General features: G+C 69.8%; 37 protein-coding genes. 9 read left to right on the forward strand and 28 right to left on the reverse strand.

From position 1 onward, the window contains the following. Positions 1 to 24 precede the first annotated feature (24 nt). Both V1633_RS29160 and V1633_RS29165 read left to right on the forward strand, forming a co-directional pair. Complete coding sequence (locus V1633_RS29160) at positions 25 to 1,650, forward strand: long-chain fatty acid--CoA ligase (RefSeq protein WP_331217502.1); 1,626 nt, start codon at positions 25 to 27, stop codon at positions 1,648 to 1,650. Positions 1,651 to 1,919: 269 nt separating this feature from the next. Beyond that, a complete protein-coding gene (locus V1633_RS29165; protein WP_331217503.1) occupies positions 1,920 to 2,975 on the forward strand; it encodes an SMP-30/gluconolactonase/LRE family protein in 1,056 nt (351 codons plus the stop codon). Positions 2,976 to 3,109: 134 nt separating this feature from the next. On the opposite strand, the gene V1633_RS29170 is transcribed toward V1633_RS29165, so the two are convergent. From V1633_RS29170 to V1633_RS29190, 5 genes are all read right to left on the reverse strand, one after another. Next, positions 3,110 to 3,991 (reverse strand): carbohydrate ABC transporter permease, encoded by an 882-nt coding sequence (locus V1633_RS29170; RefSeq protein WP_331217504.1) that lies wholly within the window; start codon positions 3,989 to 3,991, stop codon positions 3,110 to 3,112. Continuing rightward, positions 3,991 to 4,932 carry a carbohydrate ABC transporter permease gene (locus V1633_RS29175; protein ID WP_331217505.1) on the reverse strand — a complete coding sequence of 314 codons (942 nt, stop codon included), beginning with the start codon at positions 4,930 to 4,932 and terminating at the stop codon, positions 3,991 to 3,993. Before V1633_RS29175 ends, V1633_RS29170 begins: the two co-directional genes overlap by 1 nt. A 77-nt stretch (positions 4,933 to 5,009) precedes the next feature. After that, entirely contained in the window at positions 5,010 to 6,317 is a 1,308-nt protein-coding gene (locus V1633_RS29180; RefSeq protein ID WP_331217506.1) for an ABC transporter substrate-binding protein, read from the reverse strand. Between the two features lie 150 nt (positions 6,318 to 6,467). Beyond that, positions 6,468 to 8,444 carry an alpha/beta hydrolase-fold protein gene (locus tag V1633_RS29185; protein WP_331217507.1) on the reverse strand — a complete coding sequence of 659 codons (1,977 nt, stop codon included), beginning with the start codon at positions 8,442 to 8,444 and terminating at the stop codon, positions 6,468 to 6,470. A gap of 372 nt (positions 8,445 to 8,816) precedes the next feature. After that, positions 8,817 to 9,812, reverse strand: a complete 996-nt coding sequence (locus tag V1633_RS29190; protein ID WP_331217508.1) for a LacI family DNA-binding transcriptional regulator — start codon at positions 9,810 to 9,812, stop codon at positions 8,817 to 8,819. A gap of 652 nt (positions 9,813 to 10,464) precedes the next feature. Between V1633_RS29190 and V1633_RS29195 the strand changes: the two genes are divergently transcribed. Then, on the forward strand, positions 10,465 to 11,496 hold the full coding sequence (locus V1633_RS29195; RefSeq protein WP_331217509.1) for a DUF808 domain-containing protein: 1,032 nt from the start codon (positions 10,465 to 10,467) through the stop codon (positions 11,494 to 11,496). 313 nt (positions 11,497 to 11,809) lie between these two features. Here the strand turns inward: V1633_RS29195 and V1633_RS29200 are convergent, their stop codons facing one another. Further along, positions 11,810 to 12,154, reverse strand: a complete 345-nt coding sequence (locus V1633_RS29200; RefSeq protein WP_331217510.1) for a DUF1801 domain-containing protein — start codon at positions 12,152 to 12,154, stop codon at positions 11,810 to 11,812. A 140-nt stretch (positions 12,155 to 12,294) separates the two neighbouring features. Continuing rightward, positions 12,295 to 12,492 carry a dihydrofolate reductase family protein gene (locus V1633_RS29205; RefSeq protein WP_331217538.1) on the reverse strand — a complete coding sequence of 66 codons (198 nt, stop codon included), beginning with the start codon at positions 12,490 to 12,492 and terminating at the stop codon, positions 12,295 to 12,297. Positions 12,493 to 12,500: 8 nt separating this feature from the next. On the opposite strand from V1633_RS29205, the gene V1633_RS29210 reads away from it, so the two are divergent. After that, complete coding sequence (locus tag V1633_RS29210; RefSeq protein ID WP_331217511.1) at positions 12,501 to 12,782, forward strand: hypothetical protein; 282 nt, start codon at positions 12,501 to 12,503, stop codon at positions 12,780 to 12,782. A gap of 64 nt (positions 12,783 to 12,846) precedes the next feature. Here V1633_RS29210 and V1633_RS29215 read toward each other — a convergent pair whose 3' ends face one another. The 3 genes from V1633_RS29215 to V1633_RS29225 all read right to left on the reverse strand — a co-directional run bounded on the left by V1633_RS29215 (position 12,847) and on the right by V1633_RS29225 (position 17,286). Then, the gene (locus V1633_RS29215) at positions 12,847 to 13,659 is read right to left on the reverse strand and encodes an SAM-dependent methyltransferase (RefSeq protein WP_331217512.1); all 813 of its coding nucleotides are present in this window, start codon (positions 13,657 to 13,659) and stop codon (positions 12,847 to 12,849) included. Positions 13,660 to 14,248: 589 nt separating this feature from the next. Further along, positions 14,249 to 14,584: a hypothetical protein gene (locus tag V1633_RS29220; protein ID WP_331217513.1), complete on the reverse strand. Its 336-nt coding sequence runs from the start codon at positions 14,582 to 14,584 to the stop codon at positions 14,249 to 14,251. 530 nt (positions 14,585 to 15,114) lie between these two features. After that, on the reverse strand, positions 15,115 to 17,286 hold the full coding sequence (locus V1633_RS29225; protein ID WP_331217514.1) for a HelD family protein: 2,172 nt from the start codon (positions 17,284 to 17,286) through the stop codon (positions 15,115 to 15,117). 337 nt (positions 17,287 to 17,623) lie between these two features. Between V1633_RS29225 and V1633_RS29230 the strand changes: the two genes are divergently transcribed. Next, a complete protein-coding gene (locus tag V1633_RS29230) occupies positions 17,624 to 17,872 on the forward strand; it encodes a hypothetical protein (RefSeq protein WP_331217515.1) in 249 nt (82 codons plus the stop codon). Positions 17,873 to 18,022: 150 nt separating this feature from the next. On the opposite strand, the gene V1633_RS29235 is transcribed toward V1633_RS29230, so the two are convergent. Next, entirely contained in the window at positions 18,023 to 18,625 is a 603-nt protein-coding gene (locus tag V1633_RS29235; protein ID WP_331217516.1) for a TetR/AcrR family transcriptional regulator, read from the reverse strand. A gap of 208 nt (positions 18,626 to 18,833) precedes the next feature. Here V1633_RS29235 and V1633_RS29240 point away from each other — a divergent pair, with 208 nt between their 5' ends. Beyond that, on the forward strand, positions 18,834 to 19,529 hold the full coding sequence (locus V1633_RS29240; RefSeq protein ID WP_407952125.1) for a class I SAM-dependent methyltransferase: 696 nt from the start codon (positions 18,834 to 18,836) through the stop codon (positions 19,527 to 19,529). An 856-nt stretch (positions 19,530 to 20,385) separates the two neighbouring features. Here the strand turns inward: V1633_RS29240 and V1633_RS29245 are convergent. The 7 genes from V1633_RS29245 to V1633_RS29275 all read right to left on the reverse strand — a co-directional run bounded on the left by V1633_RS29245 (position 20,386) and on the right by V1633_RS29275 (position 29,022). Continuing rightward, positions 20,386 to 20,931: a GNAT family N-acetyltransferase gene (locus tag V1633_RS29245; RefSeq protein ID WP_331217518.1), complete on the reverse strand. Its 546-nt coding sequence runs from the start codon at positions 20,929 to 20,931 to the stop codon at positions 20,386 to 20,388. Between the two features lie 591 nt (positions 20,932 to 21,522). After that, a complete protein-coding gene (locus V1633_RS29250; RefSeq protein WP_331217519.1) occupies positions 21,523 to 22,050 on the reverse strand; it encodes an RICIN domain-containing protein in 528 nt (175 codons plus the stop codon). Positions 22,051 to 23,214: 1,164 nt separating this feature from the next. Continuing rightward, a complete protein-coding gene (locus V1633_RS29255; protein ID WP_331217520.1) occupies positions 23,215 to 24,168 on the reverse strand; it encodes an SH3 domain-containing protein in 954 nt (317 codons plus the stop codon). 65 nt (positions 24,169 to 24,233) lie between these two features. Further along, positions 24,234 to 26,765, reverse strand: a complete 2,532-nt coding sequence (locus V1633_RS29260; protein WP_331217521.1) for a CHAT domain-containing protein — start codon at positions 26,763 to 26,765, stop codon at positions 24,234 to 24,236. 1 nt (position 26,766) lies between these two features. Continuing rightward, positions 26,767 to 27,255: a peptidase associated/transthyretin-like domain-containing protein gene (locus V1633_RS29265; protein ID WP_331217522.1), complete on the reverse strand. Its 489-nt coding sequence runs from the start codon at positions 27,253 to 27,255 to the stop codon at positions 26,767 to 26,769. After that, positions 27,252 to 27,854, reverse strand: a complete 603-nt coding sequence (locus V1633_RS29270; RefSeq protein WP_331217523.1) for an RNA polymerase sigma factor — start codon at positions 27,852 to 27,854, stop codon at positions 27,252 to 27,254. The genes V1633_RS29265 and V1633_RS29270 overlap by 4 nt, the downstream gene beginning before the upstream one ends. A 4-nt stretch (positions 27,855 to 27,858) precedes the next feature. After that, complete coding sequence (locus V1633_RS29275) at positions 27,859 to 29,022, reverse strand: S8 family peptidase (protein ID WP_331217525.1); 1,164 nt, start codon at positions 29,020 to 29,022, stop codon at positions 27,859 to 27,861. Positions 29,023 to 29,613: 591 nt separating this feature from the next. Here V1633_RS29275 and V1633_RS29280 point away from each other — a divergent pair. Next, a complete protein-coding gene (locus V1633_RS29280; protein WP_331217527.1) occupies positions 29,614 to 30,006 on the forward strand; it encodes a Fur family transcriptional regulator in 393 nt (130 codons plus the stop codon). Between the two features lie 525 nt (positions 30,007 to 30,531). Here the strand turns inward: V1633_RS29280 and V1633_RS29285 are convergent. The 6 genes from V1633_RS29285 to rpmB all read right to left on the reverse strand — a co-directional run bounded on the left by V1633_RS29285 (position 30,532) and on the right by rpmB (position 35,695). Next, on the reverse strand, positions 30,532 to 31,542 hold the full coding sequence (locus V1633_RS29285) for a hypothetical protein (protein WP_331217528.1): 1,011 nt from the start codon (positions 31,540 to 31,542) through the stop codon (positions 30,532 to 30,534). A 505-nt stretch (positions 31,543 to 32,047) separates the two neighbouring features. Then, positions 32,048 to 32,824 carry a TIGR03943 family putative permease subunit gene (locus V1633_RS29290; RefSeq protein WP_331217529.1) on the reverse strand — a complete coding sequence of 259 codons (777 nt, stop codon included), beginning with the start codon at positions 32,822 to 32,824 and terminating at the stop codon, positions 32,048 to 32,050. 43 nt (positions 32,825 to 32,867) lie between these two features. Then, positions 32,868 to 33,914, reverse strand: coding sequence for a permease (locus tag V1633_RS29295; RefSeq protein ID WP_331217530.1), 1,047 nt, complete (start codon positions 33,912 to 33,914; stop codon positions 32,868 to 32,870). Positions 33,915 to 34,303: 389 nt separating this feature from the next. Further along, a complete protein-coding gene (locus V1633_RS29300; protein WP_331217531.1) occupies positions 34,304 to 34,996 on the reverse strand; it encodes a hypothetical protein in 693 nt (230 codons plus the stop codon). A 295-nt stretch (positions 34,997 to 35,291) separates the two neighbouring features. Further along, a complete protein-coding gene (gene rpmG / locus V1633_RS29305) occupies positions 35,292 to 35,459 on the reverse strand; it encodes a 50S ribosomal protein L33 (RefSeq protein ID WP_331217532.1) in 168 nt (55 codons plus the stop codon). Continuing rightward, on the reverse strand, positions 35,459 to 35,695 hold the full coding sequence (gene rpmB, locus V1633_RS29310; RefSeq protein ID WP_331217533.1) for a 50S ribosomal protein L28: 237 nt from the start codon (positions 35,693 to 35,695) through the stop codon (positions 35,459 to 35,461). The genes rpmG and rpmB overlap by 1 nt, the downstream gene beginning before the upstream one ends. Before the next feature lie 101 nt (positions 35,696 to 35,796). On the opposite strand from rpmB, the gene V1633_RS29315 reads away from it, so the two are divergent. Together V1633_RS29315 and V1633_RS29320 are read left to right on the forward strand one after the other, a co-directional pair. Further along, positions 35,797 to 37,101: a CobW family GTP-binding protein gene (locus tag V1633_RS29315; protein ID WP_331217539.1), complete on the forward strand. Its 1,305-nt coding sequence runs from the start codon at positions 35,797 to 35,799 to the stop codon at positions 37,099 to 37,101. Next, positions 37,098 to 37,358: a type B 50S ribosomal protein L31 gene (locus V1633_RS29320; protein ID WP_331217534.1), complete on the forward strand. Its 261-nt coding sequence runs from the start codon at positions 37,098 to 37,100 to the stop codon at positions 37,356 to 37,358. Before V1633_RS29315 ends, V1633_RS29320 begins: the two co-directional genes overlap by 4 nt. Before the next feature lie 547 nt (positions 37,359 to 37,905). On the opposite strand, the gene V1633_RS29325 is transcribed toward V1633_RS29320, so the two are convergent. The 4 genes from V1633_RS29325 to V1633_RS29340 all read right to left on the reverse strand — a co-directional run bounded on the left by V1633_RS29325 (position 37,906) and on the right by V1633_RS29340 (position 41,842). Then, a complete protein-coding gene (locus V1633_RS29325) occupies positions 37,906 to 39,150 on the reverse strand; it encodes a GTP-binding protein (protein WP_331217535.1) in 1,245 nt (414 codons plus the stop codon). After that, positions 39,147 to 39,326 (reverse strand): 50S ribosomal protein L32, encoded by a 180-nt coding sequence (rpmF, locus tag V1633_RS29330; RefSeq protein WP_331217536.1) that lies wholly within the window; start codon positions 39,324 to 39,326, stop codon positions 39,147 to 39,149. Before rpmF ends, V1633_RS29325 begins: the two co-directional genes overlap by 4 nt. A 358-nt stretch (positions 39,327 to 39,684) precedes the next feature. After that, a complete protein-coding gene (locus tag V1633_RS29335) occupies positions 39,685 to 40,671 on the reverse strand; it encodes an ATP-binding protein (RefSeq protein WP_331217537.1) in 987 nt (328 codons plus the stop codon). A 172-nt stretch (positions 40,672 to 40,843) separates the two neighbouring features. Further along, positions 40,844 to 41,842, reverse strand: a complete 999-nt coding sequence (locus V1633_RS29340; RefSeq protein ID WP_331217540.1) for an LLM class flavin-dependent oxidoreductase — start codon at positions 41,840 to 41,842, stop codon at positions 40,844 to 40,846. Positions 41,843 to 41,910 lie beyond the last annotated feature (68 nt).

Here is a 41,910-nt window from a genome sequence, read left to right on the forward strand (position 1 = left end):
CAGCCTCGCAGAAACGGAGGAACTGTGCGTGGGCTGATGCAGGACGGGTCGCTCGACGTCGGCCTGTTGATGCGGCGGGCGGAACTGGGATTCCGCCACAAGCGCGTCGTGACGGCGACCGCGTCGGGCGAGACGATCTCGACCTGGGGCGAGGTGATCGACCGGGCCCGGCGGATCTCCGCCGTGCTCGACGTCCTGGCGGTCCCGACCTCGGCGCGGGTCGGCACCTTCGGCTGGAACAGCCAGCGTCATGTCGAGCTGTACCTGGGTGTTCCGTCGGCCGGCCGCATCCTCCACACGATCAACCACCGGCTCTTCGCCCGCGACCTGACGCACATCATGTCGGACGCGGCCGACGACGTCGTCTTCGTCGACCGGTCGCTGCTGGGCACGGTGTGGGACGTCGTCCGCTCCATCGCGACGGTTCGCTGGATCGTCGTGATGGACGACGGTGGCGACGAGGAGATTCCTGTCGACCCGCGGGTGGTCGACTACGAGGCACTCCTCGCGCGCTGTCCCGAGCCGGCACCGGCCAGGTACGTGGACGAGAACGACGCCGCCAGCCTCTGCTACACCTCCGGCACGACCGGGCGGCCGAGGGGTGTGCTCTACAGCCATCGCTCGATCGTCCTGCACGCGATGCTGCTGCTCGGCGTGGACAGCTTCGCCATCTCGGAGCGGGATGTCGTCATGCCCATCGTGCCGATGTTCCATGTCAATGCCTGGGGGCTGCCCTACGCGGCGGTGCTCGCCGGAGCCGATCTCGTGCTTCCGGGTCCGGCGATGGCCCCCACGGATCTCATCCAGCGGCTCTCCCGGCACCGCGTGACATTCTCGGCCGGCGTACCGGCGATCTGGCGCGGGCTGGAGCCGCTCCTGGGCACCGCGGACCTCTCCTCGCTGCGCATGGTGGTCAGCGGTGGGAGCGCCCTGCCGGACGCGCTGTCCGAGGCGTGGGAACGGGCGGTCGGCATACCCATCACCAGTTCGTGGGGAATGACCGAGACGAGTCCGCTCGTCGCGTGCGGGCGGGTGTCGTCCGCGCACGACGCACTGCCGGCCGGTGAGCGCCGACGGTTGCTCGGCCAGCCCGGGCCGACGATGCCACTGGTCGACGTACGGATCGTGGACGCCGAGCGTCGACCCGTCGCGCGGGACGGCACCGCGTCGGGCGAGCTCCAGGTGGCCGGGCCGACGATCGCGGCCAGCTACTTCGGCGCCGATCCGGGCGCGTCGTCCTTCACCGACGATGGCTGGTTGCGGACAGGTGACGTCGCGACCCTCGACGAGTTCGGCTACCTACGCATCGTCGACCGCACCAAGGACATGATCAAGTCAGGCGGGGAGTGGATTTCGTCCGTCGCGCTCGAGAACGAGCTGATGGCACACCCGGCGGTGCGGGAGGCGGCGGTGGTCGGCGTCGTCGACGACCGCTGGGGAGAGCGGCCCTGGGCATACGTCGTACTCGCCACCGGGGTGGGGGTCGATGAGACGGGTCTGGGTGAGTACCTTCGCGGACGGGTCGCCTCGTGGTGGATCCCCGATCGCTTCGTGGTCATCGACGAGATCCCCAAGACGGCGACGGGCAAGTTCTCGAAGGTGGCGTTGCGTGCCCTCACCGAGTCCGTTGCCGGGTCACCGCCGGCGTGACAGCTTCGCGCCGTCCGACGTCGTGATATAAATGGGTTTCGATTGATTGGGGTCACGGGGAGGTGCCGTGCGTCCACCCTGACGGTCCCGCCGGACGGTGGACCACCGCACGTACACCTCTGCCAGCCGGTCGGACGGCGACGCGCAGACCTGCCCGACCGCGACGCCCACGACGGCGACCCGCCGCACCGCAACCCACCGGCCGCGCGCCGGAGTCGGCGGTGCCCCTGTGGAAGAGCAGGACTCCCACCCCTGATTGGACTCGACCGATGTCCCGACGAACTGCCCGCCCCGCCCTGGCCGGTGCCCTGACGCTGCTGACAGCCCTGACCGCCAGCACCACGTTGGCGGGTCATCCGGCCGCCGCCGGTGACACCGTGAGCGCCGGCGTCCGGGCGGATGCCGGCGCTCACGGTGGCACGGCTGGCCCCTGCACCCCGGGCGCCTCGTACCCGTCGCCGCTGCCCGCCACCACCATGGCCGCCACCAGGATCAGCGGTAGGTTCAACTTCCTGGAGGGACCGGTCTGGCTCGCCGGGTCGGGCCGACTGCTCCTCTCCGACATGGCCGGCGGTACCGGCCCGGAGAACGTGCAGCCGTCGACGATCCGCCGGTTCACTCCGCCGGACAGGTTCGACGTGTTCCTCGAGAACGCCGGTAGCAACGGGCTGGCCGTGACCGGGGACGGCACCCAGGTCGTCGCCGCCACCCACGACCAGCGCAGCGTCTCGGCCTACCTGCTGTCCGACCGGAGCCGGAGCCTACTGGCGGGCGACTACCAGGGACGGCGGTTCAACTCCCCGAACGACCTCACCATCCGCACCGACGGCACCATCTACGTCACCGACCCGAACTTCCAACGTGGCAACCGGCCGGACGAGATGGGCGGGATGACCGGGGTCTTCCGGGTGAGCGGCGGCGAGGTGTTCCTCGTGGACGGCACCGTGGCCCAACCCAACGGCATCGTGCTGTCACCGGACGAGACGACGCTCTACGTGGGCAGCAACGCCGGCAACACCGTCTTCAGATACAACGTGCTGCCGGACGGCAGCACCAGCGGGCGTACCGTGTTCGCGAACCTGGCCGGCCCGGACGGCGCCACGGTGGACTGCGCCGGCAACATCTACTGGGCCTCCCACACGGACGGCCGAATCCACGTCTTCGCGCCCACCGGCGAGAAGCTGGGCACGATCTCCTCCGGCCGCAACACCACCAACGCCGCGTTCGGCGGCCCCGACGGCCGGACGCTGTTCATCACCTCCGGCACCTGGGGCAACTTCGGCCTGTACCAGGTCGAACTCAACGTGCCGGGATCGCCGTACTGACGCCGGCGCCGTCACTGGTCCGCCAGCGACGTCGAAGGGCTGTTCCGTCACCCGGACCAGCCCTTCGACCTCTCGCGACCGTGCCTGCACCGGCGCCTCCCGGTCGGGGCAGCCGACGTTGGAACCGGGAGGATCTACCTGAGCCCGCCGACGGACAGTCCGCCGCGCCAGTACCGCTGCAGACTGAAGAACGCGATGATGAGCGGGATCACCGACACCAGTGCGCCCAGGATGATGAGGCTCCACAACGAGGTGGGACCGGCGTTGTTCCCGGAGGCGACGCCCTGCCAGAGGCTGAGTCCGACCGTGACGGGGAAGAGACGGTTGTCGGAGAGCATCGCGAGGGGCAGGAAGTAGTTGTTCCACGACGCCACGGCGGACAGGAGCAGCACGGTCACCACCGCCGGCCGCATCAGCGGCAGGGCGATCTGCAGGAACGTGCGCACATCCCCGGCACCGTCGACCCGGGCCGCGTCCAGGATCTCGTCGGGGACCGCGTCGCGCGCGTACACGTGCATCAGGTAGACCCCGAACGGGTTGAGCAGCGAGGGCAGGATGACCGCCCAGATCGTGTTCGTCAGGCCGAGCTCGGAGAACATGATGAAGGTCGGGATGACCAGGGCGGTGGTCGGCACCATCAGCGCGCCGAGCAGGATCGCGAAGCTGAAGCGTCTGGCGGCGAACCGGTACTTGGCGAAGCCGTAACCGGCCATCACGGCCAGGGCCGTGGCGCCGACCCCACCGGCGAGCGCGTACAGCGTGGAGTTGAGGATCCACCTGCCGTAGATGCCGCCGTCGTAGGTGAACAGCTGCTCCAGGTTGCCGAGGTAGTCGATGTCGTCCGCGAACCACAGGGTGTTACCGCCGCTGAACAGACCCGGGGCGTCCTTCGAACTGTTGACGATGATCCACCAGAACGGTACGAGGAAGTAGACCACCAGGAAGCCGAGGAGAACCTGGAGCGGGAGGTAGCGTTGCGGCCTGCGGGGTGCCCTGGCGCTGGTGCGATCGGTCATCAGAGGAAGCTCCTCCGCTTGCGGGTGAAGAACAGGAAGGCGTACACGCAGATGAAGACGACCCCGCCGAGGGCGAAGGAGATCGCCGACCCGTAGTTGAAGTTCGCGAGCGAGAACGCCTGCTGGTACGCGTACATGTTGGGGGTGAAGTCGGCGCCGATCGTCCCGGCGGCGAGGTACCGCAGGATCTGCGGTTCGTTGAAGAACTGCAGGGTGCCGATGAGCGAGAAGACCAGGATCAGCATCAGCGCCGGGGCGATCAGCGGAATCTTGATCCGCACCGCGACCTGCCATCTTCCGGCGCCGTCCATCCGGGCGGCCTCGTAGAGCGTCGGATCGATGCCCTGCAGCGCCGCGTACAGGATGATCATGTAGTAGCCGGCCCACTGCCAGGTGACGATGTTGAGCAGGCCGTAGAAGATCAGGTTGCTGCTGAGGAAGTCGGGCGCGGTCGCGCCGAACAGACCGAAGATGTCGGTGAGCGGCCCGAAGCTCCTGCTGTACAGGAAGCCCCACATCACGGCCCCGATCACCGTCGGGATCGCGTAGGGGAGAAAGACCATGAGGCGGGAGAAGCGGGTGAACAGGGACGTCACCGCGTCCAGGATGAGGGCCATCGCGAGGGCGATGACGATCTGCAGCGGGATGGCGACGAGCGAGAAGCGGATGACGAACCACGCGCCGGACAGGAAGCTCGGGTCGGTGAACGCCTTCACGTAGTTGTCGAAGAGAACGAAGCTGGTGCCGCCGATCAGCTTCTTCTGGAAGAGACTGAGGTACAACGCGTACCCCAGCGGCGCGATGAGGAACGCGAGGAAGACGATCCCGAAGGGCCCGACGAAGAGCCACCCCATCAGGTGCTCACGGCGGTGTACCTTGCCGCGGATCTTGTGCGTCTTCTCTTGGGCGCGCGGTGCGCGCTCTTCGGTCAGGAGGGTCATCTTGGGCTCCGGGACGTGGACGCTGGGGGTCTGGGGTGGGCCGGCCGACCGAGGACGGCGCGACCCACCCGGCCGGGTCACTGAACGGTGAAACCTTGCTCCTTGGCGTACTTCGCCACGTCCTCCTGGAGCCGGTCGGCGGCCTGCGAGCCGGTGATCGAGCCGGCGCCGATCTCACTGACCTGCTTCGTCATCGCATCGAAGTAGTACTGGCCGAAGGGGCTGTAGACCATGCCCTTGTAGGCGTTCGCCGCCGGCACGTAGACCTCCTTGTTCGCCTGCTGGCCGTTGAAGAACGCCACCTTCAGCTCCAGGAACGCGGGGTCGTTGAGCGCCGTGAGGTTCAGCGGGAAGATGATCTGGTTGGTCCAGCCGTCGGTGAGCGACTCCTTGTCGGCATAGAGTCCGTACGCGGCCTTCGCCGCCAGCTCCTGCTTCTTCGACTGGCTGGTCACCGAGAAGGCCGAACCGCCCCAGTTCACCTGGACGGGGTTGTTCGGATCCCACTGCGGCAGCGGGGCCACCGCGAACTTGCCGGTGTCCTGGCCCTTGCCGACGCCGGCGCCGGTGAGATAGCCGGGCGCCCAGGCCGCCGAGACGTACGTCGCGTACTGCCCGTTGATGACACCCGAGATGTACTCCGGGGTGAACTGGTCCTGCTTCCCGACCAGGCCCTTCCGGACGAGGCCACCCCAGTAGTCGAGCACGTCCTTGGAGGCCTGGTCGTTCAGCCGCACGCCGATCGAGGTCGGCTGGGCCGAGTCGTAGGTAAAGGGGGAGGCACCCTTCTGGATCTGCAGCGCCATGGTGAGCGCCGAGACGTTCGAGCCGAAGTCGCCGAACAGCGGGCCGCCGGCGTCCTTCACCTTCTGCGCCGCCTGCTCGTACTCGGCCCAGGTCTTCGGCGGTGTGATGTCGTACTTGTCGAAGATGTCCTTTCGGTAGATCATCGCGACCGGGCCACCGTCGACCGGGACGCCGTAGACCGCGTCACCGACCGAGACGTCCTTCCAGGCGCCCTCGCCGTAGTTCGCCTTGACCGCGTCGAAGCCGTACTTCTTGATGTCCACGATCGCCTTCTGGATCTGGAAGGTCGGGATCCGGTCCATCTCGATCATGAGCACGTCGGGCGCGCCGGTACCGGCCGAGATGGCCGTCTGGAACTTGTCGTAATGGTCACTGCCCTGGCCGACGTTGGTCCAGCAGACCTGCACCTCGTTGTTCTGCTTGTTGAAGTTGTCGACGACGAGTTGCATGTTGGGATACCAGCCCCACATCGTGACGGCCGGCAGTTCCTTCTTCGGAATCGTGTTCGTACAGTTGCTCGCGTCAGTCCCGCCCTCGTCGGAGGAACAGGCGACAAGGCCGCTCGCGGCCGCGAGCATAGCCGCTGTGGCAATTACTCGTTTCGTCTTCATTGACGTGATTTCCCTTCGGATCGCAGCGCCGGGGGTCCGGGCACCGTCGCTGAGAGCTGGCGAGCCGGACCGGGGGTGGGGCACTCCCCCACTCCCCGGTCCCGTCGCCGTGCCGTCCTAACGCTTGAACAGACGTGGCGCCAGGTCGATGAGGTTTTTCTGCCACACGTCCCAACCGTGTGGTCCGGGCGTCACCCCGTCGAACTCGTAACGGATACCGAGGCTGTCCAACGTGCTCAGCGAAGCCATGAAGGACGGGTACACGAAGTCGGTGCGGTCGCCGACGTACAGCCGCAGCAGCTTGGTTCCGTCGTTGATCGCCGCGGCGTCGACGCCGGTGCCGCTGCCGAAACCGGCCGAGAACGCCGCGACGTAGGCGAACTCACCCGGGTACGCCTTGAGCACCCCGAACGCGTGACCGCCACCCATGGACAGCCCGGCAATCGCCTGCTGCGCGGGGTCGGTCGAGATGTGGTACCGGGCGCGGGCCGCCGGCATGATGTTCCCCAGCAGCTCCTGGTTGAAGTTGGGCACGTTGCCGTTGCCCATCACCACCACCATGGGCACCAGGTCGCCGTCGAGGAACTGGTGGTCGAGGATCTGCTTGGCTCGCCCCATCTCCACCCAGTCCGTGTAGCTCTGCCCACTACCGTGCTGGAGGTAGAGGACGGGGTACGGCTGCGCGCGGTCCGGGTCGTACCCGGGCGGGGTCCACACCAGCGCGGTCCGGTCCTGGTTGGCCACGGTGCTGCGGTAGGTCAGGCTGGTGACCTCCCCGCCCTGGCCGGCCGGCACGTCCGAGAGGAGACGAGCCTCCTTCCCCGGAACGAGGAAGGTGCTCCACATCGGCTCCGAGGTCACCCTGGTCGGGTTCGACACGTCCTTGACCGCGACCCGGTCCACGATGAACCGGTAGTAGTAGAACCACGGGTCCAGCGGGCCAACGGTCGCCCGCCACCGGTCGCCCTGACGGGAGAGCGGTACGCGCAGCCAGCTCCCGCCGGGGGCGATGTTCGCCCACACCGTGACGTGCTCGGCCTCCGGGTGGTCCGTCGTGGTCTCGAAGGTGACGAACCCGTCCCTGGTCACGAAGGGCGTCGGGGTGGTACCCGCCGGCGGTGGGACGAACTCCCCCGTCAACGGCCGGTGACCGGCGCTCGGACCGTGCTCCGACACCTCGCGGAACAGTCGCGGTACGAAGTCGACGAGGTTTTCCTGCCAGGTGGTCCAGTTCCCGCCGCCGTCCGGGTTGACCCCGTCGAACTCGAACCTGACCCCGGACCGGCGCAACTCCTTGGTCAGTCGGTAGGTGGCGTTGTACGCGGGGTCGGTCACGTTCCCGGTGTACAGACGCAGCAACCTGAGGTTGCGGTTGGCCGCCTTGGCGTTCTCCAGGCTGACGTTCCCGGTCGGCAGGCCCGAGAACGAGCCGACGTAGCCGAACCGCGCCGGACCGGTGAGGGCAGCCCGCAGCGCCTGCGTCCCGCCCTCGGCAACACCGGCGACCGCCTGGTGTGCCGGGTCGCGGTGGACGCGGTAGCTGTCGGCGACCGCCTTCCGGAGGTCTGTCAGGTCGTTGTCGTCGGCCGCCCCGCTGCCGTCGCCGAGCACGACCAGCATCGGCTCCATGGCGCCCTCGGCCGACAGATTGTCGAAGATCTGCTTGGCCCGACCGAGGTCGAGCCAGTCGGTGGCGGCTGCGCCGTCGCCCGAGCGCAGGTACAGCACCGGATAACGTTCGGCGCTCTTGGCCGGGTAACCCGGTGGTGTCCACACCAGGGCCGTCCGCTCACCCTGCCTGGTCCGGTAGGTCAACGGCGCGACGTCACCGCCTGTTCCCTGCGGTACGTCCGCCAGCCGACCCGCCGACGCGCCCGGCACCAGGAAGGTGCTCCAGAGCGGCTCGGACGCCACCCCGGTGGCGTTCGTCGGATCCTTCAGGCTCTTGGTGTCGTCCCCCGTGACCTGGTACTGATACAGCCCCGGCTTGAGCGGGCCGAGCACCCCCGACCACACGTCACCGCGACGGGTCAGGCCGAACTCGGCCCAGGCGGCGGAGGGGCCGAAGTTTCCCTCCACGACGACCTGCGACACCTGGCCAACGTGTTCCTGCACGTAGGCGGCCGGAACACTGAAGGAGGCGTAGCGGTCCTCGGAGACATCCAGCCACGGCGTGTCCGCCGCTGCCGGTTGTGGTGCGAGCAGAAACCCTGCGGCTGCCACGACTCCGGCCGCCACGACCGCCGGCAGCCGGCGTACACCCGTACGCCGTAAGGGCCCGTGATATGGTCTAGTCGCCACGCTCCACTCCTCTCGCGTGCGCCGACAGCGGGCGTAACCCGACCTGACGGCTCAACTCATCGGTGGATATCGCCACAGGTTCTGTGGCTGTGCTCCTTCTCCGGATCACCGCCCACGCGGGCACTGTTCGCTCGGCGCGGTCGATGCTCCGTCACCGGATCCGCGTCACGGTCCCGGCGTGCTTCCTGGTGGTGCGGTGGAGTTGCGGACCACGAGACGGGTCGGCAGGACCATCTCGCGAGGCCCCTCCCAGTCACCCGTGACCAGCGATTTCAGCATCCGCGCGGCCTCGTATCCGAGCTGGTACATCGACTGGTCCACCGTGGTCAGCGACGGCTCGGCCACGGCCGACTCCGGGATGTTGTCGAATCCGACGACCGAGAGGTCGCCGGGTACCGACAACCCCAGTTTGTTCGCGACCTCCAGCACCATCAGGGCCATCCCGTCGCTCGCGGCGAAGATCGCCGTCGGTCGGTCGGCCCGGTCCAGCAGATTCCGGGCCAACGGCGCCGCGGATTCGGGGTTGAAGTCCCCGCCGGCGATCAACGTCTGATCGACAGGTAGGCCGGCTCGGGTCAGGGCTGCCCGGTAGCCCTCCTCCCGCAACCACGCCGCCGCCATGCTGGCCCGACCCGCGATGAACCCGATGCGCCGGTGGCCCAGGCCGAGCAGGTGCTCGACGGCGGCGGTCGCGCCCGCGAGGTTGTCCGCGGTCACCGACGGCGTCGTCGAGTTCCTCGCCGGATCGATGACCACGACCGGCGTCCGACTCTGCACATCGTCCCAAGGTGTGACGACGATGCACCCGTCGGTGAGCGTGCCCGACAGACGGGTCAGATGCCGCTGCTCCCAGCCCTCGGAGTACGTCCCGTAGAGGTCGCTGTTGGCATAGATGATCAGATCGAAGCCGGAGCGCCGCAGAGCTTCCATCACTCCCTTGAACACCTCGGCGGTGTAGGACTGGAAGCTGTGGGTCACGAGACCCAGCACGTTGGTGCGGCTGCGACGCAGGCTGGTGGCCACCAGGCTGGACTCGTAACCCAGCCGCTCGATGGCCGCGCGGACCTTGGTCGTGGTGCCGGCACTGACGCCGTAGTGCCCGTTGACCACCCTGGAAACGGTCGCGGTGGAGACGCCCGCCGCACGAGCGACATCACTCATTGTGATTGGCGCTCCGCCCTCGGCCATGTCGTCCTCTCCAGCTTGCAATCGTTATCGATTACGTTTCCAAGGTGTTGCCAAAGTAATCGAGGACTGTGACGAAGACAAGAGTTCACCCGCTTTTGGATCATCAGTCCTGATCATCGGCCCGGCGTTGTCCCAGGCCGCAGCCGCTGGCGCGGCAACCTCCACAGAAGATCTTGCTGCTCGGACCGGCCGGCCGCGCCCTGACCCGGGCGTCGCCCACGAGACATCGGATCCGACGTCCCCTGGCGCCGGCCGTCGCGGTCATCCTTTGTGGCTGTCACTCAGGGTGACTACGACGCGGCGTGCGTCACGCACGGCGTGGACCGCGACGGACCCCTCCTCGGCCAGCGGGGACGGCTGGGCGATCTGACGGGAGACGACCACGGCGGCACCTCCCCGCACTGATCTCGCGGTGCCGCCCGTCTTCGCACCAGGACAGCCGCAGCCGGCCTCGGGCCCGACAGGTCCTGGCCGGCTGCCGGGGCCTGGTTCGTGACCGACGGGGCCGGCTCGACCGCCCGCGCGGTCCCGCAGAGATACGACCGGCCGGTAACGTGTCTCGGGCAGCGGGCCTGAGCGACAATGGTCCACCCCGGACCCTGCCCAACCTTGGAAGGACCATCCCTTGGCCAGTGGACTCGTAGCCCTGCTGGACGACGTGGCGGTGCTGGCTCGCGCCGCTGCCGCGTCGCTCGACGACATCGGGACGGCCGCCGCGAAGGCCGGCGTCAAGGCCGCTGGCGTCGTCGTCGACGATGCCGCCGTCACGCCGCAGTACGTGCGGAGCCTGGCCTCCGAGCGCGAGTTGCCCATTGTCAAGCGCATCGCCCTGGGGTCGCTACGCAACAAGTTCTTCATCATCCTGCCGGCGGTGCTACTGCTCAGTCAGTTCGTGCCCTGGCTGCTCACCCCGATCCTCATGCTCGGCGGCGCCTATCTGTGCTACGAGGGCGCGGAAAAGGTGTGGGCCAAGGTCGCCCATCACGACGCCCACGGTTCGGGCGAGGAAACGGTGCAGGACGAGGCGACGCTGGTGTCCGGGGCGGTGCGGACCGACCTGATCCTCTCGGCGGAGATCATGGTCATCGCCCTCAACGAGGTGGTCGACGAGGGGTTCTGGTCCCGCCTGGCGATCCTCGCCCTGGTCGCCGTCGTGATAACCGTGCTGGTGTACGGCGTCGTGGCCCTGATAGTGCGGATGGACGATGCCGGGCTGCGCCTGTCACAACTGTCCGGTGCCGCCGCCAGCTTCGGCCGCGGCCTGGTGAGGGCGATGCCGGTGGTGCTCACCGTGCTGACGGTGGTCGGCACCGCCGCGATGCTGTGGGTGGGCGGACACATCCTGCTGGTCGGCGCCGACGAGCTGGGCCTGCACGTTCTCTACGAGGCCGTACACCACGTCGAGGAAGCCGCCCACGACGCCACGGGTGTTCTCGGCGGGCTCGTCGGCTGGCTCGTCAACACGGTGGCCAGCGCGATCCTCGGGCTGATCGTCGGCGCGCTGGTCGTGCTGGTCATGACTCTCACGCTGCACCGTCGCAAGTCCAAGGCCGCCGACGCACCGGACATGACCCCCGCCGACGGCGTCACCCCCGCGACGCCGCCACTCCCGGCCCAACGTCACGACGCTTCCGCCGACGGTGGGCCGCGCGTCTGACCGCGAGGTCATCAGCGGATGGACCTCCGCGGTCAGACGGGTGTCGACAGGCTCACCCGGGCTGCCGCGAAACCCTGTCGGTCAGAAGGGCTCCGTCGTCCAGCCCGGCAGATGGGCGGTCGCGAGCACCCTGGCCTGGTCAACCGCCCACCGCCGACGGGCCGGCCACCAGAACGCCAGGCGGCCCGTCGGCGGCCATGATCCGGTGGACGGGCCTCGGTGGACGGGCCTCGGTGGAGGTGCCGGACGTCGGACGACCGCCGACCGGGCTCGCGGTGCCAGGACCAGACCCGGCACGGCATCCCCCTGGCGGCTACAGCGAAGTCGCGGTCTTTTCCAGGATGTTGGCGACCGCACCGTAGTCGACGGTCTGGCCGTCCCTGATGTCCACAGCTTTGCGATCACCGTTGCCCAGTGCCCGAAGGAACCCCTTGACCTCCGGGATGTCCGCGGCGTTGAACACCATGAACGAGACCTTGTCCCTGGCGACCGCGATGACGGCCGCGTACTGCCCGTTCTTCAGGTAGTGCGGCTTGCCGTACTGCAGCCGCTCCTCGACATCGGGAATGGTCTGCCCGACCATCGCACGTAGCTTCTCGCACACGTCGATCTGCCACGGCTGTGCCTTGTTGATGTACCGGGTGACGTCGTCGCTCACGGTTTTCTCCTTCGTCGTCGTCGCCAGAAAAGTGCTCTGCATCCAGACCGACGCACCCCGGACAGCCGGCGGTCGTCGTAGCTGCGGGTCGTGCCGGTGTACCGCCTCGTCCACCCGTCACCGACGAGAGGACCGGCCTCCTAACCGAGGAGGTCGTCCCCGCGCGGGGCATAGGTCAGCACGACCACACCCGAGTCGAACGCCCGCACGTCGACCAACCGAAGGACCGTCGGCTCGCCCGACTCCGCGAAGAGGCGCACGCCACCACCCATCACCACGGGGTAGGTGACCAGACGCAGTTCGTCGACGAGTTCGTTGCGCAGCAACCACCTGACCAGTCCGGGCGGTGGGCGCCGAACTGGCCGTCGTCGCCGGGCTGCCCGACGCGCGGGAGCTGCTGTCGGCCGCCGAGCGACACGAGAACGCGTGGACCGCCGCCTGCACCGCCCGGGCCCGAGGCCGCCTGTACGGCGACACCGCGGCTCTCACCGCTGCGGTGGCGGGATGGGAGCGTATCGGCGCCCGGTTCGAACGGGCCGCCACGCTCCTGCTGCTGCCGGACCGTGCCGCCGAAGGACGCCGGGACCTCGAGGCGCTCGGCGTCGTGGTCCCGGCGCAACGACTGTGATCAGCCTCGTGCCCGTCCCGCGGCGACGATGAGGGACGCGGAGCCCGCGGCAACCGGCCCGGTGTCACGGCTTACGCCCGACCACCCCGTACTGCGGCACCGGCTTCGCGTCTTCCCCGTCGGCCCGCCACACCGCGCACGACACCAGGCCGGGCTCGACCAGTTCCAGCCCCTCGACGAGCCGTCCGAGCTGGGCGGCGCTGCGGGCGCAGATCTTGGGTGTGGCGTGGGCGTTGTAGTACGCCATCGCCTCTACGTTGCCCTCGCCGCCGAGCTCCGTCGTCGGGTGGGTGAGCGCCAGGTAGCTACCCGACGGAACGGCGTCCAGTAGCCGGCCCACGATGGCCTGCGTCTGCTCGTCTTCCTGGACGAAGTTCAGGACGCCCAACAGCATGATCGCGATCGGCCTGTCGAAGTCGAGCGTCTCGGCGGCCTGGTTCAGGATCAGGTCAGGATCGCGGGCGTCGGCCTCGATGTAGTCGGTGACCCCTTCGGGCGTGCCGGCCAGCAACGCACGGGCGTGTACCAGCACCAGCGGGTCGTTGTCGACGTAGACGATCCGGGATTGCGGATCGATCGCCTGGGCGACCTCGTGGGTGTTGTTGGCCGTCGGCAGACCGGTCCCGATGTCGAGGAACTGGCGGACGCCCGCCTCGCCCGCGAGGAACCGAACCGCTCGGGCCAGGAATTTCCGGTCCGCCCGGGCCACCGCGTCGATGTGCGGCACCATCTTCCGGATGTGGTCGCCGACCTCACGGTCGATCTTGTAGTTGTCCTTCCCGCCCAGCCAGTAGTCCCAGATCCTCGCGTTGTGCGCCACCGTCGTATCGATGCCCGACCGCTGGTCGGCAGCGGTCGGATCGTGGCTCCGAGACACAATTGACTCCTCGCGCAGGGGGTTCGCCAGAGCAGGTTGTGCCCGGCAGCTTAGCGGGACGTCGCCGAGGGCGCCGCATGGCAGTCGATCGGCCGCGGTCCCTTGTGCTGGTTCAGCGCCGTCGACGGCGGAACCCCGAGGGCTTCCAGGCTCTCGTCTCTCAGCGTGGCCGGCCGGAGGTCGCCAGCCGGGCCAGGGCCGTGCCGGCGAAGCCCGCTTCCCGGCGGCCTCGATGCGATGGACGAACGATCAGACACATAGTCACCGCGATCCTCGGCCTGGCGCGCCTTCTCAGACCAGTGGGACACAATTCATCGTAGCTGGGGTGGACCCTCGGCTTGGCAGACGTATTGATAGTCACGTCGCGTTCTTGTGGTACGGGCGTGACGTCTCACTTGCCAGCTCCAAACGCCCGCCCGGTCCCGTCCACATACGTTTCTGACGTCGGGCGCTGATCCGTCGGCGGCTGGCTCCGGCTTGCGTTGGGCAGCCCTGTTGCTGTCACGGTTGCTGGCGGCAGCGACAGGGCCGGCTGCTTCGGCCGGGCGGGGAGTTTTCGATTTCTCGGCTGGGAGAAAAGCGTCTCGGATCAGCGGGCCCTGTGGAATTTGACCAGGTCACACCTGTCGGGGTCGCCGTCAAATCGGTACAGCCAGGGCTCCTCCCGGTCGCCGGAAATCCACATCTGGAGGTCCCCGAGCATCAGGTCCTCCGTGGTCTTCGAATCGACGTCGAGGGTCCACGTGCCCTCGCCCGAGCCACCCGTATTCCCCGACAGATTGCTGGTGCTGTAGCGTCCGTCTTCGCCCAGCTCGATTCTTCCGCCCTCAGGGCCGGTGTAGACGCCTGCCAGATCTGAGACGGTGATGTCTTCGGGCGCTTGGGGTGCGCACCCGAAATACCGTGCACATCCTGTAGCGGTCATCGGCGCGAGTAGGCTGATCGCCAGGACAGCCGCAAATCGCGGGGCTCGTCCCATCAAAGGCTCCGTCCTGCCCGACCGGATCGACACCGCCCGGCGCCGACCGCTGTTGACGGTCAAGCGCCTGGTGGTAGTGGACCATAGCAGCGCTGCCCACCTGGGGGCGCTCAGGGCGGCGGCGTTCAGCGACTCGAGGCCCGGCGCCATCGGACTCCTTCGGTGCGAAGGAACGACCGTGGGCTGATGAGTTGGTCGGCCGGCGACGCCGACCTGCTGAACGACCCCGCAGAATCCGTCGGCGTCCCTGCTCGCTCCCGCTGTCGCCCAGGTGGTCACCCAACAGCCCGGCATCCCGGCAGGCGAACCTGGGACGCGCTGCGGCGCCTGGGCGACAGCCTCGACGGATAGCCGCTGCCGTACAGGCACCAAGAAGGCCCACCAGGTCATCACCGTTGAACGAGTTTGGCACGGTACACGTCGGCAGCCTTGCCACCCCAACATCCGGGGATTCTGTCCATGGGTCTGGCGATTTGCTACGTGAGCACCAGCTGGCCGAGTTCCTGGGTGCATCGGGTGAGCGCGACGTAGAGGCCGTTCCAGCCGCGTGGTTCAGCGGCGATGCCGTGGGGGTCGATGAGTAACGTCGCGTCCCATTCCAATCCCTTGGACTGGGTTGCGGTGAGGACTGGCACATCGCTCAGCACGGCCAGGAGGTCGGCGACGCGGTGGGCGGGGGCGATGACGCCGACCATGCCGCCGTGCCATCGCTGCTGCAGTTGTCGCACCGCCTGGGCGGCGGCGCCGGCCAGCTCGGCGGGCGTGATCGTGAGTTCCCAGGGGGCGATGCCGGAGGAGCGTACCGCCCGTGGCGGCGCGTTGTGGCTGCCAGCCTTCTTCAGGACCGGTTCGGTGAGGTCCATAACCTCACGCGGGGTCCGGTAGCAGATGGTCAGTTCCGCAGCGGTCCAGCGGTCTCCGAAAGCAGCCTGCACCGCTTGTGCCCAGCTGGTGTGCCGGTGCGCTGCCTCCGCCTGGTCAATGTCGCCCACAGCGGTAATGGAGCGACTGGGACAGCGCCGTAGGACCATTTGCCACTGCATTTCGGACAGCTCTTGCGCCTCGTCGACGACGACGTGGCCGTACACCCAGCCGCGCTGCCGGCGAGCGTGGTCGGCGACGAACTCGCCCTGTGGTTGCGGGGCGTCGACCTCGCCGAGCAGGTCGGCGAGGGCGTCGAGCAGGGGAATGTCGCTCGATGCCCAGGCGGCGGGCTCGGCCGAGACGGCGGTGATCTCCTCCGGGGACAGTCGCGGGGCGATCCGGGCCAACAGGGTGCGGTCGGTCAGGAGGTCACCCAGCAGGGCTTCGGCGTCGAGAGTGGGCCACCATGCCTCGATGAACCGGGCGATGGTCGCGCTCTCTGCGATACGAGTACGGAGGTGTTCGATCTCTTCCTCGGAGAGCAGCCCGTCGATGTCACTGCCGGTTGACGTCCGGGCGGAGTGACGGTCATACCCCATCCCCTTGTCGACGCGGGCGAGGATGTCCTCGAAGCCCTCCTCCATCTCGTTCATCAGCGCCTCGCGCTGCTCGGCGACGGCTTCGGCGAGGAGGTGGTGCAACTGCTCGGCGAACGCCGCGCGGGCGCGGTGGTACGGGCGTCCCTGCACCGCCGAGGCGAGCGCCTGCGCAACTGTTGCGGCTGTGATGACGTAGAACTCGCCCTCCCAGCGCAGCCTCAGCTCGCGGGGCCGGGGAAGCAACGACGCGACGTACCTTTCGAGCGCGGGCTGCCAGAGGGCGCGGCCCTTGATTTCGGCGACGAGCCGGCTCTCGTCGCGGCCCACACGGATGTCGGCCAGCAGAGTGTCGCAGGTCGCCGAGACGACGGCGGTCTCACCGAGCGCGGGTAGTACCTGGCTGATGTACTGGAGGAACCGCGGCGAGGGGCCGACGACCAGGACCGCCTGGTCGGCCATCCTTCGGTGGGTGAACAGCAGGTAGGCGACGCGGTGCAGAGCAACCACGGTCTTGCCGGTGCCGGGACCGCCCTGAACGATCAGCGGGCCGGTCGCCTTGGCCCGGATGATGTCGTCCTGTTCGCGTTGCAGCGTGGAGATCGCCGTCGACATGAGACCGGTGCGCCGCTGGTCGAGAGCGGCCAGTAGGGCGCCTTCACCGACGAGTTCCGCCGATGTGGTCCCGTCCAGTGGCTCGTCGTCCACGCCGACGACTGTCGATCCCGTCGTGCGTATGTGACGCCGGCGTGCCTGACCTTGTGGGTCGACGGCCGTCGCGGTGTAGAACGGCCGAGCTGCCGGAGCGCGCCAATCCACCAGCAGTGGCTCACCGTCCTCGCCGTCGTTGCGGAGACCGACACGGCCTACGTGCCGCACGATGCCATCCAGTCCGTCGAGGCGGCCGAAGACCAGCCCTTCCCGAGCTCGCCGTAGCTCTTCGTACTGCTGCCGGAGCATGCGCTGCCGGGCCCGTTCCGAGGCGTCCAGGGCCTCCGAGGAGAGCTCGACCTGTAGGTGGTCGGCAATCCTGTCGCGCCGAGCTGTAGCCAAGTCGAGAAACTCTTGTTCCTCGGCAACCGCGGCTCGGCGCGCGACGCCCTCTGCGGTAGAGGTTGACGGTTCGCCGTTTGGTGTTGTTTCGCTGACGCCAGCAGTGCCGTTGTTCGGAGCAGAATTCCGGCGCATCCACAAATCCCTGTATTGGCGCTTTCCCTCGGCCCGGATGGGCCGCAGGTATTCCGGCGGCAAGCATAGGGTTGGTTTCTCCTCCTCGGCCAGGAATCCGGTCGGCGGAGATGGGGATCTCAATGCCTTGCAGTTGGGGGCCGCTTGTGGCCTCACCCAGTCTTGATTCACCTATTGAGAGTCGGGTCCTTGTCTGACCTGCCTCTACGTCCTGGCTGTCATCGGACACGCCACCCGCCGAGTCCGCATCCTCGCCGCCACCGCCCACCCGACCGCCGGCTGGGTCACCCAGGCAGCCCGGAACCTCGTGATGGACCTCGAAGATGCCGGATGCCAGGTGAGGTACCTGATCCGGGATCGAGACGGCAAGTACCCGGCCCCGTGGGACGCGATCCTCGCCGACGCCGGAGCCACGGTCGTGCGCAGCGGGGTACGGATGCCAGGCATGAACTCGATCATGAAACGCTGGATACAAGCCCGCCGCCACGAACTGCTCGACCGGACACTGATCCGGAACCACACCCACCTGATACACGCACTCCACGAATACGAACACCATCACCGCCTCACGTGGGCAGTGCCTTGAGCGGTCGGGCTGGCTGGCGCTGGTGGTGGCTTTCCTCCGGGGTCGAACGGATCGGGGCAGCCGGACGTTGGAGGAGATTCTCGAGTTCAGGTCCGGTGTGGAATGTCCCTCGACAAACGCCTTGGATCGGGCGGCTTGCTGCTCGGCGGCTCAGAGCAGCCGTCGTTGTACGACATCGGCGATGATGGCGGCGACGACCTTTTCGACAGCGCCAGCATCCGGCGGGGTGCCGTTCCGGGCCGTGAACAGCAGGTGCCCGGCCCCGACCAGCGAGAGCGCGAGCGAGTCGATGTCGGCATCGGCCGCGATGCGGCCCATTTCGCACTCGTCGGTGAGGTAGGAGGCGATCATGGCGCTGGCCTCCGTCAGGACCGGCACGCGGTGGGCTGGTCTGGCTTGGCGTAGCCGGGCGCGCAGTTCGTCCCGGAAGACGATCAGGCTGACGATCGCCACGGCGACCGGGTCGAACAGGTCTATCAGCGCGTCGGTGAGATTGCCGGCCACGCTGCCGGTCCCGGCGGACTTGCGCAGGGCGGTGGCCTGGTCCTCGATCCGGGCGATGCGGTCATGCACGAGTTCGGCGAGGAAGGCGTCGAAATCGGCGAAGTGCTTGTGCAGCACGCCCTTGGCGCAGCCCGCCTCGGTGGTGACCGCGCGGCTGGTCAGCGCGCTCGGCCCGTCCCGGAGCAGGATGCGCTCGGCGGCGTCGAGCAGCTGCTTACGCGCGTCACGGATCTGTATCCCTGTCGGCATACCGTGCATTCTCCTTACGCTCACCGCGAGCCACTACCCGGTTGCCGAGTGGGCAGATGCCCATTACAGTGGGCGCATGCCCACGATACCGCAGGAGCAATCACATCCGTCCCGGCCCGAGCCTCATCAAGCCAGGCAGATAGCCGAGTCGTTCGGTGTGGACGCCGAACGCTACGACCGGGCCCGGCCCCGCTATCCCGACGCCCTGGTGGACCGGATCGTCGCCGCCAGTCCCGGGCCGGACGTCCTTGACGTCGGCTGCGGCACCGGCATCGAAGCCCGGCAGTTCCAGTCGGCCGGCTGCAAGGTGCTGGGTGTTGACCCGGACGTGCGGATGGCCGAGTTCGCGCGTCGCAGTGGGGTCGAGGTCGAGGTGGCGACGTTCGAGGACTGGGATCCCGCCGGCCGGGTCTTCGACGCGGTCGTCGCGGGGCAGGCCTGGCACTGGGTAAACCCGGTCGCGGGTGCCACCAAGGCCGCACAGGTGCTGCGGCCCGGTGGGCTTCTGGCGGTGTTCGCGCATGTGTTCGAGCCTCCGTCCAGGGTGGCGGACGCCTTCGCCGCGGTCTACCGGCAGGTGGTGCCCGACGCGCCTTTCAACGTGCAGTCGACGAGGAACGGTGTGGACCTCTACCAGACGATGTTCGCCAAGTTCGCCGATGGGATCCGCGAGGTGGGCGCTTTCGGCGAACCGGAGCAGTGGCGGTTCGACTGGGAGCAGTCCTACACCCGCGACGAGTGGCTGGACCTGCTGCCCACCACCGGAGGTCTCACGCAGCTCCCGCCGGACAAGCTGACACAGGTGCTGGAGGAGGTCGGGGCCACCATCGACAAGATGGGGGGCGGCTTCACGATGCCGTACACCACATTGGCGGTCACTGCGGCGCGAACCCGCGCCGCCTGACCCGGCGTCGGCGGGCGAGGTACTCCAGCGTCTCCCCCTGGCTCTCATCCGGTTGACCGGTGATGGGACCTCTAGCACAGGCTCCCGTTAACAACTCCTAACTCTTTGAGCGAGCCTTTCCATCGTGGGACTGCAGGTACCGCATTCTCAGCGGAAGAGACCTCTCGCACCTTGCGGATCACTGTCAGTAACGGGACGCACTCTGCGATAAGGACCTGACGTCGGTAGGACCGGTGGCCCAGCGACTCATCCTCGTGTGCACCCGGCGTGGCGAGGCGATCGTCGACTTCGACAGCGATCCACACTTGGAGACTGCCAGCGCCAACACGTTCCGCTCGCACCTGTCCGAACCGCCCGCCTTCGGCAACGGGTCCGGTGGCGTCCATTACCGACCCCGGCGACACCGTGGAGCTGGAGTCGCTCGCTGAGCCCGCCAGCCTCGTCGTCCTGCGGTGGCCTCTGCGGCACGCCGGCCTAACACGGCCGGCATCGCCGACCTGTTCGGCGCCGGCCCGCTCATCATGACGGCCGACACCTGCGCGATCGCAGCCATCAGGTCCACAGCACCTGGCCAGCCAGGCAACACGTACGCCGAGCACCTGGGCGAACTGCTGCCGGGCGCTACGTGTGGTCCCTGCGTGGTCCCCAGAACCACAAACGGTTTAGGAAGTGTGGATACGGCCGGAAGTCGGATGGCGGTGACCCGGCGTGACCTGCGTCGCCACGCCGGCAGCCACGTCCAGGAGCTGATCGCCGTTGACCCTCGGCACCCGTGTCAACGGGCACAACGGCGCTCTACTGCTCCGGTGACACCACCTTGCGGGCGGACCGTGGATGGCCGGCCCGGTTTTCCGGATCAGAGGGCCCGTGCCATCTCGATCTCAAGGCCGAGAGATCCGTGGAAACTCCTGCCAGTAGCCGTGAACCCGGCCTTCTCGTAAGCACGTCGGGCGCGAATGTTGTCCGCATGCACGTAGAGGCGCGCCCTCGTAAACTTCCGCTGACGCATCCAATCCAGGGTTGCGTCGAGCAAGCTCGCGATCACGCCTTTGCCACGGTGCTCCGGCTGCAGGAAGACGCCCACCACATGTCCGCCGGACCGATCGATTGTCTTGCCCTCGAAGTCCTGCTCGCCCGCCTTCTCGATCAGCGCGACCGACGTTCCCACCCACGTGCCGTCATCGGCGATCGCGACGAACTGGCATGCCCCCGCCTGCGGTCCAGCATCGCTGGAAGAACCCTGGGCGCGCCCTTGCCAGAACACGTCAGGCTGGGCGACACCTTCCTCGTAGGACTCAACGAAGGCCAACGGGGCCGTCTCGTCCTTCAACGCCTTCAGACGCAGTGCCCGAATCTCGCGCCACTCGTGGGCCCGGATCGGGCGGATCATGTACTCGGTCACGCAGAGACTATGCCAGCACTGCCTGCTGTAGCAGGCGGAGGGATCAGCGCCAGGCCGACGGCGCAGTGTTGCGCCACTGCGGAAGGCGCGTCGGGCCAAGCCGAGTGGGACGTCTGCTAACGCGGAAATGTCGCAGTGCTGTCGGCGCGCCTTCTCAACGCGGGTAGCGCCTACCAGGCAGTCGAGATGGTCTGAGCGGATCTCCGAGGAGGGTCGGAGTTCGGGGCGGAGGCCCGAGGTCTTCAGGATCGTGTGTCTCGTAAGCGTGGCCGGCCGGACCGGCCGATGCCGGCCGGAGGTCGCCAGCAGGCCGGGGCCGGACCGGCGCGGCCCGCCTGCGGGCCGCCTTGATACGAGAACGAACAATTCGGCGGATTACCCGGATGACGTCTGCACGAAGTGGAGATCTGCCGGACATTGTTCGCTCTGGCGCGGCGGTCCTGTTCGAGCAAGGTATGTGCGCGGTCGAGGTCACGGCGTTGCTCTACCTGTTCTCTGCCTGGCCAGCGAACCACAGGGCGGCGAGATCACCAGGTCGGTATTCCAGGCCGCCGCCTGATCGACCGAGCGGTCGATCAGGCGGCGCCCCGTCTACCAGGCGCGCAAGTTCCACTGCTGGGCGGCGGTGTTGTTGCAGGTCCACTGCCACAGGGCGTTGCCCGCGATCGGGTCGCCCCAGGGGACGTCGACGCATTGCCCGGTCTGGAGGTTGCGCAGCGCGTAACCATTCGCGCCGGGTACCTGCGTGACGGACCAGAGTTGCCGGGCGACGCCCAGGCAGTCCCACAGTTGTAGCGTCTGACCGGCTGCCGGGTTGCCCCAGGGCAGGTCGAGGCACTTGGGGCCGTCTGGCGACCAGAGGGAGCTGACAAGCTGGTAGTAGACGACGCCGTCCCATCTTCCCTCGTAGACCATGGTCCATTTCTGGGCCGGGCCGTCGTAGCAGGGCCACTGCTTGATGGCCGTGCCGTTGGCGGTGCTGGCGTACGACACGTCGATACACAGGCTGCCGAAGGGGTGCTCGCTGGTGGCGGAACTCTGGGATCTGAATGAGTACTCGGTGGCGGCGCTGGCAGGCGAGGCGACCACCAGGCTGGCGGCGACGAGTCCGACGCACACCGCGAGCACCATGGACGTCCGGCCGAGGATATTCATGACCGTTCCCTCCAATGGGAGTTGAAGATATCGATTGAGGGGTGGCCGGCTGGCGCCAGATACATCCGCCTCAGGCGCGGACGAGGATCGGCTTCGCGATGGTGTGCGAGTGGAAGGCGCCGTCGTGATATCGGCGGAAGCCGGGACTCGGCATGGCGGTGCAGTTCCGTGCGGGCAAGGGTGTTGATCGTCGCGATCTCGACGTGGACCGGCATCGGCACGCCTGCTGCGATGGCGTCAAGGACGTACCCGCCCTCGCCGCCGCGCTGCGCACCCTGCAGCGCGCGTTCGCCGCGGAGCTGCCCCCCGGCGCAGGTCGCGGCCGCCGCCGCAGGTGCCCGGGCCCGGCGGGCGAAGCTGGTCTACCTGCGCCGCGCCGTCACCTATCGCAACCAGGTGTGGGAGGGCGACCATCAAAATTGCCGATCATGGTCCTGCCGCCGCACAGGCGGGTGGGTGCGCCGGGACGGCAACGACCGGGCACCGGGTTGGCGCAGGTGATGGCAAGGTGCACCGATCGGGGCTGAGGCCGGCGGCCAGTTCCCCGACGAGGTCGGCGATCCGGTCGAAGTTGTGGTGCGACACGTTCACCCGCGGATGTTCTCCAGCTCTTCAGCACCGATCTGAATACCGCACATCTGTCCCGCTCCCTTCTCCGGCCGGAACGACTTCCCGCCGGTCTTCTGAATACGTGGCGAGAGGGCCGGTAGCAGCTACCGATCCGTCGGATCCTCCCGGTGCGCGTCGGACGCCTCGCGCCGCCGGTCTGCGCGGGCTGCTGTCCGGAGTTCTGGATCGCGTGCTGACGCACGGCGCGGTCCCGTTCGTTGTCGCCGCCCCGTTACGATGGCCGCGACGGTTACTGGCACCCACACCCCGACGACGACCCGCTCGGCATTTCGTCGGCGACTTCCTGCCACTGCTCGCCGGGCGGGGCTGCGGATCGACCGGGTCGCGGCGGCCTGCTGGTCGACGGGTGGGCGGACCAGTTGGCGTCAACCCGGCATCCTCCGCATGCGCAGTGCGGCGCGACGACCGCTGCGCTGACGTTCACCGTCACCGCTCTGTACGTGGCCGGTGACGAGCAGGCCGCCCGTGGGATCGCCCGTCAGCGCGCACGGTGCCGCCTCAGTTGTCCGGGCACAACCCGGTGCCGCGGATCGGCAGAGCGCTGTCCAGGTAGGCCGCCGCGATCCAGCCGGTGTCGCCGAGGACGGTCGTCCGGGCCCAAACGTCGTCGTCCATGACGGCTTCCCCGGTGCGGTAGCAGGTCACCCGGCCCAGCGTGCCGTCGGGCACTCTCCGCAGCACCTGGTCGCCCGTAGAGGGGCCGGCGCGCAGCGACACGTCAGGTCGGGCCTTCACCGCGACAAGCCGGCCGTCGCCGGGAACCAAGCCGTCCTGCAGTCCCCGGCAGGTGAGCGCCGACGAGCCAATCCACATGATGGTGTAGTCCTCGCCGTTGCGTCGCTGGTGGCTGGTGTCGAAGCAGTACGCCGGGTTGTCCTGATCCGGTCCGATGCCCTGAGTGGCCAGATCCAGGAGCGGGATCTGCTTGATCAGGAAGCAGGCGGTGGTGTCGGCGACCGCGCCGAGGCGGCCACGGACAACCGCTACGACGCCGACCGCCCACGAGTCGCGCCGGCTCTGGTAGATCCGCACCGCCAGCCGGTCCGTCTGGTAAGCGCATTGAACGGCGTCGTTGACCTGCCCGAGCCGGTCGGCAAAGCGGCCGAGGTTGTCGAGGAACTGGTCGACCCGGGGCCGCTGCCCAGGCACGATCCGCTGGGTTACCTCGCTTACCAGGTCGACGTACGGCAGGCAGGGGTTTTCGATCGAGGTGTAGCTTCCCTCGTCCAGCTTCGGGAGCAGCCCGCCGCTGCGGGTGCCGGCCGGCGGACAGCCACCTCCGGCGATCTTCGCGAGGCCGTCGGCCGTGCCGGGGCGGTTCTCGGCACCGCCGCTGGCCGCGCCGCCGTTCGTGCGGCATCCCGTCAGGAGACCGGCCGCCAGGGCGAGCACGGTGAGGCCGGCGGCGAGACCCGCCCGACGTCGGAGCTTCTTCACATTGTGGTCAGTCATGCCTGGATGGGGGGCCGGGCGGCATCCTGGATACCTGCTGTCGACACGACTCTGGTGCTGGTGGTTCAGCCGGCACCGAAACAGACGAAGCTCGGAGGTTGGTCGCCGCGTACGGCCTCCGCCAGTGCTGCCGCCGGCGGCCGGCCCGCGACGACCGCCCGATGATAGGCCGCCATGATCTCCATGGCCGCCTCGTCGGCGACCCGGCTGACGCTCGCGACGACCGTGGCGGTGCCAGCGGCGAGCAGGGCGGTCGGCATGCCGAGGGCCTCGTCGCCGTGCCGCACGTCGGTCAGACCCAAATCACAGCAGGACAAGACCACGGTACGCGGCGCGGTCCGCAGTTCCTGCACGTCATATCCCATCAGCGGGCCGCCGGCCAGCTCCAGCGTGGAGAACAGCGGGTTCTCGGTCTGGTGCTGCCCATGCGCGGCGACATGGGCGAGGCCGGCGCCGGACATCGCCGCGAGTGCCGCCGCCGGGGTCGCCGCCGCCCCGGTGAGCAGAACGGCACCTCGGTGCAGCGACGCCACGGCCCGGGCCTCCGCCTCACCCCGGGGGATTCCCGGTCCCGCCACCACCGTCACCGCCGCCGACTCGGCGGCGGGCCTGCCGGCGGCAAGGCGGCGCCGGGCGGCCAGCCAGACCCCGACCGACGGCGCCACCGTGACCGGCCGGGACACGCACGCTGGCACGGCGTGCCACGGCGTGGTCAGCAACAGCCCGGTCGGGACCAGCACCAGGTCCCGGTCGCCGACCAGCGGAAGTACCGGGTCGAGCACCATCGAGCCCACTCGGTCGGCGTCCTGCCGCGTTGCGGCGCGGACCACCGCCGCCAGCCGGGCGGGCATGGCCCGGCCCGCCTGCGCGTCCAGGTCGGCACGTAACCGTCTTACCGCCTCCTCGGCCGTGCCGCGGTCGCCGAGCACCACCACCGAGGTCGCCCGGTCCGTGACCACCAGCGCGCGCAGGACGTCCCCGGCGGCCACGTACACCACGACCGCCGCGCCGGCCAGCTCCGCCGTCACGGCGCTCAGCGGCGCCGGTGTCGGCGGCGCGGCATCGCCGGGCCCCGGCGTCGCCCAGGCGCGCTCCCGGATCACCCGCTGCAGCGCCTCCAACCGACCGTGAAAGGCCAGCGTCGGGCGGCCCCCGAGTTCCGCCTGCCGGACGCGGTGCCGGAGCTGGCGCAGCTCCTCCAGCGCCTCGGCGGCGACCGGGTCGTCGGGGGGTCGCACCGGCGGCAGCAGCAACGCCTGGGCCCGGGCCCGCTCGGACCACCGGTAGACGGCGTTGGCGGAGCCCTCTGCCAGCGCCGCGGCGAGCCCCGCCCGGGCCAGGTCGCGGCCGTGCACCGCGGCCCCGGTCTGCAGGTCGGCGCAGCCGAACCGGGCGCGGTGCCGGTGCAGAGCAGCCATTCCGGCCAGCAGACTCCGCCGGGCCTCGGCCGACCGGCCGACCGAGGCCGCCACCTCCGCACGGGCCATGTGCCATAGCAGGCGCGTGTCGAGCCGATCGGTGCGCCGAGGTCCGGTCTGTCGCCCGATCAGCTCCGCCGCCCGGCGGGGTCGTCCGGCGGCCACCAGCGCCCGGGCCCTGACCAGACCGGCGACCCGGGCGTCCTCGGGCAGCCCGAGCCGGGCCAACCGGCCGGCCAGCACCCCGGCGCGCCGGGCCACCGTCGCCTGGTCGACCTCGCCGACCGCCTGGTCGGCGCGCAGCTCGAACAGGGCGGCCAGGGCCGCGCGGCGGACGTTGGTACGGCCGAGGAACGCGGCACGGGCGCGTCGGGCCCACCGCGCGGCCGCGACCGGTTCGCCGGCAAGCAGGGCCGCCTCCGCGCGAACCTGAAGAGCGTCCGCGTACGTGTGTCCGAGCTGCTGCTGCGTCGCCCGCTCCACCGCGCTGGCGAGTTGCCGTTCGGCCTCGCGGTACAGCCCGGCCGCGACCAACGCGCGGGCCCGTTCCACCGCCAGGTTGGCGAGCCGGCCCGGCGCGAGCACCCGGTAGTCGGCGTCGGACCGGGCGAACGCACGCAGCGCGGTGGGCAGGTCACCGGCGATCACGTCCAGACAACCCAGGTTTGTCCGCGCCATGGCCACATGCAGACCGAGCCCGTGCCGGGCGGCGACCTCGGCGCAACGCCGCAGGTCGGCCCGGGCGAGCCGGACGTTGCCCGCCTCCAGGTGCACGAGGCTGCGATTGTTGAGCGCCTTGACCAGATCAGCCGGGTAGGTCAGGTCGCTCAGCAGGTCGATGGACTCGTCGTACTGGCGCAGCGCCTCTGCGTTCCGGCCGCTGCGTTTGAGCAGCAGGGCCCGCTGGCCGAGCAGGATCGGCCGCTGCGGCGGAGCCACGAGTGCCTCGGCCTCGTCCAGCAGCCGGAAGCCCAGCTCCACCCGGCCTCGCTCGGACTCGGCCCAGGCGAGGCTGATCAGCAGGCGGGCGTGGATGTCGCGCAGGGCGGGGTGGCGCTTTGCCAGCCGCAGGCCCGCCCGCAGTTCCCGGGCGGCCCGCCCCGGCTGGCCGGCGTCGTTAGACGCCAGGCCCGCCGCGTGCCAGCGGGTGGCCCGGCGAGCGAGTGCGGCCGGATCCACGTCACAGAGCGAGGGCCGGCGTGACCACCTGCGGTGCGTGCTCACCCCGCGCCGGGTGCACCACCACCTGCGCCAGGCCGTGCGGCACGCCGTCCAGCACGAACCGGCCGGACGCGTCGGACTCCACCGTCTGGGACGGGTCGGGCGCGGGGTGTCGCAGCTCGACCCGTACGGCGGCGCCAGGCGCGAGCCAGCCGTCGATCCGGACCAGGCCGTCGGGCCGGTCCACGATCGTGATCATCACGGTTCGGCTCTCCGCGTCGAAAGTCAGGGTGCGGGTCCGTTCCGTGCCACGCACCGCGCCGACGAGATGCTCTTCGCGCAGCCGGGCGACGTCCCAGTCAACGTCGTCGAGTGCCAGCACAAGGCGTACCCGGTCGTCGAGGTCGGGGGGCGGCGGGTCGAGCCGGGTGAGCACCGCGGCCAACTGGTCCAGGATCGCCTGGTCTAGGCCGTCGAGCGGCTGGTCGGCGGAGTGCGGGGCGGTCATGTCGGGCTCCATGTCGAGTCGGCGGCCAGCATCTCCCGCAGCTTCGCCAGGCACCGGCCACGGGTCGGCCCGATGCTGCCGCGCGGCATGCCCAGCGCCTCGGAAACCGCCGTGTAGTCGGGGCGGTCGACGTACGCGACGATCCGCAGCAGCGCCCGGCACCGCTCCGGCAGCCGCGCGACGTGCTGCCATAGCGCCCGGTCACGTTCCTCGGACAGCAGCACGTCGGCCGGGCCGGGATCCGGGTCGGGCGAGGACTCCAGCGTCGCCGCGTCATGCGGCGTCTGCCGCTGTGCGAGCCCACGTACACGCCAGGATTCCCGGCGGGTGGTGGTCACCAGCCACGCGGTGAGCGCGCTCGAGGACCGTATGGTGTGCAGTCCGCGTACTAGCTCCAGCCAGGTCGTCTGGACGACATCGGCGGCCTCCTCGGCGGCGAGGCCCTGTGCCCGGGCGACGCGCCACAGCAGCGGGTTGAGTTCCCGGACCACCTCGTCGAGGGCGTCCCGGTCGCCCGCCCTGGCCCGCTCCAGGCGCTCGGCGAGGCGTGCCGCGCGGTCGAGCGATGCGCCCGCGCGGTCCACCGGCACATTGGACATGGCGTCAGTCCGGCAGCCGTACGGATGCCGGCACCAGTCCCTGGGCGAACCGGCCCGCGTACCGGGCCGCCGCGAACGACGTGCCGCTCCAGTAGGCGTACGCGCCCAGCACGGTGACCGGTGCCGTGGACAATGGCATGATGCTCACCACGTTGGTGCCCTCGTGCCACTGGCGCACCCACACCCCGTGGTTGCTGTATGGCGCTCGGGCGGTCGGCGAGGCGCAGGCCCCGACGCTGATCACCGTAAGCGTCGGGTCGACCGCGAAGGCAGCCGGATAGACTGGGCTGTCCGTACCGCCGTTCCCGGCCGAGGCGACCACCGGAACGTCCCGGTCCGCCAGGCGTTTGAGCGCCTCCCGGACCGGCTCCATCTCTTCGTCCTCGCCGAGCCCCGGGCGGCCGAACGCGGTCAGCACGACGTCGACCCGGTGGCCGTCGCAAACCCGGTCCGCCAGCCAGTTCAGCGCGTGTGCCGCGTTCAGGTCGCTGACCCGGCCCGCGTCGCTCATCACCCGCAACGAGAGGATCCGCGCGTCGGGCGCCTCAAGGCGGACCAGTCCGGCGAGGAAGGTGCCGTGCCCCCAATGACTACCGAAGTCCGGCCCGTCTCTCTCCTCGCTGTGGCTCTCCTGGCCGGCGACCTCCGGGATGGCGCGCCGCGGTGTCCATCCCTGCGCCTCCTCCCAGTACGGCTCGCCGTCGGTCTCCACCAGCCAGTCGTGCTCCCGCACCCCGGTGTCGAGCAGCGCCACCACGGGCCGCCCGGCCGGGAACTGGCTGGCCGGGCGCCGTATGGGCTTCGGCAGCATCACGTGGTCGGGCGCCGGAAGCCAGGCAACGGTGCCATGCCCGCTCTTGCAGCCGCTGGCCCGGAAGTACGGGTAGAGACTCCCCTCCAGCCGGGCGTCGTCCTCCACGGTGGCGGCCATGCACTCGTAGTCGGGCAGGCACTCCGGCACGTCGGCGTCGGATCGGCCGGCCAGCCGCCGGCTGGCCCGGGCCACGGCCACCGGGTCACCCTGGACGGGCAGTTCCACCAGTTCGACGGCGGGCGGTGCGGGGGCGGCCGGCGGGGACAACGGCCGGCCAAAACCGGCCTCGGCCAGCAGCCCGTTGAGCCGCTCGACCGTCTCCGGACGCTCCGCCACCCACGCAGGCACGAGCACGACGTCAGGACGGTAAGGGGGGCGGGACACCTGACCTCCCCGGTAGTACGGCCGATTCACTCAGGACCGTCCCGCGCCCGGCGCGGGTCGGTGGTCACCAGCACAGTTGAGCACGTTCCGCTGCTGCCGCCAATGGCCGGGGGGCGCATCGACGATAGCCATCCGTGTGTATCTCGGGGGGTCTGTCCGCTTCCTTGCCGCAGATGGACCTGCCCCCACGGCTTGTGCCTCCACCTTCGGCGCCGACACAGGATGTACCTGCTGAGCTGAAGCTGACCAGTGAAGGTGGGCCTGTTGCTTCCCATCTGCTCCCCGATCCGGGGCACGGCACCTGTACGGCTCGGAAAGTCGGTCAGAGGTACGCCGCCTGGGAGTATTCGTTGATCAGCCCGTTGAGGATTCTCCGAGCGGTACACGACCCCGCCATGCCAGGTTTGGCCCGTTTTGGGGCGCGATCGACTGTCGACCCTCTGCACGACGCATAATGGGTACGCCAGCCATTCGGCCTCGTCGACGTGGGCGCCGGGCGGCCAAGGCTGGCGGCTCACCAGCGGTGACATCCACGGAGACGGCGGTACGGTGAACCAGACGATGCCAAACGTGACCCGGAACACCCGGCAGCGCGCCGAGGTGCTGGCCCTGCTGCGCGAGGTCGAGGGCTTCCACACCGCGCAGCAGTTGCACCAGATGCTGATAGCCCGCGAGGCGCGGGTCGGGCTCACCACCGTCTACCGGACACTCCAACTGCTGGTGGATGCCGGGGAGATCGACTCCACCCGACTACCGGGCGGTGAGCAGTTGTTTCGTCGATGCAGCCAGGGCAGGCACCACCACCACCTCGTCTGCCGCAACTGCGGACGGACGGTGGAGGTCGCCGGGCCGGCGGTCGAGCGTTGGGCCGACCAGATGGCCGCCCAGCACGGCTTCACCGACGTCGGTCACACCCTCGAAATCTTCGGCACCTGCGCCACCTGCGCGCGCTGATCCCACCGCGCTACCCGGGCTCAACCGGCCATCGACACAGGATGACGCGGCGCGGCCGAGCCCATCACGAAATCCGGTTCAATCTGTGCGCTGAGGTCGATCCCGGTGCGGTCGTTGGAGCTCGCCACGCACCTCGGTGTGGAGCTGCCGCCGGACGGCTACCTGCGCGCACGTCAACGAGTTCGCCCAGACCACCGTACCCGGAGTGGCCGCCGCGGGCGACGTGGCTCATCTTGCTGCACTGCCGGACGGTCTCACCCTGGTGAGCCAGGCCGCAGCCGACGGTGTACGCGCGGCGGTCTGGCTGGAGCAGGGGATGTTCCGGGCCGATCTACCGGTAACCATGGCTGACCCCCCGCCAGGTCACCGGTCGCAATCGGCGGTGGGACACCACCTACTGGGCATTCCTACCGGCGGTCGCCGGCTCGGTCTCCGCCCGCAACGGCGTTTCCGACAGCCGACCGGTGACAGGATGCGGGATGACAGCGCCCCGACCTGCGGACGGCTTAGCCTCTGCGGCTGCGGTTAGACGGTACGCAGGTCCAGGCTGTGCCACAGCGACAGACCCTGGGTACCGGTCGACCACCACAGCACCCCGCCGCGATAGACGATGTTGGCGGCGGCGGGACTGACCTCGACCGACCTCCGGCCAGCGATGTCGTACACCAGAAGCCGCACATTGCCGGTCAGGTCCGAATTGCCACCAGACTCCGCGTACACGTCGAAGCGGTCGAGCGCGCCGACGTCGGCGAGTCCTGTCTGCACCCGGGCCTCGGCGACCTTGCGCCGGTCTGTGCCGTCAGGATTCATCAAATCGATGCGGTAGCCGTCTGCGGTCGACGAAACGACGCGACACCAGCGTGGACTGCAGTTCGTTACCGCCCTCCGGCTCGGCGGCACCGCGACGTCCTGGCGGGTGACGATGTTCCGAAGCATGGTCGAGCCCGAAACGGACGTGGCGGCATCGACCAGCCACGGCCACGCCGACAGTTGCCACGTACCCGTCTCGGCCGTGATCTGCACTTGGCCGCCGGCCAGCGCGACCGACCGCACCTCGGTCACATCGTTGGCGGCGGTGGCTACCCAGCGCACCCGGCCGTCCGCGATCACCAGGTCGTGCTCCCAGTAGTAGAAGCGAGCCTCGCCGATGTCGTCCGTCACCAGCCACGGCGGTCGTCCGTCGCGGAGGTTGACCGCCCACAGTTGCGGACTGCGGTCTTCATCGCCTTCGACCCAGACCACCACCTCACCGCTGACCGTGACCGCCTCGATCGACGGGGCATCGCGGGTCGGCAGACGTCGCAGCTGCCGCAACGACCCGTCGGCCTGGCGGACCACCAGCCGCAGGGAGGCGCCGTCGCGACTCAGCGCGGTGCCGATCGACGTTCGGGCATCGAGGAACCAGGCCGGAGTGTAGGCGGCGCCGTCGGGCAGGTCAGCAGGAACACTTCCGCGCTGTGCGCCCGGCCAGGCGAGCACCGCCGGCACCGGCACGGAGGCGGACTGTCGGTCACTGGGCGGGGCCAGCAGCAGCACGCAGCTCGCCGCCACGGCGGCAATCAGACTCGGTAGCGCTTTCCCCCGTCGGGGCACGCCTACGACCGGTCTGCTCGGCAAGCCCACCTCCCGGCGACGACAACGGGGCCGCACCGGGCCATCCGGTACGGTGACCAGCACTGTAATCGGCCCCGCTGATGCCACACTCTGGTGTTCCGCATGAGCCGTGCGCTGCCCGGCCCAGTACGGCCGCCGGAGGAAAGGTAGGCAGACGGCGGGTCAGCGGGTTGGCCACCCTGGTCGTCGCGGTCGCGGCTGCCGGCGTGCTGCTCCGGCGCCCGCCGCCGCCCGAGGCACATCATCCAACGCGCGCTGCCGGGATCGCGCGGGGCGTCGGCACGGCGCAGTCCCGCGGCGGCTTCCTCTGGTGGTCGACGGGCGTCGGCGAGACGACCACCTGGCACACCCTCGACATGAGGACGATCTAGCCCCGGTTCTCGGTCGATCTCGACCGAGAACCTACCGCGAAGCGTGTGAACAACCCTCACTGCTCGTACGGCTGCTTCGGCGGGTCGATCCGCTGCCACGACTCGACCTGGAGATAAGGGATGTCCACCTCGTTCACCGGATCCTTGCCGCGCTGCGTGGTGTACCGTCCGATCACCTCGACCCAACTGTCCGGCGGCAGGCCGGCCGGCGCGTCCCCGGAAAGGCCGACCTTGATCGGCCTGCCGTCGGCAGCACAGCAGGACAGAATCATCCGGGCCAGGATCGGTTCGCCGTCAGGCCCGGGCGCGAAAAAGCCGGTGAGCTGAACCCGCCGGTCGCGGAGCGTGTCGCCCTCGTCGAAGATGGCCCGCCCGGCGTAGTCGAGCAGTCCGATCTGGACCGGGTCACCCGCCGGCAACGGTGGATAGATCTCGACTCCCTGATTGGCCAGCACTGTCCCGGACTGCCCGGCCGCGTACGACCCGAGCGCCGGTGGCGACACCAGCAGCAGCCCGAGTGCGGGCAGGATCAGCAGCCAGCCCACCCGGGGCTCGTGGTGCCCGTGCCCGTCATCGGCTGGTCCGTCCCCGTTCCCGTGCCCGCCACCAGCCGGCCCGTGGTCGTGGCCGACCGGCCCGCCGGTCACGACGTCGCGCCGCAGCAGCTCGTGCGCCAGCGTCATCACCGCGGCGACCACCAGCACCGCACCGGCGGCGACCAGGAATGGCCGCAGCCCCTCCTTGACGTACCGCAGGTAGACGTCGGTGAGGCTGGCCTTGAGCACCGACCCGCCGAGCAGCAGCAGGACCACCGCCTGTGCCTGTCGGTTCATTGAAAACCTCCGAACCGACCACTGCGCACCACACGACTCTCGGTCACAGCAGCACCGCCCCCACTCCCACCGCGACCAGCACGGCGACGACGAATGTCGTCGGCGCGAACCGGGCCGCGAACCGGCGGCCGAAGACGCCGGTCTGCATCGAGATCAACTTCAGATCGACCATCGGGCCGACCACCAGGAACGTCAGCCGGGCCGTGAGCGAGAACTGCGACAGCGAGGCAGCCACGAAGGCGTCGGCCTCGGAACAGATCGACAGCAGCACCGCCAGTACAGCGAGCGCGAGTACCGACAGCACCGGATTGTCGGCCAAGGTTTGCAGCCAACGCTCGGGCACCAACACGTTGATGCAGGCTGCGGCCATCGCGCCGAAGACCAGGAAGCCACCGGCGTGGACGATGTCGTGACGTACCGCCGCCAAGAACGCCCGGGCCTTCGACAGGTTGTCCAGTTCGGGCCGGCGCGGCAGCCGGATCCAGTCGGCTCGGCCCAGCCGCAGCCAGAGCCAGCCCATGATCATCGCGACGACAAGGCTGGCCACCGCCCGACCGGCCACCATCTCCGGGTTGTTCGGGAAGGCGACTGCGGTGGCGGCCAGCACGATCGGGTTGATCGCCGGAGCGGCGAGCAGGAAGGCCAGCGCGGCGGCCGGAGTCACGCCGCGCCGGATCAGCGAGCCGGCGATCGGCACCGCACCGCACTCACAGCCGGGCAGCACCACCCCGGCCGCGCTCGCCACCGGTACGGCCAGCGCCGGATGCCGGGGCAGCGCCCGGGCCCAGAACGACCGGGGCACAAAGACGGCGATCACCGCGGAGAGCACCACCCCGAAGACCAGGAACGGCACCGCCTGCACCATCACCGAGACGAAGACCGTGGTCCAGGTCTGCAGCCGGGGGGTGGAGATCAGCAGTGCGACCGGTTCCCGGAAGATGATCAGCAGTATCAACAGCAGCGCGAGTACCTCGACCGAGCCTATTCGGTCCCCGAACGGACGCCGCCAGGAGCGGACCGGCTGGCCGAATTCAGCAGGCTCGTCAGGATGGCCGGAGTTGACAGGTTGATCGTGCTCGTCCGTCCGCATCCTGTCCGGATCCGGTTCGCTCACGGGAACGACCGAGTCGGTGTCGTCTCCCGACCTGGCACGCCGAGTGCCTACTCGGTCCGGCACGGTCACGCCGACGACCTCCCTCTCATGGGAGAAACGAAGCCAGTCGCTCTAACCCGAGGCACGCTATCCATCACCACATTCGGCAGCCGCAGCCCCAACCGGTAGTCCGATCAGCGGACGCGTCGGTACGAACAGGACCACTCCACCGCGCCGCCGCCCGTGCGGATGTCATCGGCCTGTGCCGGCCCTACCTGGCTGGATCCTGGCGAGCTCCATCCGCGCCGGGCCCTGTGCCTCTCGCCCGCAAGGAGACGAGAGGCACCGGCGCCAGCGTGGCCAGGATCGAGCGCACCGGCCACGTACTACTTGCCTTCCGGAGCACCGTCGGCCGTCAACGCGCCCTGTCCGGGCACTGCGGGCAGAAAGACATGGGCGTGGCCGTGTCCGGCATCGATGTTGAGTACATCGAGCTGAGTAGCCGCCGTCGACCAGGTGGCGACCGCTACATCCCGCTGACGCCCGGCAAGCTCCAACAGCGGCGGTCGTCCGACGTCCGGCGCGGCCAGCGCAGCCGCGTACGTGTCGACGGCAAGGTCGAGTGCCCGCACGGCCGCCGCCAGGCCGGAGCGAGCGATGTTGACACCGGTGCCGGCCGACGGCGGATCGGCGAAGCCCTCGACGGCCGCGCCGGTCGCCCTCTGCCAGTCGACCACAGCGGTCCGGGTCGCGAGCGGACCTGGCGCCGCGCCCGCTACCGGCACCGCCGCAGCGAGCCCGTCGAGGACGGGTACGAGATTTTGCTGTACGTTCCTGGCCTGGGCGGTGAGGTCGACGATTTGCGCGGCGTCTCGCCGGGCCTCTTCGGCACGCAACTGCGCCACTTCGTCGGCCATTGGCGCGTCGTCGCCGCCCGCCGTCACGGCACCAATCGGGCCAGCGAGGAGCGCCCCGAGCGCGAAAGCCAAGGCAAGCATGGCCAGCCGGCGACCGGCGAATGTCGAGACGGCCGGCGTGGACCCCGGCGGCCCCGAGCGCAACTTGGTTCGGTTGCTCATCGCTCTCCTCTGGGTCTTTCGGGCTGGCCACCGCCGCTGCCGCCCGCAGGTGCCGTTAGAACCTGTCACCCTCGGGTACCGGACCGTTCCCGTCAAGATGGCGGCATCCAGAGTCTTCTCGCGGGGCCGCCGTCGTCGTCGTTGAGGAACTCGCTCCCCACCAGCGGCAGTGGAGGCGGAACCTGAGGCCAACCGCACTCACGTCCACTCGTTGACGGCGCCGAGGTGGATGGTGGTCTCGTAACGGACGGCGAGTTGTCGGAGCGGGTGGCCACGGCCCGGTTGCGCGGCGGTGTCAGCGCTCCTCGCGGAAGTCGACGTGCCGGCGGACGACCGGGTCGTACTTGCGCAGGACCAGCCGGTCGGGGTCGTTGCGGCGGTTCTTGCGGGTGACGTACGTGTAGCCCGTGCCGGCGGTGCTGCGCAGCTTGACCACCGGTCGGATGTCGGTCTGCCGGGCCATCAGATCTTCACCCCCCGGGCGCGAAGCTCGGCTACGACCGTCTCGATGCCCTTGCGGTCAACCGTGTGCAACGCCTTGGCGGTGAGGGTGAGGGTGATCCAGCGCTTTTCCGAGGGCAGCCAGTAGCGGTGCCGCTGGAGGTTCGGGTTCCACCGGCGGCGGGTGCGCCGGTGGGAGTGGGACACGGCGTTGCCGAAGCTGGGCTGGGCACCGGTGACCTCACATCGTCGGGACACGGCATCTCCTCATCTGCGACTTGACGGCGACGACCCTGGCCTCGGATCGCCGCCAGCCACCATACTATAATGGCAATCGTTTTCATTTACTCGTGAGGATCGTGATGTCGACGTCACCGCTCGCACCGGCCGACACCAGCACTCCGGCAGCCGGCAACCGCCCGTCGTTGACCGTGCTCAGCGGCTTCTGGCCGTCAGCGACGTACGCAGTCGCCCGGACACTGCTCGCGGCGGACCCGTCGCTGCTGCTGCTCCGGCACGACCTGAAAGCCGTACGCGACGGCGTGGTGCGCCGGACGGTCCGCGACGGCACGGGCGTGTTGGAGGACGAGCGGATCACGCTGGCGCATGGCTGTGTCTCCTGCACACTGCGCGAGGATGTGCTGCCCACCCTGGTCCGCCTGGTCCACACGCATCCCGGCCGGGACCTGGTGCTGATGCTGCCCGAGGTGGTGGAGCCGGAGGCGGTCGCCGCCGCCTGCGTGCACTGTCTGGTCGACGGCGCACCGATCACCGACCTGCTCCGCGTCGACTCGTACGTCACCGTGGCCGATGCCGAACACCTGCTCGACGGGCTGGCCAGCACCGACGACCTCAAGACCCTCGACATCCACGCCGCAGACAACGACGACCGAGGGCTCGCCGACGTGATCGTCCGCCAACTCGAGTACGCCGACACCGTCGTCCTGTGGGGCCGCTCCCGGGAGGGGGCGTACGACACCGACCGCCTCTCGATACTGCTGGCGCGGATGGTGCCGTGGGCGACACAGGTCCGCGTCGACGGTGACCTCGTCGACGCACACACCCTGGACCACCAACTGCGCGGCACCGGCCGGCACCACCCGGAAACCCCGGGCGTGCTGACCCGGGGCCTACAGGGCCACCTCCTCGGCATACACGAGCCGCTCCCGGACTGCGGCGTGGTCTCGGTGGTCTACCGAGTCCGCCGCCCGTTCCACCCAAAGCGACTGCACGACGCCCTCGAAGACCTCGGGGCCGAGGCGATCCGCTCCCGTGGCCACCTCTGGCTGGCCAGCCAGCCCGAGACCGTCGTCGCCTGGGACTTCGCGGGCGGCGGACTCGGCCTCGGCAGCCTCGGCCGCTGGCTGACCGCCCTGCCCGACGGCCTCTGGAACCACCAGCCGGTCCACCGGCAGCTCGCCGCCACCCTCGACTGGGACCCCTACTACGGAGACCGCCACCAGCACCTGGTCTTCATCGGCCTGGACCTCGACCCGGCCGACCTGCACCGCACCCTCAACCGCTGTCTACTCACCGACGCCGAACTCGCCGACGGTGAGGAAGCCTGGCGCGGCTACCCCGATCCGTTCGCCGGCTGCTTTCCGCTCCCCGACCTGGACCCAACCAGCCAGAACCCGACCGACACCGAAGGAGACCTCGCATGAAGCCCGGCATCCACCCCGAGTACCGGCCCGTCGTCTACCGCGACCGCGCCGCCGACTTCGCCTTCCTCACCCGCTCCACCGCGACCAGCGATCAGACGGTCGAGTGGGCCGACGGCAACACCTACCCCGTCATCGACGTGCAGATCTCGTCGGCCAGCCACCCGTTCTGGACCGGACGGCAGCGCCTCGTCGACACCGAGGGCCGGGTGGAGAAGTTCCGCGCCAAGTACGCCCGGCACGGCGCCAAGCAGGGCTGATGACCAGCTCGGTACGTATCGACTGGGCGACGCGTACGCCACACCTCGTCGTCGCTGCCGAAGACGATCGCGCCCGGTACCAGAGCGTGGGGGGGGGGGGGGGGGGCCCCCCCCCCCCCCCGGCCCGGGGGGGGGGGGGGGGGGGGGGGGGGGCGGCGCCCCCCCCCCCGGGGGGCGCGGGGGGGGGGGGCCCCCCCCCCCCCGGCCCCCGGGGCCACGTCGGGTGCGGCGGCGTCGGCATGACACTCGCCGTGGCCCGGCAGATGACAACTGGCCGTGTCCCTCGCCGCGATGCCCAGACCGCGGCGGTCGAGGCGGCGCGGGAGCGGTGATTCGCCGGAGCACTCCGTGCGGGCACAACGCACGACGCGCCTCGACGTACCAGCGTCGCAGCCGCTGCTCCGGCCACCGGCCGAGCATCGCCGCCACGGCGTCCAGCCCGGCGGCGACGAGGCTGGCGCGGTCGGGCTGGTAATGGCTCGTCGTGGTTTCCCTGGTCCTCGCCCCCACCGGACGACGTCGGTCGGGGCGAGGTCGCCGGGCATGGTCAGCGCAGGCCGGCGGCGCCGACCGGCTCCGGGTGCTCGTGATGGTCGAGGTCGGAGAGGTCCCAGCCCGGGAAGGGGTCGGGCAGCACCCGCCAGGTGTCCTCGCCCGCCGCGACCTCGGCCTCGGTGAGCAGGCAACCGTCCAGCGCCGTACGCAGCCCGTCGGCGTCCAACCCGACGCCGATCAGGACGAGTTCCTGTTGCCGGTCGCCGAAGACCGGATGCCAGCGGGCCTCCAGGTCGGCCCGTTCCGCGGGGTCGTCCGGCCACTCGCCGGAGACCAGGACCGGCACACCGGCCGGGTCGCAGCGCCCGGAGGGGCCGGCCTGTGACCAGAGCGCCTGCACGTCCGGGCGGCTGGCCAGCCATAGGAAGCCCTTGGACCGCAGCACGCCGAAGCGGTCGAGCCCTTCGCCGAGTAGGTCCCACAGTCGCTGCGGGTGAAACGGCCGGTGGTCCCGGAAGACGATGCTGGAGATGCCGTACTCCTCGGTCTCGGGAACGTGCTCTCCGTTGAGTTCGGCCACCCAGCCGGGTGCGGTCTCCGCCCGCTCCAGGTCGAAGCGGCCGGTGTGGAGGATCTCCGCCGGGGGCACCCGTCCGTGCACGGCGCGGACCTGCCGGGCCGCCGGGTTGAGCCGGGTCAGTAGCGCCTCGACGGTGGCCAGGTCCTCCGCCGCGACCAGGTCGGTCTTGTTCACCACCAGGACGTCGGCGAACTCGATCTGGTCGACCAGAAGGTCGGACACGCTGCGGTCGTCGCCCTCGTACGCGGCCAGCCCGCGCTGTTCCAGGGTCTCCCCCGCCTCGATCCGGTCCAGTAGGCCGGCGGCGTCGACGACGGTGACCGTGGTGTCCAGTCGGGCGAGATCGTCGAGCACCTGCCCGTCCTCGACCCCGAAGGCGAAGGTGGCCGCGACCGGCATCGGCTCGGATATCCCGCTGGACTCGATGAGTAGGTAGCCGAAGCGCCCCTGCCGGGCGAGCCGGGCCACCTCGTCGAGCAGGTCGTCGCGCAGCGTGCAGCAGATGCAGCCGTTGGTGAGTTCGACGAGGCGCTCCTCGGTCCGCGACAGCGCACCGCCGTCGCGGACCAGCGCGGCGTCGATGTTGACCTCGCTCATGTCGTTGACGATGACGGCGACCCGCAGGCCGTCGCGGTTGGCCAGGACGTGGTTGAGCAGGCTGGTCTTGCCGGCCCCGAGGAAGCCGGAGAGCACCGTCACCGGCAGCCGACCGGTCACGGCTGCTCCACCACCTGACGTCCCCGGTAGAGCCCGCAGTGCACGCACGCACGGTGCGGCAGCACCATCTCCCTGCGCGGGCACGGGCACGGCGTCAACGGCGGCAGACTCGCCTTCCACCGCGCGCGTCGGTGCCGGGTGTTCGACCGGGACATCTTCCGCTTTGGTACCGCCACCAGGGATCCTCTCTCATCGGTGAAGGCCCCAGGCTACCCGATCTGGTTTTCATTGTCATTAAGTCCTCTTCTGTGCGCGCTCATCCGCCCACCCAGCGCCGGCCGGACCGCCGCCTCCCGGTCGATCGAATACTCGCGTCTGACACCGCCTGGACCAAGGGCCCGACAGGCATCGTTTGGTCGGTGTCAGCGTTGCCCTGCTGCTACGACTCGGTGGTAGGACCGCCCTTGGCGAGGCGCCGACGGGACGCGCGAGAGCGACGACTGACGAGCCGGGAGTAAGCCAGAACGGCGTCCACCAGGCACGCGACCCACAGCCGGCGCTCGTTCCCGCCCGCCGCCCGATCGTCGCGAGAGTTCAGGCCTGTTGGAGCAACGGGGAGCGGAGTGCCTCGGGGCCGAGGACGAAGTCCGGGTCGACCTGTGCCGCGAGGTCCTCGCCGGTGCGGTCGTTGGCCCAGGCGGCGGCGTTGCGAAGGTGGAAGTGCACCGCCTGCCGGGTGTACGTGACCCAGTCCTTTGTCGCCGCGTCCACGGCGTCGCGCATCGTCTCCAGTGCCGCCCGGTTCGCCGGTTCGAGCGTGTCGATCGGGCGCGGTGTGCCCCGTTCGGCCGCCTTGACGTAGCCGGAGCGGCCGAGCCAGGTGAGCAGGTCGTCGCCGACGTGTTCGCGGAGGAACTCGACGTCGGAGGCGTCCTCGACCTTGTTGCCGACGACGTGCACCCGGACGCCGAAGTCGGCTGCGTAGCCGACGTACTGCCGGTAGACGCCGACGCTGCGCTGGGTCGGCTCGCAGACCAGGAAGGTGGCGTCGAAGCGGGTGAACAGGCCGGAGGCAAACGAATCGGCACCGGCGGTCATGTCCACGACGGCGTATTCGCCGCAGCCGTCGACCAGGTGGTTGAGGATGAGTTCCACCGCACCGACCTTGGAGTGGTAGCAGGCCACGCCGAGGTCCTCGGTGGTGAACGGGCCGGTCACCGCGAGCCGGATGCCGCCGATCTCGCGTACCAGGGTGTCGTAGATCGGGTTGGCCTCGACGACGCGCAGCAGTCGGGAGCCGCGTCCGGGCGGGGTGGTCTTGACCATCGCCGCGGCCGACGAGATCCGGGGGTTCGTCCCGCGCAGGTACTCCTTGATCTCGGCCAGGTGGTCACCGAGCGCGGGCAGCGTGATCGCCTCGTCCTCGTCGGCTCCGAGCGCCACGGCCAGGTGCTGGTTGATGTCTGCGTCGATCGCGAGCAGCGGGGTGCCGGCCGGCGCGTGCGCCGCGAGGTGGCGGGCGAACAGGGCGGCGAGCGTGGTCTTTCCGCTGCCACCCTTACCGACAAAAGCGATCTTCACGGCCGGTCCCCCGAGAATGGGTACGTTTCCTGCGGTTCCGGCCACACCTTAGCGGACTTGGTAGTCGTTTCCACAAAGCCGCCATGACGTGGGACCCATGTCCCCCGTAAGCGGTACATCCGCCTGGGTCGTCCAGGGCAGCCACGGGGGCGGGTTTCGTCCGGCCCGGGTCTCAGCCGGCCACCGCAAGGTGCGGCAGGACCTCCGCGCCGAGTCGCCTGATGCTCTCCAGCGTGCGGTCGGGGTGCCCGGCGGCCTCGACAGCCAGCATCAGGCGCCGGGCGCCGGTGGCCGCGAGGGTGCCGGTCAGCCGCGACACACAGCGGTCGGGTGGGCCGACCGGGTGGATCGCGAGCAGGTGCTCGACGTAGGCGTCCAGGTCGCGGTGTGCGGGTGGGGTGCCGTCGATGCGGACGTACTCCCGGGTGCGGAAGAGCCAGCCGGGCAGCGTGTCGCGCAACTCCTTCTCGGCCTCGGGGACGGTGTCGGCGACGTACGCGAGGTGCGCGCTGACGTGTTCCGGCGCCGTCGCGTTCCGGCCGGTGGCGGTCGCGGTCTCCGCGTACCGGTCGAGGGTGGCGGTCTTGGCAGCGTCGTCGACGTGCATGCCGAGCAGCAGCGGGACCCCTCGGGCGGCGGCTAGTTCCACGGTCGGCGGCGAGGTGGCGGCCAGCCATACCGGTAGCGGCCGGGCCGGGCGGGGTACCAGCGGCACCGGCCGGAACTGGTGCACCGGGCCGTTCCCGGTCACGGTCGGTCGTCCCGAGAGCGCGTCGAGGAGCAGGTCGAGGGATTCCGGGAAGCCGGTCGTGTAGCGGTCCAGTCCGGTGCCGAAGACCTCCAGGTCGACCCAGGGGCCGCCGCGGGCCACGCCGAGGTCGAACCGGCCGCCGGAGACGGCGTCGAGCAGCGCCGCCTCCTCGGCGAGGGCCACCGGGTGGCGGTTGGGCAGGATGGCCGCCGCCGTACCGACCCGCAGCCGGCTGGTCCGGCCGAGCAGGAAGCCGGCGAGCGCGACCGCCGAGGGGCAGACGCCGTACGAGATGAAGTGGTGTTCGGCGAGCCAGACGCCGTCGAACCCGGACGCCTCCGCGGCGACGGCGTAGTCCACGGCGTGCCCGAGGGTGGCCGCGTGGTCGGCGCCGGGGAACTGGCCGGCGAGTAGGAACAGGTCGACGCGCGGGCGGGGGCGGCGCCCCCCCCGCCGGGGGGGGGGCCCGCCAACCCGCCCCGCCGGGG

It is taken from the genome of Plantactinospora sonchi (assembly GCF_036422035.1).
Taxonomy (GTDB): domain Bacteria; phylum Actinomycetota; class Actinomycetes; order Mycobacteriales; family Micromonosporaceae; genus Plantactinospora; species Plantactinospora sonchi.

What these genes read in the sequence shown, in the direction of transcription:
- V1633_RS29165 (WP_331217503.1), top strand. Translation starts at nt 1,920, where the DNA reads ATGTCCCGACGAACTGCCCGCCCCGCCCTGGCCGGTGCCCTGACGCTG.
- V1633_RS29170 (WP_331217504.1), bottom strand. Translation starts at nt 3,991, where the DNA reads ATGACCGATCGCACCAGCGCCAGGGCACCCCGCAGGCCGCAACGCTAC.
- V1633_RS29175 (WP_331217505.1), bottom strand. Translation starts at nt 4,932, where the DNA reads ATGACCCTCCTGACCGAAGAGCGCGCACCGCGCGCCCAAGAGAAGACG.
- V1633_RS29180 (WP_331217506.1), bottom strand. Translation starts at nt 6,317, where the DNA reads ATGCTCGCGGCCGCGAGCGGCCTTGTCGCCTGTTCCTCCGACGAGGGC.
- V1633_RS29190 (WP_331217508.1), bottom strand. Translation starts at nt 9,812, where the DNA reads ATGAGTGATGTCGCTCGTGCGGCGGGCGTCTCCACCGCGACCGTTTCC.
- V1633_RS29220 (WP_331217513.1), bottom strand. Translation starts at nt 14,584, where the DNA reads ATGACCGCTACAGGATGTGCACGGTATTTCGGGTGCGCACCCCAAGCG.
- V1633_RS29225 (WP_331217514.1), bottom strand. Translation starts at nt 17,286, where the DNA reads ATGCGCCGGAATTCTGCTCCGAACAACGGCACTGCTGGCGTCAGCGAA.
- V1633_RS29235 (WP_331217516.1), bottom strand. Translation starts at nt 18,625, where the DNA reads ATGCCGACAGGGATACAGATCCGTGACGCGCGTAAGCAGCTGCTCGAC.
- V1633_RS29255 (WP_331217520.1), bottom strand. Translation starts at nt 24,168, where the DNA reads ATGACTGACCACAATGTGAAGAAGCTCCGACGTCGGGCGGGTCTCGCC.
- V1633_RS29265 (WP_331217522.1), bottom strand. Translation starts at nt 27,255, where the DNA reads ATGACCGCCCCGCACTCCGCCGACCAGCCGCTCGACGGCCTAGACCAG.
- V1633_RS29270 (WP_331217523.1), bottom strand. Translation starts at nt 27,854, where the DNA reads ATGTCCAATGTGCCGGTGGACCGCGCGGGCGCATCGCTCGACCGCGCG.
- V1633_RS29280 (WP_331217527.1), top strand. Translation starts at nt 29,614, where the DNA reads ATGCCAAACGTGACCCGGAACACCCGGCAGCGCGCCGAGGTGCTGGCC.
- V1633_RS29290 (WP_331217529.1), bottom strand. Translation starts at nt 32,824, where the DNA reads ATGAACCGACAGGCACAGGCGGTGGTCCTGCTGCTGCTCGGCGGGTCG.
- V1633_RS29295 (WP_331217530.1), bottom strand. Translation starts at nt 33,914, where the DNA reads ATGCGGACGGACGAGCACGATCAACCTGTCAACTCCGGCCATCCTGAC.
- V1633_RS29300 (WP_331217531.1), bottom strand. Translation starts at nt 34,996, where the DNA reads ATGAGCAACCGAACCAAGTTGCGCTCGGGGCCGCCGGGGTCCACGCCG.
- rpmG (WP_331217532.1), bottom strand. Translation starts at nt 35,459, where the DNA reads ATGGCCCGGCAGACCGACATCCGACCGGTGGTCAAGCTGCGCAGCACC.
- V1633_RS29320 (WP_331217534.1), top strand. Translation starts at nt 37,098, where the DNA reads ATGAAGCCCGGCATCCACCCCGAGTACCGGCCCGTCGTCTACCGCGAC.